This is a genomic window from Companilactobacillus sp. FL22-3, from assembly GCF_054881455.1.
Map to the genome: position 1 here is coordinate 1 of NZ_JBTYYZ010000008.1, position 57,671 is coordinate 57,671.

A 57,671-nucleotide genomic window follows, 5' to 3' on the forward strand; every position below is an offset into this window, starting at 1 on the left:
TATCTAAAAAAACCATCATCAATTAAGATGATGGTTACAATTACGCTCGCCCGTCGCAAATATATTTTATTTTTGATTAATTGACCGACTAAATGACCGACTGACCGACCAATTCCGTGATTTTAATTAAATTTATGAAAAAGAAAAAGCCAGTCATATCAAGGCTTATATGCCTTAATACAACTGGCTGAAATCCGTATTATGGAGGTGAGGGGAATTGAACCCCTGTCCAAGCATAATGCTATGCAAGCATCTACACTCATAGTTGTATCATTTAAAGTTTCGCTACTTCGAACGCCATACAACCAGGCTAACCGAAGTAACTATTCCGGTAATCTCTTTTCAACTATTCAGAATGCACAGTTAAACGTAGCCCAATAATTTTGAGACCCATTTCTAACCCTTGGGCGAAGCTAGAATGGATCACGCTTAGACTGTTTTTAGGCAGCTAATGCGTAAGAATTATTATTTTTTGCAGTTATAATAAACTGTGTGTTTTTAGAGGGACACGAAACCCTAAGTGCAGCTTGCACGCTACTACACATGTCGAATCCAGAACACCCCCAAAGATGTCCAACTACTATAATATCTAAGTTTTAGAAAGATAGCAAATAGTTAGTTTAGCTTTTTATTAAAAAATAATGCTTAAGAAGTGTCTCTTGGTATGAAAATTGCTAAAATACAATATAGACGGAGGTATGAAAACGTGGATGAAAATGATATCAAACCTTTTTATCGGAAAAAATGGTTTTGGATCACGATTGTTTCTATCTTTATCATTGTATCAGCTACAACTTATATTGCTAACTATTCTTTCTATTCAGATCAAGCTGATAAAGCAACGGTTAGCCAAAGTAAAAGTCTAGCAGCTAAGAAAAAAATTGCTAATGATGCTTCCTTTATTTCAAAATATAATTCGATTAAGACTGGTAAAAATGGATTCAGCAAGTCAGAAATTGTTGATCTCTTAGGTGAACCCAATAATACTGAACGGTTAGCTGTTGATAAGTCCATTGTCACTCTCAGTTGGAATGGAACTGATAACAAGCAAAATGTCACAGTTCAAATTACATTGGAAAAAAATAAAGCAACTGCAAAGTCAATTCAAGGATTGGATATTGATAGGAAGAAACTTTTATCTATGGAAGATTTTGATAAGTTAAAAGTCGGTGACAGTTATAATAAAGTAATTAATGTATTAGGCGATCCCGACAATTATTCCGACGTCAATGGAATGAGAACTTTAATTTATCAAACCGATCTAACTGAAGCAGATCCATCAGTAAATTCGTTGATTAAAATTGAACTTTCTAACAATAAGGTAATTAATAAAGAACAACAGAATTTGAAACAATAAAAAAAAGGTGCATATGTCAAAATACTCGAAACTCGATACTTTGATATGTGCGCCTTTTATTGTGCAATTCTTTTTGCATGAAGCAATCCGAATCCTTTGATCGATAAACTGGAAATTCCAACTGACATTACCGCCAATAGGAATGAAATTATATCAGTCAAAGCAATGTTTCCTAAACAAACAATTGCATCAATAATGAATAAACTGATGTATTTATCAATCCCAAAATTCTTATGAATAATCATTGGAGGCACGGTCGTACCACCACTTGACATATTCAGGGTATAGAGAATCGCTAGACCGATTCCGAAAATGATACTTCCTACTATTATAGAGATGACCCGACTATTAGGAATTAAATTATAAACAGGAGTCACATATAACAGTAGGGGTAGTGAAAAACTTCCTAGAGCTAATTTGATCGTGGTTTGACGATCCAAATGTAAGTAAGCCAGTACTAACATCACAATATTTATGAACAGAACCGAGATGAATGTTGGGATTTTCCATCCTGCTTGCAACAAAATAGCAATTCCAGTGGCACCACCGGCTGCTATACTGTGCGGCTCGAAGAACATATTAAGACTAAATGCGATAAGTTCCAAAGCTACCAACATCAGTAGTAGTTTTGCGGACAATCTTTTTTTATTATTCTTCATATTTAATACTATATCATGAATATACATTTATCGCAATTAAAGTTTAAAATACCTAAAACATAATGTTTCAGATAGATTACTTAAGTTACATAAAACTGCGAAAATGTAACCTTGAGGTTGTTGTCATGTAATATTGACCTGTTAATATAGCACCATAGCAATTGAGAGAGCTAAAAATTTTTAAATATAAGGATGTAATTAATTTATGAAAAAAGTTTTATCTATCGCTTTAGTAAGTGCAATGGCTTTAACAGGAGTTTTGGCTTCAACAAATACAGCTCAAGCTGCCATTAATAATGGTAGTACCGTAACTGTTGAAAAGGGTGATACTTATAAGAGTATTGCAGCTGCAAATGGAATTAGTATTTCCGCTCTAGAACAAGCTAACGGACGCGAAGTTGGCGGATTTGACTTGATTTTCCCAGGTGAAACAATAGTTCTACCTGGTACTAATGCAGATACAACCGCAAGTACAACTACAACAGATAACACTAATACACAGGCTACAACAGATACATCTACATCTGCTGATACACAAGCCGCAACTACAGACACAACTAATACTGACACAAGTGCTAATACACAAGCAACAACAGATACATCATCGCAAGCAACAACTCAATCAACAACTACAACTGGTACTTCTCAAGGTACTTTTAAGATTTCATTCTATGATCCAGCCGTTCTAGGTTCAAATATGGGTTATAGTGGTGTTGCTGCTAACCTTTCAGTATTTCCTAAGGGTACACAATTGAAGATTACCTTATCAGATGGAACGGTTCTCTACAGAACTGTTAACGATACAGGAACATTTGCCTACAGCAATCCTAACCAATTAGATGTTGCTATGCCAAGTTCATCAATCCCATCTTATGGTGTTACAACAGCTTCAGTTGAAGTTTTATCATAATTTGAATAGACAATTGCCAGAAGACTTTCTATTAAAGAGAAGGTCTTTTTTTATTAGTAAAAAATTAATTTTAAGAATAATTGATTATTATAAATCTGTATTTTTAAATTTTTTTCATAAATTATTATTTAAATTCAACGTTATAAAACGTGTAACGATAGGCCAGATAAAGCCTTGAAATTATAGGGTTTTCTTTCAGTAAATAATATAAATGCAAGTTGGCATTAAAATGTAAAATTAGAAAATCTCTAAAAAAGTCCGACTTTTTCAATTGACTTTTCAAAATTTAGATTGTATTATCTAACCAACGATTAACAAGAGATATTTATTAAAACAATTTGATCGGGGGAAGTAATTCAATCCCGTTTGTACAGAAAACCTCTATTTGCTGAGATGAGGGCAACGGCTTGAATGAAAATGACCCGTGATTGGTGCGCTGAATCTTCGGATAAAGATGCAATGGTTGGTACCCTTTACAGTACACGCATATAGAATCTTTGTATGTTGTTAAGGGGATAAGTGTAAGTTTATTCCGAATTAGAATGGTACCGCGAGGAGTCGCTTCTAAGTAATGGACAGAAATGTTCAGCTTGGAAGCGGCTTTTTTTGTTTCTATAAATATTTTAAGTTGGTTAAGTATTAGTTAAGGTGGGAGAAAAACATGAGTAAATTTAAGAAATTAAGTAAGGTTATCTTACTAGCTTTTACAGCAATTTTTATCTTTGTACTTGCCGGTTGTGGCAATCAAAGCAAAGAACAAACAGTTAAGGTGGGAATCAATCCATCAGATGCTCCAATTTGGAAAGTCGTTCAAAAGAATGTTAAGAGCGAAGGAATTGATTTAAAGATCGTTCAATTCAACGATTACAATCAACCAAACACAGCCTTGGTTCAAGGTGAAGTTGATATCAACGCTTATCAACATACAGATTTCTTGAATGCATGGAATAAAGCACACAAGACAGACCTAGTTTCAATTGGTAAGACAGTTATCCAACCAATGGCTTTATATTCACACAAGATCACTAAACTTAGTCAATTAAAAGATGGTGCTAAGATTGCTATTCCTAATGATGCTTCTAATGAAGCTAGAGCATTACAATTACTTGAATACAATGGCGTAATCAAGTTGGATCCAAGCAAGACATTACCATCAACAAAGGATATTAAGGAAAATAAATTGAACTTGAAGTTTACAACACTTGATGCTGCTCAAACAGCTCGTTCATTAGATAGTGTTGATGCAGCCATCGTTAACGGTAACGTAGCAAGTGATGCTAAGTTAAATCCTAAGAAGGCAGTTATTACTGAAAAGATCAACAAGAAGTCGATTCCTTGGATCAATTTAATCGTTACACAAAAGAAGAATAAAGATAACAAGACTTATAAGAAGGTTGTTAAGGCTTTCCAAACTGATGATGTAGCCAAAGAAATCAAGAAGGTTTATGGCGGAAATGAAATTCCAGCTTGGAACGCTAAGCTCTAAAGATTTAGCTGATATTTGTAATTGAAAATGAGGAGGTTTTCTAATGTCAAAATTATCAGATCCATTAATTCAGAAATCAGTTGAAGATTTAAAACAATACATAGCACTACCATCTGTTTCAGCAAAAAATCAATCCATTACTGAGACGGCCGATTTCCTCGCAAAATTATTACAAGATTTCGGTGCCGATGTACAAGTTTGGAAGGAATACGAATATCCCGTTGTTTTCGCAGAAATTAAGCCTAACCAGCCCAGTGATACCACGATTCTGATTTACAATAACTACGATGTTCAACCAGCAGAACCACTGGAACTATGGAATTCCGATCCTTTCGAATTGAAAGTTACAGATGATAAATTTATCGGACGCGGTGTTTCAGATTGTAAGGCTGATTTGATTAGCCGCATTACAGCTTTGAAAATTTATCGTCAAGAACATGGAGATCTTCCTTGTAATATTAAATTCTTAATTGAAGGCCAAGAGGAAGTTGCCAGTCGTCACTTAGAAGACTATTTAAAAAAATACCACGACCTTCTAAGTGCTGATCTGATAATTTGGGAATCAGGATATAAGAACGAAGCAGAGCAGTTCAATTTTACCGGCGGTAATAAAGGTGTTTTATGTTTTGAATTAGAGGCAGTTTCCGCCGATATTGATTTACATTCATCTTTCGCAGCGGTTGTTGATTCGGCCACATGGAGATTGACCCAAGCCTTGAATGCGTTGCGTACTCCTGAAGGAGACATTAAAATCCCAGGCTTTTACGATGATGTCGTTCAGCCTACTCAAAAAGAGATTGATTTGGTCAATAAAGCCATTACCCCCGATCTAAAAGAAAAGTGGGATTTGCAAGTGCCACTATTAAAGAATCAATCAGTAAATTACAATTTAACTTTTAATCCCACTATTAATATAGAAGGAATTAGCAGTGGTTGGGAAGGTGATGGTGTAAAAACTGTCACTCCTAAGGCTGCCACAGCTAAACTAGAATTTCGCTTAGTCCCTAATCAAGATCCACACGACTTATTCGATAAGTTAACAAAGTATTTGAATGAGCTAGGTTTTACGGATGTCAAAGTTAAGTATCTATTAGGTGAAAAGGGATATCGTTGGGATCTCGACAGTCCAATTGTCAATAAGTTGATCGATACCGCCAAAGATTATTTTGGTGGTGAAGACAAAATCGAAGCCTTACCATCAAGCCCAGGTACTGGTCCAATGTACTTGTTAAACGAGTACACTAAAGCTTCAATCGTTTCAACTGGTGTGAGCTATTCTAAAGCTGGTAACCATGCACCAAACGAAAATATTAGAATTAAAGATTATTTAGACTTCATCGATTTCTTCGATCAATTCTTAGGTAAATTAAGGGAGTAATTATTAAATGGCAGAACAAACAGGGATAATTCAGCTAAAGAACATTGATGTAACTTTCCAGAATGAAGGCAAGACGATTGAAGCGGTCAAAGATGTTTCAATCGATGTTCAAAAAGGTGATGTTTTTGGAGTTATCGGTTACTCAGGTGCTGGTAAAAGTACTTTAGTCCGAGTGATCAATCTCTTGCAAAAGCCAACTGCCGGTTCAGTGATCGTAAACGGTCAGGATATGTTGCAATTGAGTCAAAAGGATTTACGCACAGCTCGTCGAAATATTGGAATGATTTTTCAACATTTCAACTTGATGAATTCCTTAACGGTATATGGAAATGTTGACTTTCCTTTACGAGATTCTGGTTTAAGTAAAGCTGAACGTAAACAAAAAATCGATCGATTATTGGATATCGTTGGTCTAGCAGATCGAGCTCGTAACTATCCATCACAATTATCTGGTGGGCAAAAACAACGTGTTGCTATTGCTAGAGCTTTAGCTAATGATCCAGAGATCTTGATTTCAGATGAGGCAACTAGTGCCTTGGATCCTAAAACTACCACAGAAATTTTGGATCTATTAGGACGCTTGAACAAGGAATTGGGCATTACGATTGTAATTATTACTCATGAAATGGATGCCATTAAACAAATTTGTAACCGCGTTTCAGTGATGGAAAATGGTCGTTTGATTGAAGAAGGAGATCTGTTGTCAATCTTTGGTAGTCCGAAGAAACAATTGACAAAAGACTTCGTTAACACTTCGACCCACATTGGTTCAGTTCTTGATGAAATTCGTGATAGTGGTATTGTTGACAAACTTTCAGGCCGTTTGATCGAGCTGAATTATATTGGTGATTCTACCAATGAACCAATCGTAGTTGAACTTTACAAACGTTTCCAAGTCGAAGCAAATATCTTGTTCAGTAATATTGAAAGATTACAAAATACCACCGTTGGGATTATGTTATTCGCTTTAACTGGGGATGATGATAAGGTTGAAAGTGCGATTCAATATTTGAATAGTTTAAATGTGAACGTTAAAGAAATCGATTTAAAGGAAGAAGGCAAATAATTTATGACAGACATACTTAATAAATTTTTACCCAATGTTGTTGCTAATTGGGAGGGCGATAATGGTTTCGTCACTGCCATCTGGCAAACGCTTTATATGACCTTTGTCAGTGCCTTCTTCGCCGGAATTATTGGTATTATTTTAGGAATTCTCTTGGTCGTGACTGCCGAAGACGGTATTACACCACATAAGAATTTCTATTACTGGCTTGATAAGTTGGTCAATCTATTTAGATCAATTCCATTTATTATTTTGCTAGCGGTTATTGGACCTTTCACTAAGTTGATTGTCGGACAGACAATTGGACCTACTGGAGCCTTAGTACCATTAGTAATCGGAACCGCACCATTCTTTGCTCGACAAGTTCAATTAGCCTTAGTTGAAGTTGATTCTGGTGTGATCGAAGCTGCCGAAGCGATTGGTTTGTCGCCAATGAAGATTATCTTTAGAGTTTATTTACGTGAAGGCCTACCAGAACTTATCCGTTCGGGAACACTAACGATTATTAGTTTGATTGGTTTAACTGCCATGGCTGGTGCTGTTGGTGGTGGTGGTCTTGGTAATATGGCCATTTCCGTTGGTTATCAAAGATTTGAAAATGACGTGACGATTGTTTCCATGTTATTCATCTTGGTTCTCGTCTTCGTCATTCAAGGTTTAGGTGATTTAGCGGTTCGTAAGTTAGAACATTAATTTAATTACATCTACCACATTAGTAATTAAATTGATTGGTATTTTGAAAAGTAAAGATGGGGAGTTTGCTTTAGAATACCGCTCGATCATGCGCTCTATTTGGCAAACTCTGCCGAGTAGAGCGTTTTTTATTTGAGGAGGAGTAATACAATGAAAAATAAATTTAAGGGAATATTTCTATTAGTCGTCGCCACATTGAGTTTTTTCGTTTTAGCAGGTTGTGGTAATAAAGCTAGTGCTAGTGATAAAACAACAACTGTAAAAATTGGTATCACAGGTTCAGATGATCGAGTTTTGAATTTAGTTGCTAAGAAGGTTAAAAAAGAAGGAATCAATTTAAAGATTGTTGAATTTTCAGACTATAGTCAACCTAATACGGCTTTGGCACAAGGTGAAATTGATTTGAATGCCTTTCAAACGATCACTTTCCAAAACGATTGGAATAAGAAACATCATACTAACATCGTTTCCATCGGTTCAACAGTAATTGCTCCAATGGCTTTGTATTCAAAGAAAATCACCAAAGTAAGTCAGATCAAAGATGGTGATAAGATTGCCATTCCAAATGATACAACCAACGAAGGTCGAGCTTTACAATTGTTGGAAAGCGCTGGTTTGATCAAGCTGGATAACAGTAAGATTCCTGCTCTAAAAGATATTACGGAAAATAAACATAATTTGAAGATTTCACCATTAGATGCTGCTAAAACAGCTAAATCATTAGATGATGTAACAGCTTCAGTCGTTAATAGTGGTGTAGCCAGTGATGCTAAGTTAGATCCTAAAAAGGCTGTCTATCGCGAAAAGATTACTGCAAAATCAAAACCTTATGTAAATATTATTTCAGCTAATGCCAAAGATAAGGATAAAGCTGCATATAAGAAAATAGTTAAAGCATATCAATCAGAAGATGTTGCTAAAGAGATCAAGAAAGAATTCGGCGGATATGAAAGTCCTGCTTGGAATTACAAAGTATTGAATTAATTAGTTCATCAGAAAAGTAAATATTCAGCATTTGCTTTTAGAAAGATATGAAAAGAGTCACTTCTAAAGGCTAATTACAGTCCAATAGAAGTGACTCTTTATTTTTAGGGGGATATCATGTTAACAAAACAGATTAAGGGAATATTTTTAGTATTCGTTACCACACTTAGTTTATTGGTTTTGGTTGGTTGTGGAAATAATCAAGCTGGGAAAACGGTGAAGGTTGGTATTACGGGAGCTAATGATCCGGCCTTAGAAAGAGTTGCCAAAATTGTTAAAAAGGAAGGAATCAATTTAAAAATTGTTGAATTCAGTGACTATAGTCAGCCCAATACTGCTCTAGCACAAGGTGAAATCGATATGAACGACTTCCAAACTTATACCTTCCAAAGCGATTGGAACAAGAAACACAAAACTGATATCGTGTCGATTGGCGAAACTGTAATCGCACCAATGTCGTTGTTTTCGAAAAAAATCACGAGCTTGAGTCAACTCAAAAAAGGTGACAAAGTTGGTATTCCGAATGATGTAACTAACGAAGGTCGGGCATTACAGTTACTGGAGAGTGCTGGTTTAATCAAGTTGGATAACGCCAAGATTCCAAATTTACAAGATATTACTGAAAATAAAGTTGGTATTAAGATTTCCTCACTGGATGCTGGTCAAACCGCTAAATCTTTAGATGATTTAACAGCTGCGTGCGTTAACAGTGGTGTGGCTAGTGATGCCAAATTGAATCCTAAGAATGCTGTCTATCGAGAAAAAATAACCGCTAAGTCTAAGCCTTATGTCAATATTTTGTCGGTTAATGCTAAGGATAAAAATAATCCAACCTATCAAAAAATTGCTAAGGCCTATCATAAAGAAGAAGTGGCTGAAGTTATTAAAAAGTCATTTCATGGATATGAGAATCCGGCTTGGACATATCCAGCTCTAAAAGAAGATTAATTATCTCAGAAGGAAGCTTAGGATTAACAAGTTTCCTTCTTTTTTGTGCATTTTGAAGCGATTTAATCTAAAATTAGGTTAAATAGTTGTTTCAAAGAAGTCAGGGATGTATATGAAAAATTTAGGGACGGTTTTAAAAGAGTTACGAAAAGAAAAAGGTTTGACACAACAAGAGTTAGCCCAGGGAGTCTGCGCTCAATCCATGCTCTCGGCTATCGAAAATGATGTTTATATACCAAATGCCAATTTGTTGATTAATTTGGCTAATAAATTGGATGTTGATTTAGATGAAATTAGTTTGGCAAAAAATTTCTCAATTGGTCACAATCAAGAATTTGACGAAATGGTTGATAAGTTGTGTCGAAGTCATCAATATGAACAACTACGACAATATTTAGAACAAAACAAGGTTGTTGATAACTTAGAAACATCTCACCAATTGCAAGTTTACTATTATTATTTAGGTATCGCCCAATTGCAAACAGGTGCTTTAACTAAAGCAATTGCATCTTTAAAGCGCTCATTAGCAGAAGTCGATCACTTGCATTTGGAGACTATTTCACGACTAGCTTATTTAGGTATTGGCTATATCAGTGCCCTACAAGGTAACAAAACAGCCGCGGTTGATTGTGTGGATCTGGCTTTTCGCAATTGGAGCGAATATGTCTATCAAGAAAATCAAAATATTCTCTATTATTTAGCAGCGTTGATTTATTTTAAACTGAATGATTATCAAAATTCGACAGCGTATTTGGTTGACGGAATAGCTTTTATTGCCAAACACGATTCTCATTATATGTTAGCAAATTGCTATTTCTTGATGGCCCGCTTATCTCAGGAAGCTCATCATGATGACGAGCGTTTAGAATCTAATAAGCGCAGGGACTTATTTACAGAACTGTATGGTGAACAAATTTTTAAAGAGCTTTAGTCATTGTGAAAATGGCGATATAAGTGCAGATGACAAGATTGTAAGGTGTTTGTAAGCAATTTCTATGTACTATTATCGGGAAATCTTTTATGATGTGTTTATAGATGAAAAGGGGGAAGTAAATTATGCATATTCCAATTAAACGTTCAAAGAGTAATTACGTAATTGCAGGTGTCATTGGAGGATTAGCAGAGCATTTTCAATGGAACCCAACAGTTGCAAGAGTTTTATGGCTGATTTTATCTCTAACCCCATTCCCGGGCATCATAGGCTACTTAGTCTTGTGGTTATTGATGGAAAGTCCAGACTATTAATTAATCGAGGTTTTAGTGATGCATATTCCAATTAGAAGATCAAAAGACAATCAAATATTAGGTGGAGTAATTGCTGGATTTTGTGAACAGTATGATTGGAATCCAGCTGTCGGCCGAGTGCTTTACGTAGCGGTTTCATTGACATCGCTTTTTCCAGGAATTATAGCCTATTTGATTTTGTTACTTTTGATGGAAAAACCAAATGAAGCTTAAAATGGGCTACAGTGTAGTCGACTTTAAAGATGCCCTCTGATTCGCATGAGAATCGGAGAGCATCTTTTTTTCTTTTCAAAAAATGCTACAATTAAACTCCGTATGGAATGGTTACTAAAGAAATGGGGCAAGACGTTGGATATTCGAAAGTTTGCGGTCTTTGTGGATTTAGCAAAGACACTCAATTATACAGAAACAGCTGAGAACCTCTACACCACGCAAGGCAATATTTCTAAACAAATCTTGGCTTTGGAAAAGGGGTTAGGGGTTACACTTTTTAAACGGGCTCATCGTACAATTGAATTGACTCCCGCAGGACGATTGATTTTACCTAATGCCAAACAAATTTTAGGTGATTTTGATAAGTTGACGGTCAAACTGAATGACTTTCAGGCCAATCAGAGACAAACATTGAAGATACATACCATTCCCACTATGCCCAGTTATCGAAGCTTTAACTATATTAGTCAATTTCTGAAAGATTATCCTGGGATACAAGTTCAATTACAAGAAGAAGAGAGTTATCATTTGATTCCCTCATTGCGGGCAGGTGAGTGTGAGATCATTTTTGCGCGAACCTTTGAGTTTAACCATTCTGACTTGGAACGTATTGTGATGGAGGATGATTACTTTGTGGCAGTTTTACCGCAAGATTATCCAATTGCTGTAGAAAAGTTAGATTTAGCTGCATTGAAGTCAGAACGTTTTCTAATATTAGGTGAAGCGACTAATTTGTATGAACCTGTTAAACAACTGTGCGAAAAAGCTGGTTTCAACCCACAAATTGTCTATCAAGGTACCAGAGTCGACTTGATCATGCAGATGATTCAAAATAATATGGGTATTTCAGTGATGACAGCTAAAATGGCTCGTCCTTTCGCTGAAAAGGTTAAAATTGTACCTCTGCTGACTAATATTACGAATAAATTAAGCTTTATTCGGCTAAAGGGGCAGCATTCTCAAGCAAGTGAGTTCTTTTGGGATTATATTCAAACTAAGACAAGTAATGAGGAGACAGAATGATTCAAGATTTATCAACCAAGGAAATAATTGATCTGATGGAATCAGGTCTGAAAATGAAGTTCTCCGCAGAACAAATAAAAATTCTTAATAATGACTTTACGAAACCGTTGTTAGTTAATGCCTGTGCTGGATCGGGTAAGACAACGATTTTTATTTTGATGGCACTGATAGCTGTCGCCCAAGGTAATGCTGATCCTGATGAAATTCTTGGTATTACTTTTTCCCACAAGTCACGGGTCGATATGGGTAATCGTTATGATAACTTCGTTAACGACTTAAAAGCTACCACCTTGAATCTACCAGCTGGCCGACCCAATTTTACGACTTTTCACGCCTTGTTCTATCAATTGTTACGGCAAAATCCTGAATATCAACGATCACAAGTATTGACAAGCTATCGAATCTTTATGCGTGATCTGACTGATCAAATAAAACATCCTAGTAACGTTATAACGAAGGCAGAAATGTTGGAAGAAATGTTTGATTTAAATGATTATTTAATCAATCAAGGCTTAACGACAGATGGTATTTTACCAACAGCCACAGAGAATCAACCTTTCAGTGAGGCCGTCAAAGCAATGTCCGAGTTTTCTCGTCAAAATCACGATGAGGGTTTTTATGAAGATTATTTAGCGGTACTTCGTAAGTATCAAGAGTTGAAGCGGCAAAATAGTTATATTGATTTCAATGATATGAAATTATTATTGATTGAAAGTATGCATGATCCTAATTATTTGCAGTACTATCAACGAATCATGTCACGTTATAAGATTGCGGTGATCGATGAGTTTCAGGATATCGATAATTTGCAATGGCAAATAATCTCCAAATTACTTAGCAAAGAAACGATGCAGCATTTGATTGTTATTGGTGACGATGATCAGAGTATTTATTCATTTCGAGGTAGTAATTCGAAATATATTTTGAATTACAAACGTCTTTTATCGAACGCTACCAAATTGAATTTATCAACTAATTATCGGACTGGAGAAAAGATTCTCAAGCGGGTTATTCCCCTAATCAAACAAAACCATGTGCGCCTTGATAAGGAATTGTTATCAGGACGCCCAGATTTAGGGAAGTTTGTTTTATATAGCAGTAAGAAATCGGGCTTTAACGGCGGTTCGAAAATGTTGAAGCGGCTAGTGAAACAAATTAATGATCCTCAAATTAATAACGATGACATAGCGATACTGGTTCGTTACAACTCCTCAAGAATGCTCTTGGCCGATTGGCTAGCTAATCAAGGAATATACGCCAACATTAATAACGCTGGAGCCATCTTACAAAATAATTTGATTTATCGTATTATAACTGAACTGATGAAAGGCTTGTGGCAGGATCAATATCAATACTTTTCTGATCATGCTAATCGAATCGGCTTTCGGGCGTATAAGGACCACACTCGAAAAGTTGAGGCCAGATCAGGTAATGATTTTGAAAAATTAAGTGATTATTTATTGGCCGCTGAAGCATATAATGCTGAAACAAATACCCCCTTTAAACGGACCGATGCAAGGGTTCAAGTCTACTTTAATAGCATTAAACGTTTTAAAACACGTTTAGACGAGACAACAAGTGTGGATAGTAAGCACAAATTATCAGCTAGTTTGATCAAGGATCTATACCAAGCTGCTAATCGTTTAACAGACAGGTATTTTGATTTTATGGTTGAGAAGAATTTTATGTCCAAAGTTGAAGTCAAAGATATCAAGCAATATTTGGAAGAAGAATTGAAACGATATGAGAGTATCGATGACTTTTTCTTTGACGAGGCGCAGAAAAAAGATATTCTTTCTGATCGTCACCAACAAGATAAGCAACATCGTATTCAATTCTTGTCTTTACATCAGGCAAAGGGTTTAGAGTTCAAATATGTTTATTTATACGGATTGACTGATAAGGAAGTTGAAAAAGCAGGCATAGTGTTAAATGATTGGTTCCCGCCTGCCATGGCCTTCGAGCAATTTGTCAAAAAGTGGAAATCAGTTTATAAACAAAACTTTGAATTTCTAGAACATGCTTTGCAAGCGGCCCACATTGACAACTATAAAGATATAACCCACAATAATGCCTTCAATCCTATCAACTTGGATAAAACATTGACGAAGAAAAAAGAATTTGAAATGTTTCATGTTTTTTATAAAGAAGTTGAGAATTATTCGGCTTTCATTGAAGAGGAACGGCGTCTTTTGTACGTTGGAGTGACTCGGGCTCAATTGGAGCTTAGTTTGAGAATTGCACCGGATTCTAATCCATTATTGTTCGAATTACAACTTCCTAAGAAAAAAACTCAGAAATAACTATTAAGCATTCCAGTTTGGAATGCTTTTTACTTTATCTTGAATTGTTTCAGGCATTTGTCAGCCTCTATAATAATCACTGTTAAATAGAAGGAGGCAATAAAATGTCAGAAGAATTGTATGATTTGCGAAAAGTTATAGATGAATTAAAGCAAACTCCAGGTGAGTATCATGAGACTGATGTGGAAGTTGATCCTCATGCAGAATTATCAGGTGTATATCGTTACATTGGTGCCGGAGGAACGATTGAACGACCAACCAAAAGTGGACCTTCAATGATGTTTAATAATATTAAAGGTTTTCCGCAAAGAAGAATCTATATTGGTTCGATGGCTAGTCGGAAAAGAGTCGGTAAGATCTTGCATCATGATTACAAAACTTTAGGACGCTTTTTGAAGGATTCAGTTGAGCATCCCGTGGCACCAGTGGTAGTTGATTCTAAAAATGCCCCCGTTCAACAAGTTGTATATAAAGCAAGCGACAAAGATTTTGACATCAGAAAAATTCTACCTGCAGCAACTAATACTGAATATGATGCGGGACCTTATATCACTGTAGGGGTAGTTTTAGGCTCAAACCCTGAAAAAACTATGTCTGATGTAACGATCCATCGAATGGTTCTTGAAGATAGGGATACTCTGGGGATGTATATTATGCCTGGTGGCCGTCATATTGGCCATTTCCAGAAGGAATTTGAAAAGATAAATCAGCCTATGCCAATAACTATCAATATTGGTTTAGATCCTGCTATCACTATTGGTGCAACATTTGAGCCACCAACTACGCCGTTAGGATATGATGAATTGAATGTTGCAGGGGCGTTGCGCAAACAAGCTGTCCAATTAGTTGATGCAAAGACGGTCAACGAGAAAGCAATCGCTTTGGCAGAATACGTTATCGAAGCTGAAATCATTCCTAATCAAACGATGCAAGAAGATATCAATACAAACACTGGTAAAGCCATGCCTGAATTTCCTGGTTATGATGGTGACGCTAATCCCGCCGTCAATGTGGTTAAAGTCAAAGCTATTACCACTCGCAAGAATCCCATCTTTCAGACAATGATCGGTCCCAGTGAAGAACACGTTTCAATGGCAGGTATTCCAACAGAAGCCTCAATTTTAGAATTAGTTGATAAAGCGATCCCAGGTAAAGTTGTGAATGTATATAATCCTCCAGCCGGTGGAGGAAAACTGATGACAATCATGCAAATTCATAAAGATGATGAAGCAGATGAAGGAATTCAACGCCAGGCGGAAATTTTGGCATTATCAGCTTTTAAAGAGTTAAAAACAGTTATTTTAGTTGATGAAGATGTTGATATTTTTGACATGAACGATGTTATGTGGACTTTGAATACGCGCTTCCAAGGTGATCAAGATATTATGGTTCTTTCCGGAATGAGAAATCATCCCTTAGATCCATCGGAGAGACCCCAGTATGATACTAAATCGATTCGTTTCCGAGGAATGAGTTCAAAAACTATTTTTGACGGAACCGTACCATTTGATATGAAAAATCAATTTCAACGAGCTCAATTCAAGCAAGTTGATGATTGGGAAAAATATTTAGAATAGAAGGAATAGTCCTCGATGAGAAAAGTAGTTATCGGTGTCACTGGCGCCTCAGGGACAATTTACGCAATTGATCTGATAAAAAAACTCCAAGCTATTTCTGAAGTTGAAACTCATGTCGTTTTCAGTGCTTGGGCAAAGAAAAATTTACAGCTTGAGACCGATGTATCATTAAAAGAAATCAAGGATTCAGTTGATTATTTTTATAGTGACAGTGACCTGGGTGCCAAAATTGCCAGTGGCTCTTTTTTAACCGATGGCATGATTATCGTTCCGGCAAGTATGAAAACAATTGCTAGTATTGCGGTGGGGCTTGGTGATAATTTGATTTCAAGAGCAGCTGATGTAACGTTGAAAGAACAACGTAAGCTAGTTATTGTTCCCAGAGAGACGCCCTTAAATACGATCCATTTGGAAAATATGACAAAGTTGTCGCAGATGGGCGTGCAAATGATTCCTCCTATTCCAGCCTTTTACAATCATCCCCCGACAATTCAAGATTTAATCGATCATCAAACCATGAAAGAGCTAGATGCGTTAGGAATTAAAAATGATATTAGTGGCCGTTGGGAGGGAATTTAATGAAATTTTCAGTCACCCGAGAAAATTATATGATAGAAGCTCAAGTAACAATTATCGGTAAAGATTTATTCATCGCTATAACGGGTGGCGACAACCCACACATTGGAACTGTTACCACCTTAACGAAAAACACCGCTATGCAAACGATACGTTATCCCAGTCATGACGGTCGCCTGCATAAAGATGATGTTCTAGCAATTAGAATAGGTAAGATTATTCAAAATGATTTACCAGGTAGTTGTACGATCACGGCAGGTGTACATGTTAACCATATCTCTCAAAAACAGATTATGGTTTCAGCACTGATGGCTCAAAACCTCGGTGAGCAAATAAAAAAATGGCTCAGAGCGAATGATTTGTCAGTGCCTGAACCAATTTATTATCGAAATTTTGAAAAACCAGTGTAAGTCTTATTATTATTAAGTTAAGGATATAGAAGTTGCTATATGATGTTATTTCTTTTCAAAAAATGATGGCGAGTATAATCTCACCATCATTTTTTGAATACAATTCAATATCTATTATTCTTTCAATTATTTGCTAAAGTGTAAACTATTTCCAATAATTGGAAATAGTTTGTGCTTTTTTGCACAAATAGATGCTGATAAAATAATACTCGAAGGAAAGGGAAAGGAGTTTTATGAATGAAAGAGCAAAGCTATTGTTAGAGATGATTCTTTCACACGATAATATAACACAACAGCAAGCAGCAATTTTTTTAGGCGTGTCTGACAGAACTGTGAGAAATACATTAGATGAAATAGATGAATATTTAATTGCTCATAATCTTAATTCGTTAGAAAAAAATACAAAAACTTTTCTCAGTTATAATGGTGATCACAATTCAATTAGGGCATTAGCGATTGAAGAAAACACTAATAACAATAATTTATTGATAAATCCTGATTATAGAATGGAATTTATTTATTATTCTATCTTAACTAACAAGAGTAGGGTGACAATAGACTTTTTAGAAAAGATTTGTCAAGCCAGTCGAAGTACGATTAATAATGATGTGCGAAGATTAAAAACAGTAATTAGCAAAGAAGGAATCCATTTAGAATTTAGTAAAAAGAAAGGCTTTTTTTTGACCGGTGATGAAAGCGCTATCAGAAATAGGTACATCAACACTTCACGATTTATAAGGCAACGTATACCAATAATATCTCCATTTAGTGAGGTAGAAGAAGAGCTAATTAGATTTTGTTTGGATCAAATTGAACAAAGTTTGCATATCAAGTTTACGTATGAGTCTTTCCTTCAAATATCAGATTATCTGTGTATAAGTATTATCAGATTACTAGAAAGCAACACAATAATTAAGGTTGCAAAGATAGACGATATTGAATTTGATGAGGTTAGAAAGACACTTTCTCTTTTGGAATCTTTTTTCAATATCAGATTTTCTACAATAGAAGTATCTGAGTTATTAAATGCTATAAATCGCTCTCATTTGCTAAAAAATGAATTAATAGATAAGAGACTTAATCTTAAGTTGGATATTTTAGCTGGAAAATTTGTAGATAAAATTACGAAAAAGTTAAAGATAAACTTTTTGGAGGACAGTGATTTTATAAATAATCTCACTCTTCATTTTCAAACAGTTATAAATCAGGTTCCACTTCCGAATAACGACACTATATCGGATGAGATGATGATACAAATTAAATCAAAATATAATGAAGTATTTGATGTAATTTCACAAACGGTTGATTCTATACCCCGTATGTGCAAATTAGGTTTTAATACTGAAGAAAATATTTATCTATTAACAATTCATGTAATTTCGGGAATTGAACGTATTAAATCTTTAACTGAAGCCAAATTGAGAGTTTTATTAGTTTGTCATATGGGAGTTGGGACATCACAATTACTTCAAATTAAATTGTCTAAAATATTTAATTTTAAATGTAAAGTAGCTTCCATTGAGGATATATCAGATGTAAAGAAGATTAATGAAAATTATGACTTGGTATTATCTACCGTCAATTTGCATAACTCAAAAATGAATTATGTAAAAGTTTCGCCGTATATAACTGATAATGAGTTAAAACAATTGTCTGAATTTATAGCAAGCAAAACAAGGGATTTAATGAGAGAAGAATTTAATAAGAGTTATAAGGAGTTGAGGATACCAGTGTTAAAAGAGTTATTAACAGAAAATAATATTCGTGTAAATGTACCCGTAGAAAATTGGGAAGATGCAATTAAGAAGTCTGGCAATATTCTTTTGAATAATGGTTCCATTGAAAATGAATACATAGAAGGAATGATAAATGTTGTAAAGGAATTTGGATCTTACATCGTTATATTACCGGGTATAGCCCTAGCTCATGCAAGTACAAATGATGGTGTAAATAGAATTGGGATGAGCCTAATCACGTTAGAAAATGATGTCAAATTTGGTAATAAAAAAAATGATCCAGTTCACACCGTCATATGCTTAGCAACTATTGACCATGATACTCACTTAAAGGCACTTTCTGAGTTAGTTGCTTTACTTAATGATGATGATTTTAAAATGAAACTAAAGAATAATGAAAAAAAGAAAATCATTAATTCAATTCAAAAAGTAAAAATAGAATCTAATGGAGATAAACAACATGAAAAATAATGAATTGTACGAAATTGTTACAAAACAAATGAAACTTCAGAATATTGAAAATAGAGAACCCATAAATCAAGCTGCTAGTTATTGTGCTGATTCTGTACAAAAAGGGAAGGTCATACATGTTTTTGGAACTGGACATTCTCAAATGTTTGCAATGGAGGTTTTCTATCGTGCAGGTGGATTAGTTCCGGTGAATGCAATGTTGTCACCGCATTATGCACTCCAACCTAAAGCAAAATTGAGTACGCTTCAGGAGAGAATTGAAGGGTTTAGCAACAAATACTTTGATCTAGAAAATCCATCGTCAGATGATACCTTGATTATTATTTCTGTTTCTGGGCGAAACGCTGCCTCAATTGATATGGCTCTTGAAGCAAAACGTATGGGATTGAAAGTTATCGCAGTGACATCTAGAGCGTTTACTGAAGGAGTGTACAGCAGACACTCTTCTGGGAAATTGCTGAAGGATGTTGCAGACGTAGTTGTTGATATAGCATGTGATAAAGGAGATGCAGCATTATCCATTGAAGGGGTTAGCGCCAAGTTTTGTGGAACATCGACAATCTTAGGAATGTTGAATATGGAATCTATTGTAGCTAGAACAATAGAATTACTGTCTGAAAGAGGAGTAAATCCGCCGATTTACGTAAGCTCTAACCTGGATGAAGGTGACAAGATCAATGATAAGTACATTAAAAAATACGGCTCGGTTATTACTAATCTTTGAGAATAAATGGAGGTCATTTAATAATGAAAATTATGACAGTTTGTGGAATGGGTGTAGGAACTAGTTTGATGTTGAAGATGACCGTAGAGTCTGCTCTATCGCAATTAGGCATAATTGCAGATGTTCAACATTGGGATTTAGGAACAGTGGCAGGACAAGAGCATGATTTTATAGTCACTTCAGATGAGTTTAAGGATAACTTTAAAGATAACCCTAATGTTATCTACATCACCAATATCATGGATGTAAATGAAGTTAAGGATAAGTTAAACGATTATTTTGAAAAACAGGGGGTATAAAAATGTTAGATTTTATTCTTCAAATTCTCCAAACTCCTGCAATAATTCTTGGATTGATAGCAATGATAGGCTTATTGTTGCAGAAAAAAAATTTTGGGACAGTTTTTTCAGGTACTGTTAAAACGGCCGTGGGTATGTTAATTGTAAGTGCTGGTTCTGGTTTGATTGTTAGTGAAGTAACTCCATTTTCGACTGTTTTTTCTAAAGTATTTCATCTTAATGGATTTGCAACTAGTTCCGAAGCGGTTGTAGGTGCATTGCAAGCTAATGTTACTCAAATTGCTGCTACCTCAGCATTGATAATGGGGATTGGCTTTTTAGTTAATCTATTAATAGCCAAATTTACTCCTTTGAAGTATATTTTCTTAACAGGTCATATGATGTGGATTTTATCTATAGTTATTTCTTGTGGGTTTATTATGAGTGGCTATAGTAATAATTTAACAATTGTTTTTGGATCATTGATGCAAGGAATGATTACTTCTATTTTGCCTTCAATTGCACAACCAACTGTAAAAAGAGTAACAAAGAATAATATGTTTGCTATGGGGCACTTAACAACTTTGGGTACAGTATCTGCTGGTTACATTGGAGGATTATTAGGAAATAAAAATAATGATGCCGAGAATGTTAAATTACCTTCATATTTAAATTTTTTTAAAGACACAGCAATTTCTGTTTCTATCGTTATGGGATTTTTCTATCTTATCTTATTTATTGCCGCGGGTCCAAGTTCTGTCAAGAATTTGACAGATGGTACTAATTATATTGTATTTGCTATATTGAAGGCGCTTGGATTTACAGCTGGAATTTTAGTATTACTTCAAGGGATTAGACTGTTCCTTGGAGAAATTATTCCAGCTTTCAAAGGGATTTCTGATAAAGTTGTTCCAGGCGCCTTACCGGCACTTGATGTCCCTGTTCTCTTTGGATTTGCTCCAAATGCCCTTATGATAGGTTTCCTATCAGGAATAGTAGGAATGCTAATTGGAATGTTGGTCAGTGGTTTGGTATTTGGTGTTGTTCCACTAATTTCGATTATTGGATCATTTTTTACTGGGGGTGTTGCGGGTATTTTTGGAAATGCTCGTGGTGGTATTCGAGGCGCTACAGTAGCTGGTATCTTTTATGGCTTTATGTTGATTTTCTCATCGGCTTTATTTACGACTCTAATAAACTTAACCTCATATGGAGTAAAAGGTGTAGGTTACGATTGCACGGATGCAGTTGTAGTTGGACTTTTGCTCAAAACACCTATGATTGGTTTGTTAGTCACAATAGTTGTTTTCATTCTAATGTGGGTAATAGAATCAAAACGTGCTAAAAAAGATAAAATCAAATCTAACATAAAGAATGAATCTAATATTGAAACTTCAATGAATTAATTATTTTGCTTGTTTAATTAACGTTTTAGATAAAAGTCCCAGAACTTTTCAGCAACGGCTTCCTTTGACATCAAAGGCCAAGTTTGTGGCTCATGATCATGTTGCAACAATGTTATCCGATTGGTATCAACGTTAAAGCCAGCTCCAATTTGTGCAACATTATTTGCCAAAATCACGTCAGCGTGTTTGCTATTCAATTTCTTTTCAGCGTTAGTGAGTAGATTTTGGGTTTCAGCTGCGAAACCAACCACGAATTGATGAGTTTTGGTTGCAGCAACAGTTTTAAGAATATCAGGATTTTTTGTTAACTTGATGGTGAAGATATCTTCATCATCATTTTTTTTGATCTTTTGATCAGCAACATTGATGGGTTTGAAATCAGCCACAGCAGCGGCCATTACTAAGACGTCAGTGTTATTAAAGACTTGTTTTAACTGTTCCATCATTTCTGAAGCAGTTTGGACTTGAATGATTTTCATTCCTGAAAGAGGTGTTTCAACGGTGGTGATCAAGGTGACCTCGGCACCTAAATCACGAGCAACTTTGGCCATAGCAATTCCCATTTTTCCAGACGAACGGTTACCGATAAAACGGACAGGATCAATGGCTTCTTTGGTGCCACCAGCAGTGACGACCACTTTAACACCAGCCAATTTGCTTGCCAAAAAATTATGTTCAATTTCTGTAACGATATCGTCCAATTCTGGTAAGCGACCTTTGCCGGTCATTCCTTCAGCTAAAAAGCCAGTTGCTGGTTCAACGACTTGCACACCGTGCCGTTTTAGAGTCTGCATATTTGCTTGCACGGCCGGATTATTGTACATATCAGTATTCATAGCTGGAAATACTAATTTTGGAGCTTTGGTGGCTAAAAGACTTGTTGAAACAATATCGTCAGCTAAACCGTTAGCCATTTTCCCAATAACATTTGCAGTCGCGGGAACAACGACCGCTAAGTCAGTCCAGAGTGCCAGCTGAATGTGGGGGATAAAATCATCTGGACTCGTTTGTGGTGTAAAATTATCTGTAATAACTGGTCGGTTCGATAATGTCGCAAAGGTTAATGGTCTGACAAATTTTTGTGCTGCTTCAGTCATGATGACTTGAACTTGAGCTTGTTTTTTGACCAAGCTGCGAACGATATTTAGTGATTTGTAGGCGGCAATTCCACCAGTGACATAAAGTGCGATATGTTTATCCTGTAGCATTTCTTCACCTCAATAACTTAATTACTTTAATTATATGATATTATTCAATCAATAGGAGGCTTCTATGAACATTTATACAGCAGATATAATTCTCTACATACTTTTGATTTCAATTTTCAACAATCCGATTTTGAATGTGATGCAAGCATTTGGATGGAATTTTTTATTCAGTGAAGTCATAATTGGTGTAATTCTATTGATCATCACCATTTTGATTCATAAATTTATTTTTCGAAAAATTTGGAAGAAATAAGTGGAAATATAATGAAGAAAACTATTTTATTAGTTGAAGATGAGGAGAGCTTGATCTCATATTTACAACCGGAATTAGAATTTGAAGATTATCAAGTCTTGACGGCGACCGATGGTGAGATGGGATGGAAGACTTTCCAAGAGTATCAATCTGAAATTGATTTAGTGATTTTAGATTGGATGATTGCTAAGTTAGATGGCCTGGAAGTCTTAAGAAGGATTCGCAAACAGTCAGATAAGCCGGTTATCATGTTGACAGCCCGTGATTATGTCGGTGATAAAGTGGCGGGATTAGACAGTGGTGCCGATGATTACATTACGAAGCCGTTTGAAATTGAAGAATTGTTAGCCCGGATTCGTGTTGTCCTTCGTCACGAAAAGAAATCCAGCGAGAAATTGACTGTCTATCAGATCAAGGACTTGGTACTTGATACTAAGTCTCGTCAAGTTAAGCGAAATGGGAAGATCGTCCAGTTGACTCAACGTGAGTACGAGTTGCTCTTGATTCTCTTAAAGAATATCAATGAAACTTTGACGCGAGATGAGTTGTTGAACGACGTTTGGGGTGTTGATTTTGAAGGACAGCCTAATATTGTCGATGTCTATGTTCGCTATTTGCGTCATAAAATTGACATTGACCCAGAAGATTCAATTATCAAAACAGTTCGTGGCGTCGGTTATACTTTGAGAGATGATGACTATGAAAACGTTGAAAAATAATTCCAATACGGCTCAAATTACCCGTACCTATACGTTATTATTGGCTTTTATCACGATTGCGATGGGCTTATCTTTAGCCATTGGTGTGGGTTATTCGTTAGTTGAATCAAAGATTGAAGATGCTCATGGCTTGATGGATAGTCTGCAACGTTCATTTATCGATGATCGTCCTGATTGGGAACAATGGCGTAGAGACAGTAATATCAATACGAAAGACACAAATGTGAAGGTTTCTTTTACTGAAAATGGTAAAAAACAAGTTTATTATTCATCTGGTACTAAGAAGTTTTTAAAACAAAAAGCCTCGCATGTGCCGTTTAGTTCCCATCTCGAAATTAGAGAAACTTGGCGCCCATATTATCATTTGACGAGTGACGTTAAAGGGATTCACTATCAAATTTGGGTGGGATTTCACAGTGTGACTCATGTTTTTCACGTCATTTTTGATATTTTATTAATTGTGATGATTTTAAGCTTTCTCATCGGTATTTGGTTAATTTCACTTTTGGCAAAAAGGTTGAATCAACCGTTAAAAAACTTGACCGAATCGACTCATCAAATCAATCAGGCTCCGGAAGTATCTTATGATACGCAATTGCCACTTCCTGATAAACCTCAAGAAGTTCAGGATTTGACTAAAGAATTCAATCAACTTTTAGCCCAACTCAATCGTCAAGCTATTCGTGACCGGCAGTTTGTCTCCGATGCTTCGCATGAACTACGGACGCCCATTACTGCCATTAGAGGCCATGTGCAATTTATTCAGCGACATGGTCAAGATCACCCTGAAATTATCGAACGCTCAGTTGGCTTTATTGATAGCGAGTCTAAAAGAATGCAGAAGTTAGTCGAAAGTTTGCTGAAGCTGTCGCGCATGGATCATTTGACAGTTGAACGCAAGCAAGTTCAAGTTGCACCAATGGTTCAAGCGATTGTAGAAACGTATCAGCCTACTATCCCGCAAAAGTTAGTCATCAGTGGTGAAAAGCAATTGTTAGCCACAGTCAATCAAGACAATTTGGAACAGATAATTATCGCACTGTTGAACAATGCTAGTAAGTATTCGCCTGCGGATTCGACAATCACGTTTAAGTTGACTAAGGACAGTCTGGCAGTGATTGATCAAGGGATTGGAATCGCAGCTGATGAGAAGTCAGAGATTTTTGAACGCTTTTATCGAGTTGATAAAGCTAGAACACAAGCAATACCCGGAACGGGATTAGGTTTAGCCATTGTTAAGAAACTGGCTGACTTGAATCAAATTAAGATTACCGTGGTTGATAATCAACCTCAGGGAACCCAATTTATTTTAAAATTCTAATATTTTATCTTTGATATGTTTAGCCTCGCTTAATAACTGATTGCACTGGAGATAATTAGTTATTAAGCGAGGCTTTTTATTAATTATTAAGTAGTTGGAAAAAGTTTTTCAAAAAGTAAATCAATTTGTTGGTTTTTTCTAGCCTCATTACTTCGAGTTTGACAGTAAAAGTGTAGAATTAAGGTAATGACATTTCCACCAAAGGAGAGAGATTAGATGGAAAATGAAATTTCACAACGTGAACTGAAAAATCAAACTTTAGCTCAAGCAGTTGCCCAAGAAGCAATCGTTTTGCTACAAAATAAAAATCAGACTTTACCATTAAAAAATAAAAAAGTTGCCTTATATGGTCATGGTGCCTTTGCGACTGTAAAAGGTGGAACTGGCTCTGGCGATGTCAATCAACGCTTTGTAATAAATATTTTACAAGGGATGGAGGATCAAGGTTTTGAAGTAGTTTCGAAAGCTTGGTTGACCAGATTGCAACGTTACTATCAGCAAAAAAAAGCTGACTATCAGGCCAAATTAAAAGATGATCCTATGGCACTTTTAGCTCCGGCATTTAATTTTTCTGACCCCGAGATTGCAGAATTTGAAGATGCTCCAGTAGGTATTTATGTCGTTTCCCGTAGTTCAGGTGAAAATTATGACCGCCATGATCGCCCTGGAGACTTTCAATTGACTGACAATGAACTATCAAACATCAAGCGGATGAGCGAGTTTTATCGTCAAAGTATTGTGTTATTAAATGTTGGTGGTGTGATCGATACAAGTTTCATTGCACAATGTCCAATGCTCGATAGTGTGCTTCTAGTTTCACAACTGGGGATGATGTCAGGCCAGGCAATCGCTGATATTTTGTTGGGCGTTAAGAGTCCTTCTGGTAAATTGACCGATACGTGGGCTAAAAGTTATCATGACTATCCTAGTTCGGAAAACTTTGGCATGGCCAGTCCTGAATATGTCGAGGGTATTTTTGTCGGCTATCGCTATTTTGATAGTTTTGACGTTAAACCACGATTTGAATTCGGCTTTGGTCTTAGTTATGCCAAATTTTTCTTGAGAACTTCCAAAGTCAATGTGAACGAAAAGCGGATTCGATTGCTGGTCAATGTTGACAATACCAGTGAGGACTTTTCTGGCAAAGAAACGGTGCAGGTTTACGTCTCGAAACCACAAACTGATATCCCAGTCGCTTACCAAGATCTAGTTGCTTATGAGAAGACCACAAATTTAAGACCTCAGGCGCAACAAAATATTGAATTTGAGATTCCCATCGAGTCTTTAAAAGTTTTTGATTCCGAGTTGTCAGCGGAAGTTTTAGTTCCGGGTACGTACCTAGTCAGAGTTGGAAATAGTTCGCGAAATACCAAAGTTGTCGCTAGTTTTAAATTGGATGAAAAAGTTATTTTAAGACGTCTCAGCGATGCAATGAAACCAAGAATTGATCCCACTACACTACTTCGGGCTAAGGTGAAAGTTCAACGTGTCAGTGATGTTCCATTTTTTATTCTCAAGTCAGCCAGTTTCCCTGAACCTGATTTTGTTCAATATCAGGAAAAATCAGATGTAACAACCTTTATTGCTAATCGGGAACAATTGCCTGGCAAAGGATTAGACCAAGTCATCGAGGAAGTTCGCAATGCCAGCGGCAAAACGCTTAAAGATGTAGCCAGTGGTGAAGTGGAATTGGCGGAATTTATTGCTAGTTTGACTGATCCTGAATTAGTCGATTTGGTTGAAGGTCAAATGGCCGAAAATAAAGCAGATATCGTCGGGATTGCTTCAGATTTAGTACCTGGTGCGGCTGGACAAACTGGAGAAATTGCTGAAAAAGAAATCCCTTCAGTCGTGATGGCAGATGGTCCAGCTGGAATCAGAGTTGAACCAGTCTTTGAGAGAAATCAACAGACAATTACCCATTATGCGACGGCTTGGCCAATTGGAACAGCTTTAGCACAAACTTGGAATAAAGATTTGGTTGAAAGTGTCGGGTTTGCGGTAGGTATCGAAATGAAGGAATTTGGTGTCAATCTCTGGTTAGCTCCAGGGATGAATATTCATCGTAATCCGCTAGGTGGTCGTAACTTTGAATATTTTGCCGAAGATCCATATTTGTCAGGTACAATGGCTGGCTATGAAACGAAAGGCGTCCAAAGTCATGAACATTTGGGTGTGACTTTGAAGCACTTTCTAGGTAACAATCAAGAAAGTCATCGAAATTTTGGTAATAGTGTCATTGGTGAGCAAGCTCTACGAGAAATTTATCTCCGTAACTTTGAAATTGCGTTAGAAATTGCTCAACCATTGGCGATTATGACAGCTTATAATAGGGTTAATGGTACATATTCTGGAGCAAACTTTGCCTTATTGACGAATGTGTTGCGGGATGAGTGGCATTACCAAGGTACAGTCATGACTGATTGGTTCAGTTCAGCCGATCCCAAAAAGAGTATGCATGCCGGAAATGATTTAATTATGCCTGGTAATTCAAAGAATGAACTCCTAGGTGCTGTCAGTGATTTAGGGCCAAGTATTGATCAAAATGACCGTCTTCAAATCAAACATGACTATGATCTGTTGAAAAAGGAATTTAAGGATACCGAGTTGTGGAATGATTTTGAAATTGATGCAGATGATGAGGTCATTGTTAGATTACGAATCGATCCTGATTCACCTCTAAGAGAACGAGTTAAATCATGGGTTTATGGCGGTTTTGCTCAGATTATTGATGAGAATCATCTCCTGTTGACCGGTAAGTGGAAAGATAACAATGATTTATACTTGGGCGATCTACAGAAGTCAGCCATTAATGTGTTGAAATTAGTTCTGAAATTAAAAATGTAATTTTTTATCATAAATGAAACAAACACCCTCAGGTCAAAATCTGAGGGTGTTTATTTTGGGTGTTAAAAATTATTTTTACAGAAAAATTAGTTGAGTGGAGAAATAGTTGCGGTTGCCGTTGTATTATCAGCAGCGGGTTCGGTTAAGGCAACAATTTTGTCGCCAGCTTTGATATTAGTAGCTTTTAGCCGCTCAACATTTGCATAGTCAGCTGTATTAGTAATAACTAGCATGACAGAAGGATCGTAGCCATTCTTTTTCAATTCTTGAATGTCAAAGGTTCCTAGCAGGTCACCCTTTTTGACGTGGTCGCCTTTTTTCACATTAGTTGTAAAGTACTGACCATTTAAGTTAACCGTATCGATTCCTAAGTGAATTAGAACTTCTGCACCGTCATCAGTTTTTATACCATAAGCGTGTTTACTGTCATAAGTAACAGTAATTTCACCGTCAGCGGGAGCAACTACTTGGTTATCATCTGGAATAAAGGCAGCACCTTTACCCATGATTTCGGCGGAAAAGACTTTATCGTTAACCTCTTTAAGACTTTCACTGACACCACTAACTGGGGCAGCAATTACTTCATCGCTGACTAAAATAGGTTTAGCAGTTTTAATTTCTGGAGCAGGTTCATCGACATTGTTGCCGATAGTTTTTTTGGCGTAGATAAAAGTTGGTACAAAAGCTACAACGAACGAAATCAAGGCACTGAGCATGAAAGCTGGAATTGACTTAGAAGCGATCGAGATAAATCCAATGACTGAAGCAGGTCCCATCGCAACAGATAAGACATGGAATAGTCCTAAGAAAGAACTAGCTATCCCTGAAGCAATAGCCGCAAAAGCGAAAGGATATTTCATTTTTAAGTTGACACCGAAAATGGCAGGTTCAGTAATACCTAGTAGGGCAGAAATACCAGCGGAAGAAGTTAGTGCTTTTTGTTTGGCACTCTTTGTCGCAAAGAAAATAGCTAAGGTAGCAGCACCTTGTCCGATGTTAGCCATTGAAGCGACAGGGAAGATGAATGAACCACCAGTTTTAGCGACGTTTGCTAAAAGTTGGGTTTCGATAGCAGGGAAAGTTTGGTGTAAACCAGTAATAACAATAGCTGAATAAAATAATCCAAAGATTCCCATTCCGATCCAGCCGGTCGTATTGTAAAGACCAACTAGTCCATTTGTCAAAGCATCACTGACAGATCTAAGTACTGGTCCAACGATGGTGAAAGTTAGAAAACCGGTAATGACGATGGCAAACATTGGTGTGAAGGTAAAGTCAAACGCACCTTTGATGTGTTTATGGAAGAATTTCTCTAGGTTAGCTAGGATGAAGGCCACTGCTAGAACAGGGATAACTTGACCTTGATAACCAGCTTGGGCAACTTTGAGGCCAAAGATGTTCCAGTAAGGCATTTTGCCAGCTGCCATTGTCGCAGCAACATCGTAACCATTTACTAATGATGGCAGAACCATGACCATACCCATGGCAGCACCGAGGTATGGATTGCCGCCGAATCGTTTGGTTGCAGAAAATCCTAAGAGAATTGGTAAAAAGGTAAATGGAGCACTGGCCATGGCATTGATCATTTCAGCCACGCCCTTCAAGCCTGGATAAACTTCAACAACTGATTTAGCCATGAAGAGGTGTTCAGCTGTCAAAACATTGTTCAAGGCCATCAAAAGACCACCAGCAACTAGTGCGGGGATAATTGGAATAAAAATATCAGAAAGAACTTTCAAGAAGTCCATTAGAGGATTCTTTCTCTTACCAGCACTGGCTACAGCTTTGATATCGTCAGGAGTAGCTTCTTTAAGGCCAGTTTGAGCAATCAAAGCATCATAAACTTTGTCGACATCACCAGGGCCAATAATAATTTGATATTGACCGTTAGTCTCGAAGGTTCCTTTTACATCGGGATCATTATCAAGTGCAGCTTGATCGATCTTTGATTCATCTTTGATTACTAATCTTAGACGAGTGGCACAATGTGCTGCAGCTTGGATGTTGTTTGACCCGACATCAGCAAGTACACGCTTAGCAACTTCTTTGTGGTTCATAATATCACTCCTCAAAATAATTAATTGAAAACGCTTCCGGCACAATCATAATAACAAGTTTAAAATATTTGTCAAGCGTTCGTCAAAAAATATTTTGAAAGATATGTCAACTAAAACAGAGATTGTAAGCTAGTGGCAAATTGAATTGACATAAAATTAAAATAAATTGTCATACGTTTGACAATTATATGTAAGCGGTTTTATAATATACTTAACAAGTTAAAGAACAAAGAGGATCGAACATGATTTGGACGAGAGAAAAAAGATATGCACCATATGCAAATTGGTCCCAGGAGCAATTACAGGACTTAGAACAACAAGTAAGTACATCTAAGTGGAGGATGAATCATCACATTCACCCTAAGTCAGGATTATTGAACGATCCTAACGGTTTTTCTTACTTTAATGGTCAGTGGCACTTGTTTTATCAAACATATCCGTTTGGAGCGGTTCATGGTTTGAAGTCTTGGGTTCATTTGACTTCAAAGGATTTAGTTCACTGGCAAGATCATGGCCTGGCAATTGAACCTGATTCGAAATTCGACTCTCATGGTGCCTATACTGGTACGGCTTTACCTATTGATCAACGCTTATTCATCATGTACACCGGTAATGTTCGGACAAAAGATTGGCAAAGACAGTCCTATCAGATTGGGGCTTGGATGGATGCCAACAATCAAGTGACTAAGTTAGAGCAACCTTTGTTGACCAACGCCCCTAAAGGTTATACGACTTCGATTCGTGACCCTTATTTGATTAAAAAAGACGATCAATATTTTGCAATTATCGGTGCTCAGACTGATCAAGAAAGAGGAGCAGCCTTAGTTTATCAATCTAATGACCTCAAAACCTGGAACTTTGTTGGTCCATTAAACATTCCCACTAAAAAAACAGGCTATATGGTGGAATGTCCCAATCTGATCTTTGTTTCCAATCGTCCCGTCTTTTTATATTGTCCTCAAGGATTACCGAAATCAGTCTTTGATTACAAGAATATCTATCCAAATTTATATATGATTGGTGATCAAGTCGATTTGAAGACGGCCCAGTGGTCGGGAAGCACAAAATTGTATCAATTAGATGATGGCTTTGACGTCTATGCAACTCAAGCCATCAACGCACCTGATGGAAGAGCCTTGGAAATCAGTTGGATCGGTTTACCAGAAATAGATTATCCTACTGACACCCAAAATTGGGCTCACTGTTTAAGCGTGGTAAAAGAATTAAGTTTAAAAGATGATCATTTGTATCAAAATCCCGTCGCCGAAATGAAATCACTTCGTAAAACTAGTTACTTGATTGATAAGCAAACCGAAGAAATCAATTTATCTAAGACAGGCAGCTTTGAGATTGAATTGACCATTCCTAAGGATAGTCAATTAACACTTTCTATCAGTAATCAGCAACAGCATGGCAGTTTAAAATTTTTCTTGGACGCCGATCAAGGTACAGTTACCGTTGACCGACAAAATACAGGGCGGGCTTTTGGAGAAAAATATGGCCAGCAACGCAAGAGCCAAGTAGCAGCACATCAAACTCTCAAGATCAGACTGATCATAGATGTGTCGGTCTTTGAATGCTATATTAATGATGGATACTCAGTCATTACCGGGAGATTCTTTTTAGATGACCGACCTGATAAGATCAGCTTACAAGGTCAGCCAAAACAAGTCAGTGGTAAAGTCTGGGAATGGTAAAAGTTAATTATTGAGGTAGACCAATGAAACCAAAATTAGAAGATGTGGCTAAGTTAGCCAACGTTTCACCCACAACAGTTTCGCGCGTGATCAACAACCATGAACATTTAAGTCAGAAGACCAAGGATAAAGTATATTCAGCAATGAAAGAGCTAAATTATCAACCAAATAATTTGGCTCGCTCCTTACAAGGTAAAAATACGAAATTGATTGGAGTTATTTTCTCTGATATTAAAAATCCTTTTTTCGGTGAGTTAGTTTCAAGAATTGAAAAGATTTTATCGACTAAAGATTACAAGATGATTTTATGCAATAGTGCTGATGATCCTGAAAAGGAGCGGGCTTATTTGTGGATGTTGATGGCCAATCAAGTTGATGGAATTATCGCTGGTGCCCATAATTTGGGAATTGAAGAGTATCAACAGTCAGGTTTGCCAATTCTTTCCTTCGACCGCTATTTATCTGACAATATTCCCATCGTCAGTTCTGATAATTACCAAGGTGGGACTTTAGCAGCCCAAGCTCTATATCAAGCTGGAGCTCGAAAAATCGCCATCTTTTCTGGGAAAAATCATCAGGATTCTCCAACGAATGGTCGTTTATTAGGTTATCAAGCTTATTTGCAAAAGCAGGGCTTGCCAACGCATATTCACGAATTGCCTTTTGAGTTATCGCCCAATATGAAGAGTATGGAAATCAAAGCCATCTTAAATAAAATTGATTATGATGGTATTTTTTGTACCGACGACTTGACCGCCACGATGACGATCAATTTGGTTCGAAAATTAGGGAAACAAGTCCCTCAAGATTTGAAAGTGGTCGGTTATGATGGTACCGGTTTGATTCAAGATTATTTTCCCGATTTAACTACGATTGGACAGCCGCTTGCTGATATAAGCTCGCTATTGGTCTCGTTATTGTTACAAAGAATTGAAGATCCCGATTGTACATTAGAAAAAGAATATATCTTGCCGGTTAAATTGATTAAAGGAATTACAGCTTAAGGAAAGGGATTTTATCATGGATTCAGCAGCAATCGAGTGGTGGCAAAAAGCGGTAGTATATCAAATATATCCACGTAGTTTTCAAGATACTAATAACGATGGCGTCGGTGATATTAAAGGAATTATTGAACATCTAACTTATTTGAAACAATTGGGAGTCGATGTTTTATGGTTAAACCCAATTTATAAGTCGCCTAATGATGACAATGGTTATGATATTAGTGATTATCAAGCAATTGCCAGTGATTTTGGTACGATGGACGAGTTTGATGAATTACTGAAAAAAGCCCATCAAATTGGTTTGAAGATCATTATGGATCTTGTCGTAAATCATACTTCCGATGAACACCCTTGGTTTAAGGCTAGTAAAGCTAGTTTGGACAACCAATATCGTGATTTCTATTTTTGGAGAAGCGGTAAAGATGGTAACCCACCTAACAATTGGGATTCAGCCTTTGGTGGGACAGCTTGGAAATTTGATCCGACGACGAAACAATATTACTTGCACACCTTTTCCACAAAACAGCCTGACTTGAATTGGGAGAATCCCCAGATGCGGCAAAAAATTTATCAGATGATGAATTGGTGGTTGGATAAAGGAATTGATGGTTTTCGTATGGATGTTATTAATCAAATTTCTAAACGTCCCGGATTACCAGATGGTCCACTGAAGCCACACAGTAAATATGGGGATGCGCGAGTTACTAATGGTCCCAAAGTACATGAATATTTACAAGAGATGAACCGAAAAGTCTTGTCTCGCCCAAATATTATGACTGTAGGTGAGACCCATGGGATTACACCTCAAGACGGTTTGAAATACGCCGGTTTTGACCGCCATGAATTAAATATGGTATTTGAGTTTCAACATTTACGTTTAGATAATAGTCAGCATGGCTTTGGTAAATGGAGTACCCGTCGGGTTCCCTTAGTAGAATTGAAGCAAGTTTTTAATAAGTGGCAAGTTGAATTGCATGGTAAAGCTTGGAATAGTCTTTTTTGGAACAATCATGATACACCACGTGTCGTTTCCAGATTTGGCAATGACAGTCCACAATATCGAGAACTATCTGCTAAAATGTTGGCAACTTGTTTACATTTAATGCAAGGAACTCCCTTTATTTATCAAGGTGAAGAGTTAGGAATGACTAATGCCCATTTTCAGAAACTGAGTGATTATCGGGATATTGAAACCTTAAATGCTTATCAAGACAACGTTGTTCGTGATAATTTATTGGAACAATCCGATATGATGGCACGTATCCAAGCTAACTCGCGTGACAATTCCCGAACGCCAATGCAATGGAATGGAAAGAAAAATGCTGGCTTTTCACAAGTTGATCCGTGGATTGACGTTAATTCCAACTATCAACAGATCAATGTTGAAAAAGCTTTAGCAGATCGAAATTCGGTTTGGTACTATTATCAGAAATTGATTGAATTGAGACATGATTTTCCAATCGTTACACTAGGTGACTTTCATTTGTTACTGGCAGACGATCCTAATCTTTTTGTTTATCAACGAAATTGGCAAGGAAAAACTTGGTTAGTTATTTGTAACTTTACTGAAAAGACGCTGACTACTTCCTTGAAAATTTCTGAACAGTCAAAAACGATCATCAGTAATTATGCTGATGACCGAGGTAATGTGCTTCGTCCTTATGAAGCTAAAGTTTATCAGGTTTAAAAAATCCCAATTTAATCTAAAAAACGCTCGCTGATTCTAAATTCTAAAATCAGCGGGCGTTTTTTTCAGTGCAAATATTTAATTATTAATAACGATTCAACAAGTCAACATAGGCGTCGACAATACTTTGTAAGAAACCAACAGTACCTTCTGCAACATTGCCGTTCTCATCCAAGACATTTGTAACATTACCAATGTATGCTTCTGGTTGTTGTAAGGTAGGCATGTTCAAGAAGACTAATGATTGACGAAGAGCATGGTTAGCACCAAATCCACTGATGGCACCAGGTGAAACGCTGACAATAGCAGCAGGTTTTTTATCCCAAGCACTTTGGCCATAAGGACGTGAACCAACATCGATTGCGTTTTTCAAACCACCAGGGATTGAACGGTTGTATTCAGGTGTTACGAATAAAACTCCGTCAGCTGCTTTGATTTGATTTCTGAATTCAGTATATTCTGCTGGTACACTTTCAGGTGTATCGATATCCTCGCTATAAAGAGGCAAATTACCAATTTCAACGAAATTTACTTCATAATCGCTAGGGAATAACTTCATCATATTCTTAGCAATTTGTCTTGAAAATGATCCTTTTCTAAGACTACCAACTAGTACGGCTACTTTTTTTGACATTTAAAAATTCCTCCAAATCTTTCGATGATTCTAAATTAGCACAAAACATTTTATACACCAAATATTTGTTCTCGCAAACAAATATTTTTCATGAGAGCGAATTCAACAATTTTGTGCAAATCAACATAAAATTTGTGCATTGACGGTTTTGCTCATATTGTGAAAGTATAATTATAGTTAATTGACAAAAGTTACAGAAGTATTACAAATAAAGTCTCTATCCGAATTTTCTTATTGTTCATGTAATCTGTTTGTTATATTCATCTTGTATAGTGTCATCTGGTAAACATACAACCGGGGAGAGATTAGTTGCTAAAGCAAATTAAATTAGATGCATTACTTATCATTGGTTTGATAATTACAGGGGGAATGGGATATACAGTTGCCTATGCTTCAGATTCATCAGCACAACAAGTAAGTAATACAACAGATTTTCAAAAGACATTATCTAACTTAGAATCGAATAATTTAGATAGTGGCGATGCTTATACACTAAACAAAAAAGTATCGTTATCAGACAGTAAGGAATTTATGCCTGGTATCAGTCACAGTGAAAAGGACCCAAATATGGAGGATGTGACTTCAGAAACTCCAGAAGTTGATCACGCTCCAGTCCAAGATTCACAACCTGAACAAATTGAAGCTTCACAGCAAGCTATTACACAAGCTGCTGCCGAACCACCAGTTGAAATGCAATCAACAGGTAAAAATGTTGGGACATTTAAAATCAGTTTTTATGATCCAGCTGTTTTAGGATCAGATATGGGTTATTCAGGAGTTGCCACAAATTTAAGTGTTATTCCACGTGGGTCACGTTTAAAGATCACTACAGCTCAAGGAGATGTCTATTATCGAACAGTTAACGATACAGGGACATTTGCCTATGACAATCCATACCAAATCGACATGGCAATGCCAAATAGTATGATTCCTTCATATGGAATTACTAGCGCCACTGTTGAGATTTTAGGTTAATACATTCGAATAGTTTTCACTGACTTCTATATTGATAGAAGTCTTTTTTTTTAAGTTTGAAATGATTGTTGTAGAATAAAATTAAATTGAAAAAAGAAGGGTATAAAATGAAGGCATTTGGTGTTACGAACAGGCAACTCGACAGTTTTCAACAATTTGACAAAGAAAAAGAACTTCCTACAAAGCGTGATCTGTTAGTTAAAATTGAAGGTATTTCAGTTAATCCGGTTGATGTTGCTACCCGTAAGGGCATTGCAGAGGAATTAAGCAGACCCAAAGTTTTAGGATATGACGGTTACGGAGTGGTCGATGCAGTTGGACCAGAAGTAAAGAACTTTCAAGTTGGTGAAAAAGTTTTCTTTGCTGGAGATTATACTCGAGATGGTTCAAACCAAGAATATGAATTGATCGATGAAAGAATCGTAGCTCATGCTCCAAAGAAAACTTCATTAGAGCAAAGTGTCGCCATGCCATTGGTTACTTTGACGGCTAGTGAATTATTATTTGAAAAATTAGCAATCAATCCGGCCAAAGACAATCGTAATCAGACCATTTTAATTATCAATGGAGCTGGGGGTGTTGGTTCAATCGCAACCCAATTAGCCCATTTGGCGGGTCTGAGAGTAATTGCGACTGCCTCAACTGCTGAAAAAGTGAACTGGGTAAAAGGTTTGGGAGCGGATTATGTCGTCAATCATCACCATGATCTCATTAAACAAGTGCATGATTTAGGAATTAACAATGTGGACTATATTATTGGTCTCAGTGATAATGATCCCCATTGGCCAGAAATTGTCGAATTGATCAAACCGTTTGGAACTTTCGCTACAATTACTAATTTACGTACATCTCAAATCGGTGATTTAAAACAGAAGTCAGTCAATTTTGTTTGGGAATGGATGTTCACCAAAGCTAAATATGGTTTGGACTCAATGGCCGATCAGGGGGCTTACTTAGAGAAGCTAGCTGATGGTTTGGATAGTGGCATGATCAAGTCCACCGTTACTAAGGTCTTTGAAGGCTTTACAATCGCTAATCTTAAGCAGGCAACGGAATTGGTGGAAGCTGGTCATATGATGGGAAAAGTTGTTATTAAAGCTTAATTGAATCGAGGCGTTTGAAATGAAGAATGTTTTAATTACTGCAAAGATTCCCCAGGCGGCAATTCAAATTTTGCAACAAGCAGGGCTCAATGTTGTCAGTTATAGTGGAGAAGATTTGATCACCAAAGCAGAACTATTAAAGTTGATTGTTGATAAGGATTATTTGATTACTCCTTTGTCTACGCAAGTTGATCAAGAGGTAATCGATGCTGATCCTAAATTACAATTTATTGCCAATTTTGGTGCCGGGTTTAATAATATCGACGTGAAGTATGCTCGTCAAAAGGGAATTCCCGTGACTAATACGCCAAAAGTTTCAACAGTTTCCACTGCTGAAGTCACGACTGGTTTGATTATTTCCCTGACTCATCGAATTGTCGAAGGTGATCAATTGATGCGTTCTACAGGCTTTTCAGGCTGGGCACCACTATTCTTCTTAGGTCATGAGTTAGCCCGCAAGACGTTAGGCATTTTGGGAATGGGACAAATTGGTCAAGCGGTAGCTAAGAGAATGGCAGCCTTTGATATGAAAATCATTTATACTCAGCGTCATCAATTAGCCCCAGAAATTGAAAAAGCGTTGAATGCTCGATTTGTTTCGATGACAGATTTGATTTCACAAAGTGATGTCTTAACTTTGCACGCACCATTGACTCCGGAAACTCACCATATTTTAGGAGCTGAACAATTTTCCCAGATGAAAAATTCAGCTTATCTGATCAATGCTTCACGAGGACCTGTGATTGATGAAAAAGCACTCTTGGCGGCCTTACAAAATCATCAGTTAGCTGGAGCAGCATTAGATGTGTATGAGCAGGAACCAGCAGTCGCAACCGGTTTTAAAGAATTAAAGAATGTAATTTTAACACCTCATATCGGTAACGCCACAGTTGAGGCTCGGGATGCGATGGCTAAAATTGTGGCTGACAATACGGTGTTGGTCGCACAAGGCAAAGCTCCGCAATATATTGTGAACTAAGAATTTTGAATATAATAAATACCAAAAAAAAACGTAATTTCTAATCGATAGTGACTAGAAATTACGTTTTTTGAATTAAATCAAATTAAAATGTTTCAAACCGTTAACAATACCACCGTTAACGTTTTCAGTGGTAATATAAGTAGCAGCCTCTTTAACTGAATCTATACCATTGCCCATTGCAACACTGTAATCGGCAAATTTGATCATTGGTAAGTCGTTTGTTCCATCGCCAAAAGCATAGGTTGGTTTATCTTCTAAGCCTAAATCTTTCAAGAGGTGCTTAATGCCACTCATCTTGGAAACGCCTTTTGCTACAGTATCAACCGAATAATAGCCAGTATTGTAAAACTGCAATTCAGGGAATTTAGCTTGATAGTCTGCACCATCGTCAGGAGTCAAGATGACAAACATCGGAATGTCATCTTTCTTATAGAAATCAGGATCTATTTCTGGGACTTCTAATTTGAGAGTGTGAAAAAACTCGTCGATAAAGGGAGTTTCATTACTTAGAAAATTACGTTCCGGTGTATGCATAAACAATGAATCGCCTAAATCATTGGCCATATCACTAACTTTTTTAATCAAATCTGGTTTAAGATTATTTTGATAAATAATTTTATCTTGTGATTGGACAAATGCGCCATTTAAAGTAATATAAGTATCGATACCGGTTGTACTTGTGACAGCGTCAATTTCGATTGGTGCCCGACCAGTACAGATGACAGGTAGATAATTATTAGCTTCAAGTGTTTTAACTGCTGAAGCCACTGAATCATCGACTTGAGATTCCGCATTCAAGAGGGTTCCATCTAGGTCAAAGAAGACAGTGCCACGATAATTTTTTTGCAAAAGATCACCAACTTAACTTTATTTTGTATACTATATGGTAACAATTATTTCGTTAACGAGGTAGTCATAACCACAAATTCTTTATTATAAATTTGGAGTGATATTAATGAAAATCTTAATGATTGAGGACAATAAATCTGTTTCGGAAATGATGGGGATGTTTTTTCAAAAAGAAAAATGGGAAGCAAGTTTTGCTTATGACGGTAATGAAGCGGTAGAAATGTTTAATGAAGATCCCAACAAATGGGATATGATCACTTTGGATCTGAACTTACCCGGCAAAGATGGCATGGAAGTAGCCAAAGAGATCCGTAAAGTTTCAAAAACTGTTCCTATTATAATGTTAACTGCCCGAGATACGGAAAGTGACCAAGTGCTTGGTTTGGAGTTTGGTGCAGACGACTATGTTACAAAGCCTTTCAGTCCTATCACGTTGATTGCTCGAATGAAAGCAATCCACAGACGTGATGAAAATTTAGCCGAAAAATTAGCTGAAAGTACGCCAGTTGTTGCCGAAGTTGAGGAAGCTGACGATGGCTTCGACATCAATACCGGCTTCTTTAAGTTGAACTCAAGCACTCGTGAAGCCTATTTAGATGGTAAGGAAATTCCTGATTTAACACCTAAGGAATTTGACCTCTTAAAGACTTTAGCAAGTAAGCCTAAGCAAGTTTTCTCACGTGAACAATTACTTGAACAAGTTTGGGATTACGACTACTTTGGTGAAGAAAGAACGGTTGATGCACATATCAAAAAACTTCGTCAAAAGATCGAAAAAGTTGGACCACAAGTTATTGAAACTGTTTGGGGCGTCGGTTACAAATTTGATGATTCAGGAGCAAAAGCTAAAGCCTAATGAAATTAATTTATCAAAATATGCTGAGTTTTTTGATCGTTATTCTGACGACACTTGGGATTATTTTGTATTCAGTAACTAGTGCCTCAACTAGTTGGGAATATAATCGTACCTATAAAAGTTTGGAAAGTTATGCTGGGAATCTCGAGAAAATTGCCTTGAAGACCGATCCCAAAACGGGACAGATTCACAATATTACCGGTGATAATATTCGGACTGTGGAGCAAGTTTTATCGGAGCGTAACGTCCAATTTGCGATTTTTGATTACAATAATAATCAAGTTTATCCAACACCACCAACGAATGTTAAGTTGCATTTGAAGCAGTCGTATTGGAATAAATTGAAGCAAGGTAAAACAATCCGTAACGTTCAGAAACCGCAGAATACCTCTGGCAATCCACGGTTGCGAAAAGATGATAATCGCAGTTATGTATATGTGCTAACGCCTTGGTTCCAAAATGGAAAAATGATTGCTGCAGTTTGGGCTGGTTCAGATGTTTCAGAATTGCAATCAAATATCGGTGAGATTAATCGACGCTTATACTTTGCTTTATTGATTTCACTGTTGGCAGCAGTTATTTTGAGTTTCTTACTCTCAAGATACCAAGTCAATCGAATCAATCGTTTACGAGGAGCCACTAAAAGGGTTGCTAATAATGACTTTTCAGTCCATATCGAAAGTAAAGGCCGGGATGAATTGGATGATCTGGCAGATGATTTCAACCAAATGGTTAAATCATTGGAAGCTTCAGATACAGAAATCAAACGTCAAGAACAACGCCGAAAGGAATTTATGGCCGATGCTTCACATGAAATGAGAACACCTTTGACAACCATCAATGGTCTTTTGGAAGGATTAGCCTATGATGCGATTCCTGAGGAGTCCAAAGGTCAAAGTATTCAATTGATGCGCAACGAAACTAAGCGTTTGATTCGATTAGTTAATGAGAATCTTGATTATGAAAAAATCAGAACTAACCAGATTACGATGGCTAAACGAATTTTTGATGCTAATAAGCCTTTGCATGATATCACCTCACAATTAGAGAAGAAAGCTAAGTCGTCAGGTGATGAATTGATTTTGAAACCATATGATGGTGAATTGAAGACTTATGCTGACTACGATCGGTTTGTTCAAGTCATGTTCAATATTATGCAAAATGCTATTCAATTTACTAATGATGGTAAGATTTTTATTAGTGGTATGCGTAATGAAGAACGCCACGCCGCCGTCTTTACAGTTTCAGATACTGGTATTGGAATGTCAGAAAACCAAGTGAAGAATATCTGGGATCGTTATTATAAAGCCGATCCTTCACGAAAGAATCGTAAGTATGGTGAGTCCGGTCTAGGTCTATCAATCGTTCACCAGTTGGTAGAAAATCATGGTGGTGAAATTGAAGTTAAGAGTAAGCTCAACGAAGGAACTACTTTCATCGTGACACTATTCGACGAAGGTTATGAACATAAACCAGAAGAAGAAAAATAACTTGTTTTCTCATTGAGGAGGAAAATTGATGAAGTATGAATGGCGCAAGCAAGACGTTGGTTATGCAACCAAGCAAAAACCAGTCATTTTAACAATCCCTAAACAGAAATATCTTTCTTTGCACGGAGTCGGCAACCCTAATCAGGAGCCATTCCAGCAAAAAGTACAAACGTTATATCCAGCAGCGTATGGTATCAAAGCAGCTTATCGAAAATTCTGTCAAGGTAAGGCAGTGGAGTACGATGATTATGTCGTCTTTCCTTTAGAAGGAGTCTGGTCACTGACTAAAAAAGGTCAACAGTTGGATCATCTCGACAAAGATGAATTCGTTTACGATATTATGATCCGGATTCCAGATTTTGTCCCTGATGAATTGATTCAGCCGACTTTAACAGCGGTCAAAGAAAAGAAGAATATGCCCGAAATCGATCAAATCGAGATCAAGGAATTTCCAGCAATGGAAGTTGGACAAGTTTTACATCATGGTAAATATGATGACGAACCAGCTTCTTTTAAAAAGATCGACCAATTCGTGGCTGAAAATGGGAAGAGCCGAGCTACTAAAATTCATCGAGAAATCTATTTATCTGATGCTCGACGTGTGGCACCAGATAATCTCAAGACAATTTTGAGATACCAAATTAAATAATTATCAACAAAAGAGAGGAGTCAGAGACATAACTCCTATTTTTCAAGTAAAGAAGCAATTGCTAATTCCAAATCATGGAATTAGCAATTGCTTCTTTTTAGTTTCATTGTGATGATCTAATAATTTGGTAATTTTTTTTAATGTTAATGGCAATTAGAACTAATCTAATCAGTTTTAACTGATTGAGAGGATAGACAGATGTTTTTATATTTAAAATGATCTAATAATTTAAGATTTCTTTTGATTATTATCATTAATGATAAAGTTTTTATTATTTTAGATTATATGATCAAGTTGGGGAACGACTTGTTGTTAGAAAAATATTCTGAGGACTTGGTACGGAATTAAGTTGTATTTGACTAAATCTATTTATTTCTACGATAAAAAGGGGGAGCTTTACATTTAAAAGGAATGTTCGCTTTTTTAGAAAGGTGGTTCACTAGCTGCACCGATTTTTATTGTTACATTGAACTTTTTAAGCGCTTTCATCACTGCTTTAATAGAAGCTGAAAGGGAAAGGAGGTATTTGAGTATGGGAGTAGTCAAACAAGAATTAACTTTCTCAAAAGTAGATTGTAATAATTCTAATGAAATTATTCATTATTTAGCTAATAAGCTTTTCCAGGACGGCGATGTAACTGCAGATTTTGAGCAAGCAGTAAAGGATCGAGAAAAAATCTATCCTACGGGATTACCAATTGGAAAAGTATCAGTAGCCATCCCACATACGGATGTGAAATACGTAAAAAATTCGTCAATTGCAATTGCAACTTTGGAAAGGCCAGTTGAATTCAAAAACATGGCTAATAATAAAGAAACCATTGACGTTAGTATCGTGGTAATGTTGGCAATGAAAGAACCACATAGTCAAGTAGATATGCTCCAAAAACTCATGAAGTTATTCCAAAATCAAGAATTATTGGAAAAAATTTATAGTTTAAACGATAGCAGTGAGATTTTTGACATAGTATCTAAACAAATTGATTAGTTATGGGGTGAAAATAAAATGAGTAATATTATTAATTTTATTATGTATATTGTTAGTCTTGGACCAACGGTAATGATTCCCATCGTTATGTTGATTTTTGGACTAGCTGTAAAAGTTCCATTTACTAAGGCCTTACGTGGAGGCCTAATGGTAGGTATTGGATTTATAGGGCTTAATGCAACTGTTTCTATTTTGACAGAGGTTATGAATCCAGCTATTAAAAATATGATTTCTGTTATGCATTTAAATCTGCAAGTTATTGACGTGGGTTGGCCTTCTGCCTCTGCCATTGCGTATGGTACTGCTGTTGGTGTAAGTATGATTCCCTTAGGAATTGCAATTAATGTTATTATGTTATTAACAAAAACAACTTCAACAATTGATGTTGATATCTGGGATTTTTGGCATTTTGCATTTAGTGGTTCATTAGTTTACGCACTTACAAAAGATATTTTTCTAAGTTTATTCTTAGCAAGTGTAAATATGATTGTAATTATGGTTATTGCTGATAGAACTGCTCCACTTTCAGAAAAATATTTAGGACTACCAGGAATTTCTATTCCTCATGGATATGCAGGTTCATTTGTCCCAATTGCATTAGTAATCAATTGGATTATTGATAAGATTCCTGGAATTAATAAGATCCATCTTGAAGCAAAAGATTTTAATAAAAAATTTGGCTCATGGGGTGAACCCACATTATTAGGATTCATTATTGGTGTTATTATCGGTATTCTTGCTTATGGCTTTGTTCCTGGTATGACCGTTGCAACAAAGCTTGGAAAAATTATGCTAATGGGTGTCACACTTTCAGCAGTTATGATTATTACTCCAAAGATGGCTGCCTTATTATTGCAAGGTGTTGTTCCAGTTTCCACTAATATTCAAAAATTTACTCAAAAGAAATTTTCAGGAAGCCGTAAGATTTATATAGGTATGGATACTGCCGTTGGTATTGGGAACCTAGTCGTTCTGGCTTGTGCAACATTGATGATTCCAGTAGCACTATTGTTTGCATTTATTTTACCTGGTAATCAATTCCTTCCAACCATCGGCCTGGTTGGATTTGTGTTTATGTTTCCATTAATAGTTGCTGTAACACATGGTGATTTTTTCCGTTCCTTTATTATCGGGGCTGTTAATGTAATTCTTGGTTTATGGATTGGTACTAATTTGGCACCGCTCATTACGAAGAGTGCTCGTGCAGCCCATTTCACAATTCCAAAGGGTTCATCATTAATTTCAAGTATTGATTATGGTTCAAATCCATTTCCATGGTTATTTGTACAAATTGCTACTCATAAGATAATTGCTTATGCAATTGGTATTGTTCTCATTGTTGGTTTAGCTCTATGGAATCGTAAAAAGATTATCGAAGAAGAAAATGCAACGGTCACAACCAAAGAAACAAAATAAAAAGAGATTAGGAGATATTTATTATGAAGAAAATTTTAGTAGCATGTGGCGCAGGGGTTGTTACAAGTACGGCCGCAATGAATAAATTACAAGAAGAGTTGGATGCACGTGGTATTTCTCAAGACGAATATAAATTGGGACAATCATCAGTTGCTGAAGTGGAAAACTTATCGAGCCAATATGATATGGCTATTACAACAACCCAATATGACAACGATGCAATTAAGATTCCAGTGATTAATGGATTACCACTTTTAACAAATATTGGTGTGGATTCCGTTATTGACGAGGTTATCGCTAAATTAGATTTGAAGTGAAATTATTTTAAATAATCAAATCGAAAGATAGTTCTTCGGAACTATCTTTTTTAAAATTATGGATTTAAGGTGATGAGGATGAGAGGTAGTTTGTCTAAAGGTCCAAACAGACTATTAAACTATTTTTTTAAAATAAACAAATATGTAAGTTTAAAAGAAATTATGGGTTTATTTGATATTTCCAGAAGAACGGCGTTTAATTGGTTGTCAGATATAAATGGATATTTAAATGAAAATGATGTAACTGAAATAGAGAATATTCCAAATCATGGATATAAATTACCTGATTACTCAAAAAGAAAACTAGAACATATCGATAGTATTAAAAAAACAAAGAGTAGTGAATTAGATAAAACAGATAGAGTTGCTGAAATAGTATGGTTATTAGTTAGTAATCAAAGTAATATTTCGATAAATAAGTTATCAGAAGAATTTGATTGCTCTAGAAATACAATTATTAAAGACTTTAAAGAGATTAAGCAACGTTTTGTTGGCATTAGCATTGTTAGTTCGAATCGCGGAAGAAGAATTGCTAATAGTGAACGTTATATTAGATTAATGATTTATGAGTTGATACAAAGAAATAATCAATGTATTAAGAGTCATATTGTAAACCTGGGCTATGATTGGGACTCGTACTATAAAATTGTTATCGATAGCCAGAAGTCCCTAGAGATGAATTTCTCTGAAAATTCGACGATATTATTAACCTATTTGCTTATTTTTTCATCCTGGAGAATCAAAAATAGTAATATCATAACGGACGAAAATGGTTATTATTGGATTGCAGAAAATACGCATGGAATACTAACTACAAGTGAGAGAATAGTTAACGATTTGTTTGATAATGTTTATTATGCAGGAGAGATTATTTTTCTTAGTAAAATTGTACTTTGTTCGCAAGTTATGGATATTAATTGTGTGAACTTGAAGCTTTATAGCGATATGGAAGAAATATCTAAAAAGATAATTTTTAGGTATGAAAAATTAACAAATGAAAATTTAATCAATAACTCCTTTGTAAAAATATTGAGTAATCATTTATATGCTACATTCTTCAGAGTTAAGTTTAATATGCCTTACGTATCAAATGAGGTCGATGAAATTAAAAAGAAATATCCAAAACTAATTCAATTTACATCTATTGCTTGTGAACCCTTAGAAGTATATTTAGACGTACCGATTCCTGAAAACGAAATAGCGTTAATTTGTTTGTATTTTGGTTCTGGAGAAGATAATGAATATTCTAATATTGGTGAGAGTGACAGAATTCAAAAAGCGGCTCAGTCAGAAGTACTTTTGGTTTGCTCAAGTGGTATAGGAACGTCAGAAATGCTGTATTCTGAATTGAGCAAAAAGTATCCGTTGATAAATTTTTCTATGCCACTTGAAATTAAAGACTTAGACATGATTTTTAAAATAAAATATCAATCAAAATTAATCATTAGTACGGCCTCCATTGAAGAAAATAGATATCCCATTCCTACAATAAAAGTAAAAGCAATACTGACCAAACATGATCAAATTGTAATTGAAGATGAGTTTAGAAAGTATTTGCCTTTAAAGATTGAACATAATACTGATGTCATAAGTCATTTGATGAGTATAATTGGCGACTATGCGAATATTACAGATCCAGCACATTTAAGAGAAAGCTTAGATGGATTTTTATATCCAAGCGAAGATATAAAGAAAGCCAATTTAAATAAGCCTTCTCTGAGGGAGTTACTTACCATTCAGAATATTAAAATAATGCATACAACCGATAAGACCGATTGGACCGACGTTTTACACACTGGCTGCTTGATGTTGAATCAACGTAATGTGATTGATTCACACTATGAAAACGAAATTATAAAATTAGTGAAAAAATATGGACCGTATATGCTTATATCTGATGATATTTTTCTGGCTCACGCCTCTCCAAAGGAAGGCAGTAAAAAAGTTGGTATATCAATGGTCTTGTTAGATAATCCTGTCACGGTAAATGCAAAAGGACAGAGGGTTGAAATTAGATGCATGTTTGTTTTAGCACCTGGTCTAAACCATGAACACGACCGTGTTCTTGAAGAACTCATTAGTATCGTTCGTAATACAAAAAAATTCAATCAAGTTTTGAACTCGAAAGATAAAAATAAAATTAGAAGGTTAATGTTTTGAGTGTCGAAGTATCAAATGGGAGGAAATAACAAAATGTTAGATTCATTGAAAGAGTATGTCTACAAACAAAATATGCGTTTACCGAAATTAAATCTTGTTAATTTTACATGGGGAAATGTCTCAGCAGTAGATAGAGAACATAAACTATTTGTAATAAAGCCGTCAGGTGTTGATTACGAAAAAATGGGTCCAAGTGACATGGTTGTGTGTGATTTTGACGGTAATGTTGTTGAGGGTAAATTAAACCCTTCAAGTGATACTCCAACACATGCATATTTGTATAGTCACTTCGATAAAATAGGGGGAATTGTGCATACGCATTCACCATGGGCGGTTTCTTTTGCACAGTCAGGAATGGATATTCCCGCTCTTGGAACGACGCACGCTGATACTTTCTATGGTTCAGTGCCAGTATCTGACGCCTTAACTAAGGAAGAGATAGAATCAGCGTATGAATATAATACCGGTAGGGTCATTACTAGGACATTTAAAGAAAGGAATATCGATTATATGGCTGTTCCGGCAGTTCTTGTTCGTCAACACGGTCCTTTCACATGGGGAGTAACTGCAGAGAAAGCTGTTTATAATGCTAAGGTTTTGGAAATAGTCGCTGAAATGGATTATGCATACCATGCAATTAACTAGAAAAGATTGTAAAGTTCCTCAGTATTTGTTGGATAAACATTATTATCGTAAACATGGAAGCAGTGCATACTATGGACAAAAAAATAATCAATAAATTGAAATAGTAAGAGAGATACACATTTGGAATGCTAAAGTGTCTCTCTTTTTTATTTGGGAAACATAAAATAAGTTTATGAATTTTATATGACTTATACCACTTCTTAAAATACATAAAACTGTCGTAAAAATCATAAAGAAACGGTATATAATCATATAGGCCGATTGAAAGCGGATACACATGATTATATGATTGTCTTGTAAAGAGAAATCATATAGATATTTGGAGGCACAGTTCGATGGCTAAAAAAATTAATGAAGTTACAAAGGAAAGTTGGATTTTAAATACATTTCCAGAATGGGGTACATGGCTAAACGAAGAGATTGCTAATACAAAAGTTAAACCTAATACATTCAAAATGTGGTGGTTAGGGTGTACAGGTATTTGGTTAAAGACTGCTGAAGATACAAATATTCTGGTAGATATGTGGTGTGGAACAGGTAAGAGAACACATGGTAACGGTATGATGCGTAAGGGACATCAAATGCAACGTATGAGTGGTGTTCAAAAAATGCAGCCAAATCTTAGAAATCAACCATTTGTAATTGATCCATTTGAAATTAAGGATGTTGATGCTTTGTTTGTAAGTCATATTCATTCAGATCATTTGGATATCAATACAGCTGCAGCTGTGAATCAAAATTGTCCTAAGGCCAAATTCTATGGTCCCGAACAAGTAGTTAAAATTTGGCAAGGATGGGGTGTTCCAGCAGAAAAGACAGTTGTTGTAAAACCAGGAGACGAAGTTAAAATTGGAGAAACAACAGTTAAGGTTCTAGAAGGTTTTGATAGAACTGCATTGGTAACAGAAGATGATCCCAATGTAAAACTAAAGGGTAAGATGCCTCAAGATATGAATAAAATTGCTGTTAACTATTTATTTGAAACAACTGGTGGAAACCTATATCATGCAGCAGATTCTCATTATTCAAACATGTTTGCTAAACACGGGAATGAAAATCATGTTGATGTTGCTTTAGGTGCATATGGCGAAAATCCAAGAGGTATTACAGACAAATTGACATCTTCGGATATTTTAAGAATGGCCGAATCATTAAAAACCAAAGTTATTATTCCCGTTCATTATGATATTTGGACAAACTTCATGACAGATCCTAAAGAAATTATTGATTTATGGAAGTTCAGAAAAGATCGTTTGCAATATAAATTCAAACCATTCATTTGGCAAGTTGGTGGTCAATTCACATATCCAGATGACAAGGACAGAATGGAATTCAACTATGATCGCGGATTCTCAGATACTTTCTCGATTGACAATGATACACCATTCCCATCATTCCTATAGAAATATAAAGAAATGCGGTGCATAAAATATGATGTTAGAAGAAATGCTAAATAAGGACTTAGTTGAAATCACTGATAAAGAACCAAATGATTGGCAAGATGCATTAAAAATTGCGTCGAAGAAGTTAGTTGAGCATAACTATATTAAAGAAGGCTATATTGACGAAATTATTCAGAATGTTAAAGATAATGGACCGTATATAGTCATTGTTCCAGGAGTTGCAATGCCACATGCCAACGCAAAGAGCGACAATGTATTAGGTACAGCAATTGGATTTACTAAATTTAATAAGTCTGTATATTTTGGACCAGAATCTAATGCAAAGTTATTTTTTACCTTAGCTGCAAAAGACCCAAAGGAACATTTGAATAACATCGGTGAATTATCAGATATGTTAATGACAGATGGTTTAATTGATAAATTAATGGATATTCAAACTGTTGATGATTTAAAGAAAATAATTGGATCAGATTAAAGAAGACGGGTGAATAGGATGGATAATTTCTTAGATATTCTTTTGAAAATATGGGATTACTTCGCAACTAATATCTTAACTCAGCCAGCTTATATGATAGGTTTCATTGTTTTACTTGGTTATATCCTTGAAAAGAAACCCATTTATGAATCCATTGCGGGATTTATGAAGGCTGTTATTGGATATATGATTTTAATGGTTGGTTCTGGTGGTTTGGTTAATAGTTTTAGACCCATTTTAGCAGGATTGAAAACAAGATTTCATTTAACTGCGACAGTTATTGATCCATATTTTGGACAAAATGCTGTTACAGAGGGGGTTGTGAAAACTTTTGGTAGAACCTTCGGAGACGTTATGTTATTACTTCTTTTTGCCTTCGTATTTAATATTTTGTTGGTCAGATTCCAGAAATTTACAAAATTACGTTCTGTTTTTACAACAGGTAATGTGCAGGTTCAACAAGCTGCTACTGCGTTTTGGCTTTTGTTATTCTGTTTCCCACAAATGGGAAGGATTGAAGTTCTTTTAGTAATGGGTGTAATCCTTGGATTGTATTGGGCAGTGGGTTCAAATATGACAATCAGATATACACAAGATTTGACTGACGGTGGAGGATTTGCTGTTGCACATCAACAAATGTTTGGTATTGCTTTAGTATCATGGTTATCAGACAAGATAAAAAAACACGATGAAAAGAATCATAAAGAGCCAAAACGATTGGAGGATATTGAATTACCAGGATTTTTAAAGATTTTTAACGAAAACATGGTTGCAACAGGTATTTTGATGTTATTCTTCTTCGGAATTATTATGTTGGTTCTAGGTCGTCCTTACTTTAATGAAATATATGCATCAACTAAAGGCGCTTCAGGTTTAGCGCCTGATGGGAGTTTCTTCTTCTATATTTTAACAACATCATTAGGATTTGCTGTTAACCTTGCAATTCTACAATTAGGTGTCCGTACCTTCGTTGGAGAATTAACAGAGAGCTTTAGCGGTATTTCTGATAAATTATTACCGGGCTCAGTACCTGGTATTGACGTTGCAGCTACATTTGCTTTTGGTGAACCCAATGCTGTAACAATTGGATTTTTATTCGGTGCTTTAGGCCAATTCCTAATGATTGGTGCCTTAATAGTCTTACATTCTCCAACAATTATTATTGCAGGATTTATTCCATTATTCTTTGATAATGCTGCATTCGGTGTTTATGCTAATAAACGTGCGGGTGCTAAAGCTGCGATGATCTTGCCATTTTTCAGTGGATTAATTCAAGTTGGCGGAGCAGCATTGATAGCAAGCTGGGTTGGATTATCTAAGTTTGGTGGATATTTAGGTATGTTCGATTGGGATACCTTGTGGCCAATCTTCACTGCAATTATGAAATTCTTAGGAATTGCAGGTATTGTTGTAGTGGTTATTATTTTGGTAGTTATTCCACAGTTAGAATACCGTAAAGATCCAAAGAATTATTTTTTGATGGTAACAGATTATGATAAATATAAAGAAAGTGTAAATAAAAAGTAAATTAATTACATTTGGAGGTTTATTATGAAAATTTTAGTATCTTGCGCAAATGGATCGGGTACAAGTTTGATGATGATGAGAAGTGTAAAGAAAGCTTTTGAAAGATTAAATATTCCTATTACAAATATTGAACATACAAGTATCGCGGAAGGAACAAGTACGGCAAAGCAGTATGATGTTGTATTTACACCAATGAATTTTGTAAATATGTTTGATGATGCTAAGTCCAAAGGGGTAGTGGTTGTCGGTGTCAAAAATGTTCTTAGTGATAAAGAAATAGAACAACGTGTTCGTGAAGAAACAGAATTTGTTAAATAGGACGGGTAATATATGATTATGAAACCAAATTTACAAGTAGCATTAGATAATAATACTTTGGAAAGTGCTTTGTCTGACGTTAGAGAAGTAGGTAAAATTGTAGATATTGTTGAAGCCGGAACAATTCTTATTCTCCAGGAAGGAACAAAAGCTGTTAAATCATTGAAAGCCCTGTTTCCAAATAAGATTGTTATTGCTGATACAAAATGTGCTGATGCCGGAGGAACAGTTGCGAAGAATATGTCGGAGGCTGGTGCTAATTGGATGACATGTATCTGTTCAGCAACTATCCCAACAATGGAAGCAGCTAATAAAGAGATTGAAGAAATCCAGGTTGAGCTATATGGTAATTGGACAAAAGAAGATGCTCAAAAATGGTTAGACGCAGGAATTTCGCAAGCAATATATCATCAAAGTAGAGACGCCTTGCTTTCTGGTGAAACTTGGGGCAAAAAGGATCTTGATAAAGTTAAAATGCTTATTGATATGGGATTTAGAGTTTCAGTTACTGGCGGCTTGACAGTGGATACTTTGAAATTATTTAGTGGTGTTGATGTTTACACATTCATCGCAGGACGGGCTATTACAAAAGCAGATGATCCAGCTAAAGCAGCGACTGATCTTCAAAACGAAATTAAGCGTATATGGTGTTAAAAAAGATTAGTTTGAGGATGATTGTATGAAAAATTCATTAATTAATGTGCAGGAAAGAAGAAGTCAGCTCCTTGATATAGTTAATAAATACCAATCAGTAACAGTAGAAAAACTGGCGGAAGAGTTAGCAGTCTCTGAAGTTACTATTCGAAGAGACCTAAAAGTGTTATCGGAAATGGGAGTAGTCGATTGGCGCAGTGGTTTAGCAACTGCCATAAATGGGAAAATGTTACCTTCAGATACAGGCGATGTAAAAATTGGTAGCAGAGTGGACCAAATAAAAATGAAAATAGCTGCAGCAGTTCCCAGTTTTATCACAGAATCTAGTACTATTTTTGTTAATTCCAGTACGCTTTGCTGGATGGCTGTTAATCAACTGGCATCAAAGAGATTAACTATTATTACAAATAATGCACATGCAACTGAATCAGTACATCATCCTGAAACGATAATAATTTTGACTGGTGGAGAGATTCGATATCCAAAAGAATCATTAGTAGGTGGAGTAGCCATCGAATTACTATCGAGCATGCAATCTGATTATACTATTATAGGTATTGACGGGATAAGTGAGAGTGGTGGGTTAACAACACAGAATCTATATGAATCACAAGTAAATGCAACGATGGTTAAACGTACAAAGAAAAAAGTTATTTGTTTAGCTGATTATCGCAAAGTTGGCGTCACAAGTAATTATCACGTTGCTGATATTGATGATATAGATATCTTAATTACTGATAGTTTTGCTAATGAAAAGGTTATTAAATCTCTCCGTAAACGCGGAATTCAAGTTGTTCAAATTCAACTTGGTCAGTAGGAGATGTAGTAATGAATTCTCTAGGTATATATGAAAAAGCATTGCCCAAAGATTTAAGTTGGCATGATCGGTTGGAATTAGTCCATAACTTGGGATTTAATTTCTTAGAGTTATCCATTGATGAAAGTGATGAACGGCTGAAACGATTGGATTGGACTAAACAACAACGTGAAGAAGTGAGAAATGCCATTTGGGATACTGAAACAAGAATACATACAATTATGTTAAGTGGTCACAGAAGATTTCCATTAGGCTCGTACGATTCAGATGTTAGAGAGAAATCATTAGAAATGTTGTATAAAGCTGTAGATTTGGCCGTTGATTTAGGAGTTAGAAATATCCAAATGGCAGGATATGATGTTTATTATGATGAAAAGAGTATCGAATCCCGTGAGTATTATATGGAAAATTTAAAAAAGTGTGTTGAATATGCTTCTGGACATGAAGTTATGCTAGATATTGAAACTATGGACGACCCTTTTTTAAATTCAATATCAAAAGTAACACGGATTAAGAAGGAGATTCATAGTCCATGGCTGCAAGCTTATCCAGACTTGGGTAATATTACCGCTTGGCCACAAAACAATATTGGTGATGACTTGGAAGATAATATAGATTCCATTGCAGCTATTCATTTAAAGGATACATTGCCAGTAACCAGGACATCTAAAGGACAATTTAAAAACGTTCCTTTTGGTGATGGAACAGTTGACTTTAAAGGATGCTTATCAGAGCTAAAGAGGTTAGATTATAATGGTGCTTATACAATTGAGATGTGGAGTGAAAGCTCTGACAATCCTATTGCACAGGTTCAACAGGCTAAGAACTTCTTTGATAGTATCTTTAAAGAAATTGGAATAAATCAGGAGGCTGTCGAATGCTTGAAGAATTAAAGGAAAAGGTTTATAAGGCTAATATGCAGCTACCCAAACTTGGATTAGTGACATTTACATGGGGAAATGTCTCAGGTATTGATCGTGAAAAAGGTCTTTTTGTAATCAAACCATCAGGTGTCGATTATGAAACATTGACTCCTGATGATATGGTGGTCATTAATTTAAAGGGTGAAGTAGTGGAAGGAAAATTGAATCCATCGAGTGATACACCAACACATACAGTTCTTTATAATGAATTTCCCAATATTGGTGGAATTGTTCATACGCATTCACCTTGGGCAGTTTCATTTGCTGAAGCTGGATTAGATTTGCCAGCGTTAGGAACAACGCATGCGGATACCTTTTATGGAGATGTACCAGTTTCAGATGCCTTAACTGAAAAGGAAATTAAACAGGATTATGAGAAAAATACTGGGGATGTAATTGTTAGAACTTTTAAAGAACGTAATATTGATCCCGATGCAGTTCCTGGGGTTCTAGTAAGACAGCATGGACCGTTTACTTGGGGCGCAACACCAAAAAAGGCGGTATACAATGCTAAAGTTATGGAAGTTGTTGCTGAAATGGATTATCACGCTTTACAATTAACGCGGGATGATATCCGAGTTCCACAGTATCTTTTGGATAAGCATTATTATAGGAAACATGGTAAGAATGCTTACTATGGTCAAAAGTAAATAAGGTAATAAAGTATGAGCAGGATATAGTAAAAAAATAGCTCTGATTAAATCAAAATTGGTTTAATCAGAGCTATTTTGCTGTGGGTGCAATGAAGATGAAAAAACAATTGATGAATTCCGTTATTATTTGAAATTCTCAATGTCCTTTTTACTTGGAATTAGGAATGTTCCTTCTACCCCCATTGTTGTGTATATGAAAATAAATTACTTTTTGTTCAAATATGACCAGCTATCGATTGGCGTTCGATCGTCTTGCAATTGAACAGCATCTGTATTGTAGAGGTCAGTTGTTGATTTGTCACCGTTTTTGGAATACAGACTAGTTGACTTGCTACCTAGGGTTTTGCGAAGATTTTCCATTTGTTGAACTTGGTTTTGATATGAATAATTGGCAGGATTGACTGGGGTAAAGCCTGCTGGTGTGTAAAAACGTAATAAATTCTTGTTGTTGATATTATCAGAAGTTTTTAGTTTCAAGTCGACTTCTTGAGACCATTTATCAACTTTGTTCAACAATTCTGGATTGTCACGAAGATCAATTTGTTCACCGGTATCATTGGCGTAGACCTGAGTTTTAGAACCGCCATTGCGATAGACCGTATAGTTTGGAGTAATAAAGTCACGGTTTCTAAAAGTTACGATCTTGCTATGTTGATTTGAAAATAGGTCGGTTCCCAATTGAACATATTGTTTAGTATTTACGCCCGCTAAATGCAAAATAGTTGGCTGAACATCAATTTCTCCACCATAAGTGTGATTAATTCCACCTTTGAGTCCATCCATGTGAATCATGAACGGTACACGTTGCATTTGAGTTTCATTAAATTTAGTCCAAGTTTTTGGTGACTTGCCAATCATGCTGGAAAGGTCTTTATGTTGTTCACTGTTGAGGCCGTAATGATCGCCGTATAGTACGACCATCGTATTCTTATCTAGGCCAGAGGCTTTGAGATAGTTGAAGAATTCCTCGACTGACTTATCTAAATAATGAGCAGTTTTAAAATAGGCGTTGACGCGAGGATTAACGTTATCAGATGTTTGAAAATCTCCATTATCCTCATCGGAGAATTGATATTGAACATGGTTGGTAATTGTTAAGAATTTAGTGTAGAACGGCTGTTGCATTTGCTCAAGATACTTGACTCCTTCAGCAAAAAGCAGTTTATCTTTAACACCGTAGCCATTGAGCGACAAGGTGTCAGGGTTCTTGGTGTCGTAATAGCTTTCATCGAAGAAATAGTTATAACCCATGTTCTTATATGTGATATTTCGACCCCAGAAACTGCCGATATTACCATGGAAGACGGCACTAGTATAACCTTTTTGTTGCTGCAAGATGGCCGGAACTGATTGGAAGGTGTTGTCTCCACCTAATTTTTGGAAAAAGGAACCTTCAGACAGTCCGAAGAGGCCAGATTCCAACATCGTTTCAGCGTCACTAGTTCTTCCACCACCAACTTCATTGAAGAAGTTATCGAAAGAAACTGTATTTTGATCATTGTAGAGACTATTTAGAAATGGAGTAACTTCTTGACCATTGATTTTCATTCCAATCAAAAACTGTTCAAAACTTTCCAAGTGGATCACAATAATATTTTTACCACTGGCCTTGCCAAAGTAGTCCGAATTGGGAGCTGCATAGTGATTGTGTGTGTAATCTAGGACTGAATCGATCTCAGTTTCTGTTGCACTAGAACGAACTTGATTATTTTGAATCGAACGGACAGAATCATAAGCTAGAAAACTGTTGATCCCGATATATTTTACGATGTATGAGTGGTCAAAAGTTTTTCCCAACAACTGGGGACGATTGGATTCTGAACCAGCTAAGTCGGCTGCAAAAAGGGCGATTCCAAGACATGTTGTGGCTAAGGCATTAACTTTTCGAAATGGCCGTTTATCAATCTTGATGAAATGGATGGCAAATAAAATAATAATGACGACCAAATCAATGAAGTAAAATAAATCTCCTAACTGCATAGCACCGGCGGTACTTTTTCCAAGTCCTTTAGCAACTTTCGAGACACCAGTAATGATACTTATCGATAAGAAATCGGCGTTTTCGCGAAAGTACAGTACATTGGAATAGATAAAGAGCGTATCGGCAATATATATAATTCCCATCATAATGTAAGACAGTTTTGGCTTGTTAAAATAAAGTGCTAAGCTCAGGAGCAAAACTGTTGTAGCAAAGGGATTGACGATGACAAAAAAGTATTGCCACAAATTATTCATTGTCAATGTGAAGCCTGTAAAATAGGCTAAAACTGACTTATACCATAAACAAAGCGCCAATAAAGCTAAAAATCCGAGTCTCGTGTTTAGGATGGATTGAATTTTTTTCATTTTTTTCCTCATAAATAAATTAGTTCACCGGTTAATGATACGTTATTTGAACAAATAAAAAAAGACTGGCTACCTTTTCAGGCGCTGATCTGAACCCTTAAGTTTGGACATTTAATTATGTTGCTTTTAGAACGGAAAGTTCTCGGTGATTTACTGGTGACTTTCCGTTTAGTTTTGTCTTGGTACGTCTATATCCATATTTCTTTGTGTATTTTGGATCAGATTGTCTAATCTCATCCATTGCTTGAATGATTTTTATCGTAATCAAATACGCGTCCCTTATGAGTCCGTGCGTAATAATATGTATTTCTAGGTATTGAGATAGCTTTCAAAACAACCTTAATTGGAACTTGAAATAATTGCCTTAAATCAGTGGCTATTTTGGAGATTTCTTTTGTGCTGATTTTTTCTGAGCTAAGGGATCTATTTTTTTAAGAATTCATTTTGAACTTTCAATATAGTATTCTCTTGCTTAAGTCTCTTGATTCCTTCGGTTTATTATTTCAACTTTGAACTGAATAGAATAATTTAAATCCATCTTACGTGATTCAAGTCCTTTAATTCCAGTTAATTCAAAATTATGAACCCAATTAAGGATGGTACTCTCTTGAGTGATTCCATGTTTTTTCGCCAATGTTGTGGTTAAGTATTCAGTTACCATTTTGATTTTAAAATCTAAATTAAATTTGACCATAAGAAAAACCCCTTAGTTTGGTTTGTGTCCAAACTAAGAGGTTCACTTCATGACAGTCTTTGGAGAAAAGATTTTGTTATTTAGTTGTATCGTTTTCACCTTTTAAAATGCTGGACCAACTATCGATTACAGTCCGATCGCCGTTTAATTCCGGTGCATCAGTATTATAAAGGTTGGTTGTCGACTTATTGCCGTTCTTCGAATAGACACTAGTTGATTTTAATCCAAGTGAATTTCGAGTCTGAACCAGTTTTTGAATTTCATTTTGATAACTGTAATCTTTTGAATCGATTGGTGTAAACCCAGTTGGGGTATAGAAACGTAGTAAATTTTTGTTATTGATTGTATCGGACATCTTTAGTTTTTGATTGACCATATCTTGCCACTTAGCCACCTTTTTCTTCAATTGCGGGTCCGAATCTAAGTCAATCAGCTCACCAGTACTATTCTTGTAGACTTCAGGGTTGCCATCGCTATCTTTTAGTACTGTATAGTTTGGTGTGATGAAGTTTTTGTTGCGGAAGGCCACGACTTGGCTGTGCTGCTTGGATAATAGGTCAC

General features: G+C 36.1%; 53 protein-coding genes, 1 other RNA gene and 1 pseudogene (1 of these 55 running past the window's edge). 46 read left to right on the forward strand and 9 right to left on the reverse strand.

The window, feature by feature from the left end; genetic code table 11:
- Positions 1-199 precede the first annotated feature (199 nt).
- Positions 200-565: a transfer-messenger RNA gene (gene ssrA, locus ACYT32_RS08250) on the reverse strand.
- A gap of 141 nt (positions 566-706) precedes the next feature.
- Between ssrA and ACYT32_RS08255 the strand changes: the two genes are divergently transcribed.
- Complete coding sequence (locus ACYT32_RS08255) at positions 707-1,357, forward strand: DUF3862 domain-containing protein (RefSeq protein ID WP_395265756.1); 651 nt, start codon at positions 707-709, stop codon at positions 1,355-1,357.
- Positions 1,358-1,413: 56 nt separating this feature from the next.
- Here the strand turns inward: ACYT32_RS08255 and ACYT32_RS08260 are convergent, their stop codons facing one another.
- Positions 1,414-2,016, reverse strand: coding sequence for a YitT family protein (locus ACYT32_RS08260; RefSeq protein WP_395265755.1), 603 nt, complete (start codon positions 2,014-2,016; stop codon positions 1,414-1,416).
- 205 nt (positions 2,017-2,221) lie between these two features.
- Here ACYT32_RS08260 and ACYT32_RS08265 point away from each other — a divergent pair, with 205 nt between their 5' ends.
- The 19 genes from ACYT32_RS08265 (at position 2,222) to ACYT32_RS08355 (ending at position 21,443) form a co-directional block, all read left to right on the forward strand.
- On the forward strand, positions 2,222-2,926 hold the full coding sequence (locus tag ACYT32_RS08265) for a DPBB and LysM peptidoglycan-binding domain-containing protein (protein ID WP_395265754.1): 705 nt from the start codon (positions 2,222-2,224) through the stop codon (positions 2,924-2,926).
- Positions 2,927-3,587: 661 nt separating this feature from the next.
- Positions 3,588-4,412, forward strand: a complete 825-nt coding sequence (locus ACYT32_RS08270) for a MetQ/NlpA family ABC transporter substrate-binding protein (protein WP_395265753.1) — start codon at positions 3,588-3,590, stop codon at positions 4,410-4,412.
- Positions 4,413-4,455: 43 nt separating this feature from the next.
- A complete protein-coding gene (locus ACYT32_RS08275; protein WP_395265752.1) occupies positions 4,456-5,790 on the forward strand; it encodes a M20/M25/M40 family metallo-hydrolase in 1,335 nt (444 codons plus the stop codon).
- Positions 5,791-5,797: 7 nt separating this feature from the next.
- On the forward strand, positions 5,798-6,856 hold the full coding sequence (locus tag ACYT32_RS08280; protein ID WP_395265751.1) for a methionine ABC transporter ATP-binding protein: 1,059 nt from the start codon (positions 5,798-5,800) through the stop codon (positions 6,854-6,856).
- A gap of 3 nt (positions 6,857-6,859) precedes the next feature.
- Positions 6,860-7,549, forward strand: coding sequence for a methionine ABC transporter permease (locus tag ACYT32_RS08285; protein ID WP_395265750.1), 690 nt, complete (start codon positions 6,860-6,862; stop codon positions 7,547-7,549).
- Between the two features lie 150 nt (positions 7,550-7,699).
- A complete protein-coding gene (locus ACYT32_RS08290) occupies positions 7,700-8,533 on the forward strand; it encodes a MetQ/NlpA family ABC transporter substrate-binding protein (RefSeq protein WP_395265749.1) in 834 nt (277 codons plus the stop codon).
- Between the two features lie 132 nt (positions 8,534-8,665).
- Positions 8,666-9,481 (forward strand): MetQ/NlpA family ABC transporter substrate-binding protein, encoded by an 816-nt coding sequence (locus tag ACYT32_RS08295; RefSeq protein WP_395265767.1) that lies wholly within the window; start codon positions 8,666-8,668, stop codon positions 9,479-9,481.
- 106 nt (positions 9,482-9,587) lie between these two features.
- Positions 9,588-10,412, forward strand: a complete 825-nt coding sequence (locus ACYT32_RS08300) for a helix-turn-helix domain-containing protein (RefSeq protein ID WP_461793394.1) — start codon at positions 9,588-9,590, stop codon at positions 10,410-10,412.
- 125 nt (positions 10,413-10,537) lie between these two features.
- Complete coding sequence (locus ACYT32_RS08305; protein WP_395265747.1) at positions 10,538-10,726, forward strand: PspC domain-containing protein; 189 nt, start codon at positions 10,538-10,540, stop codon at positions 10,724-10,726.
- Between the two features lie 18 nt (positions 10,727-10,744).
- A complete protein-coding gene (locus ACYT32_RS08310; protein ID WP_395265746.1) occupies positions 10,745-10,939 on the forward strand; it encodes a PspC domain-containing protein in 195 nt (64 codons plus the stop codon).
- Positions 10,940-11,074: 135 nt separating this feature from the next.
- The gene (locus ACYT32_RS08315) at positions 11,075-11,962 is read left to right on the forward strand and encodes a LysR family transcriptional regulator (RefSeq protein ID WP_461793395.1); all 888 of its coding nucleotides are present in this window, start codon (positions 11,075-11,077) and stop codon (positions 11,960-11,962) included.
- The gene (locus ACYT32_RS08320) at positions 11,959-14,265 is read left to right on the forward strand and encodes a UvrD-helicase domain-containing protein (RefSeq protein ID WP_395265744.1); all 2,307 of its coding nucleotides are present in this window, start codon (positions 11,959-11,961) and stop codon (positions 14,263-14,265) included. The genes ACYT32_RS08315 and ACYT32_RS08320 overlap by 4 nt, the downstream gene beginning before the upstream one ends.
- Positions 14,266-14,369: 104 nt before the next feature.
- Positions 14,370-15,842: a UbiD family decarboxylase gene (locus ACYT32_RS08325; protein WP_395265743.1), complete on the forward strand. Its 1,473-nt coding sequence runs from the start codon at positions 14,370-14,372 to the stop codon at positions 15,840-15,842.
- A 15-nt stretch (positions 15,843-15,857) separates the two neighbouring features.
- Positions 15,858-16,421 carry a UbiX family flavin prenyltransferase gene (locus tag ACYT32_RS08330; RefSeq protein WP_395265742.1) on the forward strand — a complete coding sequence of 188 codons (564 nt, stop codon included), beginning with the start codon at positions 15,858-15,860 and terminating at the stop codon, positions 16,419-16,421.
- Positions 16,421-16,828 (forward strand): prenylated flavin chaperone LpdD, encoded by a 408-nt coding sequence (gene lpdD, locus ACYT32_RS08335; RefSeq protein ID WP_395265741.1) that lies wholly within the window; start codon positions 16,421-16,423, stop codon positions 16,826-16,828. The genes ACYT32_RS08330 and lpdD overlap by 1 nt, the downstream gene beginning before the upstream one ends.
- A gap of 233 nt (positions 16,829-17,061) precedes the next feature.
- The gene (locus tag ACYT32_RS08340) at positions 17,062-19,035 is read left to right on the forward strand and encodes a BglG family transcription antiterminator (RefSeq protein ID WP_395265740.1); all 1,974 of its coding nucleotides are present in this window, start codon (positions 17,062-17,064) and stop codon (positions 19,033-19,035) included.
- Positions 19,025-19,759, forward strand: coding sequence for a sugar isomerase domain-containing protein (locus ACYT32_RS08345; RefSeq protein WP_395265739.1), 735 nt, complete (start codon positions 19,025-19,027; stop codon positions 19,757-19,759). Before ACYT32_RS08340 ends, ACYT32_RS08345 begins: the two co-directional genes overlap by 11 nt.
- A 23-nt stretch (positions 19,760-19,782) precedes the next feature.
- A complete protein-coding gene (locus ACYT32_RS08350) occupies positions 19,783-20,058 on the forward strand; it encodes a PTS sugar transporter subunit IIB (protein ID WP_395265738.1) in 276 nt (91 codons plus the stop codon).
- 2 nt (positions 20,059-20,060) lie between these two features.
- Positions 20,061-21,443: a PTS ascorbate transporter subunit IIC gene (locus tag ACYT32_RS08355; protein WP_395265736.1), complete on the forward strand. Its 1,383-nt coding sequence runs from the start codon at positions 20,061-20,063 to the stop codon at positions 21,441-21,443.
- A gap of 17 nt (positions 21,444-21,460) precedes the next feature.
- Here ACYT32_RS08355 and coaBC read toward each other — a convergent pair whose 3' ends face one another.
- Entirely contained in the window at positions 21,461-22,651 is a 1,191-nt protein-coding gene (gene coaBC / locus ACYT32_RS08360; protein ID WP_395265735.1) for a bifunctional phosphopantothenoylcysteine decarboxylase/phosphopantothenate--cysteine ligase CoaBC, read from the reverse strand.
- 64 nt (positions 22,652-22,715) lie between these two features.
- Between coaBC and ACYT32_RS08365 the strand changes: the two genes are divergently transcribed.
- The 4 genes from ACYT32_RS08365 to ACYT32_RS08380 all read left to right on the forward strand — a co-directional run bounded on the left by ACYT32_RS08365 (position 22,716) and on the right by ACYT32_RS08380 (position 27,791).
- Positions 22,716-22,904 (forward strand): hypothetical protein, encoded by a 189-nt coding sequence (locus tag ACYT32_RS08365; protein ID WP_395265734.1) that lies wholly within the window; start codon positions 22,716-22,718, stop codon positions 22,902-22,904.
- A gap of 11 nt (positions 22,905-22,915) precedes the next feature.
- Positions 22,916-23,623 (forward strand): response regulator transcription factor, encoded by a 708-nt coding sequence (locus tag ACYT32_RS08370; RefSeq protein WP_395265733.1) that lies wholly within the window; start codon positions 22,916-22,918, stop codon positions 23,621-23,623.
- Positions 23,604-24,944: a sensor histidine kinase gene (locus ACYT32_RS08375; RefSeq protein ID WP_395265732.1), complete on the forward strand. Its 1,341-nt coding sequence runs from the start codon at positions 23,604-23,606 to the stop codon at positions 24,942-24,944. Before ACYT32_RS08370 ends, ACYT32_RS08375 begins: the two co-directional genes overlap by 20 nt.
- Before the next feature lie 216 nt (positions 24,945-25,160).
- Positions 25,161-27,791, forward strand: coding sequence for a glycoside hydrolase family 3 protein (locus ACYT32_RS08380; protein WP_395265731.1), 2,631 nt, complete (start codon positions 25,161-25,163; stop codon positions 27,789-27,791).
- Positions 27,792-27,877: 86 nt separating this feature from the next.
- Here ACYT32_RS08380 and ACYT32_RS08385 read toward each other — a convergent pair whose 3' ends face one another.
- Positions 27,878-29,848: a sucrose-specific PTS transporter subunit IIBC gene (locus ACYT32_RS08385; RefSeq protein ID WP_395265730.1), complete on the reverse strand. Its 1,971-nt coding sequence runs from the start codon at positions 29,846-29,848 to the stop codon at positions 27,878-27,880.
- 242 nt (positions 29,849-30,090) lie between these two features.
- On the opposite strand from ACYT32_RS08385, the gene ACYT32_RS08390 reads away from it, so the two are divergent.
- Genes ACYT32_RS08390 through ACYT32_RS08400 form a run of 3 tightly spaced genes read left to right on the forward strand, consistent with a single transcriptional unit; the run spans position 30,091 to position 34,236 of the window.
- On the forward strand, positions 30,091-31,545 hold the full coding sequence (locus tag ACYT32_RS08390; protein WP_395265729.1) for a sucrose-6-phosphate hydrolase: 1,455 nt from the start codon (positions 30,091-30,093) through the stop codon (positions 31,543-31,545).
- 23 nt (positions 31,546-31,568) lie between these two features.
- On the forward strand, positions 31,569-32,549 hold the full coding sequence (locus ACYT32_RS08395) for a LacI family DNA-binding transcriptional regulator (protein ID WP_395265728.1): 981 nt from the start codon (positions 31,569-31,571) through the stop codon (positions 32,547-32,549).
- 16 nt (positions 32,550-32,565) lie between these two features.
- Positions 32,566-34,236: a glycoside hydrolase family 13 protein gene (locus ACYT32_RS08400; protein WP_395265727.1), complete on the forward strand. Its 1,671-nt coding sequence runs from the start codon at positions 32,566-32,568 to the stop codon at positions 34,234-34,236.
- A gap of 85 nt (positions 34,237-34,321) precedes the next feature.
- Here ACYT32_RS08400 and ACYT32_RS08405 read toward each other — a convergent pair whose 3' ends face one another.
- A complete protein-coding gene (locus ACYT32_RS08405; protein ID WP_395265726.1) occupies positions 34,322-34,870 on the reverse strand; it encodes an NADPH-dependent FMN reductase in 549 nt (182 codons plus the stop codon).
- 309 nt (positions 34,871-35,179) lie between these two features.
- Between ACYT32_RS08405 and ACYT32_RS08410 the strand changes: the two genes are divergently transcribed.
- The 3 genes from ACYT32_RS08410 (at position 35,180) to ACYT32_RS08420 (ending at position 37,927) form a co-directional block, all read left to right on the forward strand.
- Positions 35,180-35,845 (forward strand): hypothetical protein, encoded by a 666-nt coding sequence (locus ACYT32_RS08410; protein WP_395265725.1) that lies wholly within the window; start codon positions 35,180-35,182, stop codon positions 35,843-35,845.
- A 107-nt stretch (positions 35,846-35,952) separates the two neighbouring features.
- Positions 35,953-36,948, forward strand: coding sequence for a zinc-binding alcohol dehydrogenase family protein (locus tag ACYT32_RS08415; RefSeq protein WP_395265724.1), 996 nt, complete (start codon positions 35,953-35,955; stop codon positions 36,946-36,948).
- 19 nt (positions 36,949-36,967) lie between these two features.
- A complete protein-coding gene (locus tag ACYT32_RS08420) occupies positions 36,968-37,927 on the forward strand; it encodes a 2-hydroxyacid dehydrogenase family protein (protein ID WP_395265723.1) in 960 nt (319 codons plus the stop codon).
- Positions 37,928-38,002: 75 nt separating this feature from the next.
- Here ACYT32_RS08420 and ACYT32_RS08425 read toward each other — a convergent pair whose 3' ends face one another.
- Positions 38,003-38,779 (reverse strand): Cof-type HAD-IIB family hydrolase, encoded by a 777-nt coding sequence (locus tag ACYT32_RS08425; RefSeq protein WP_395265722.1) that lies wholly within the window; start codon positions 38,777-38,779, stop codon positions 38,003-38,005.
- Positions 38,780-38,885: 106 nt separating this feature from the next.
- Between ACYT32_RS08425 and ACYT32_RS08430 the strand changes: the two genes are divergently transcribed.
- The 16 genes and pseudogenes from ACYT32_RS08430 to ACYT32_RS08505 all read left to right on the forward strand — a co-directional run bounded on the left by ACYT32_RS08430 (position 38,886) and on the right by ACYT32_RS08505 (position 54,067).
- Positions 38,886-39,635 carry a winged helix-turn-helix domain-containing protein gene (locus ACYT32_RS08430; protein WP_395265721.1) on the forward strand — a complete coding sequence of 250 codons (750 nt, stop codon included), beginning with the start codon at positions 38,886-38,888 and terminating at the stop codon, positions 39,633-39,635.
- Positions 39,635-41,125 carry an ATP-binding protein gene (locus ACYT32_RS08435; protein WP_395265720.1) on the forward strand — a complete coding sequence of 497 codons (1,491 nt, stop codon included), beginning with the start codon at positions 39,635-39,637 and terminating at the stop codon, positions 41,123-41,125. Before ACYT32_RS08430 ends, ACYT32_RS08435 begins: the two co-directional genes overlap by 1 nt.
- Before the next feature lie 28 nt (positions 41,126-41,153).
- A complete protein-coding gene (locus ACYT32_RS08440; protein ID WP_395265719.1) occupies positions 41,154-41,774 on the forward strand; it encodes a GyrI-like domain-containing protein in 621 nt (206 codons plus the stop codon).
- A 532-nt stretch (positions 41,775-42,306) separates the two neighbouring features.
- A complete protein-coding gene (locus tag ACYT32_RS08445) occupies positions 42,307-42,762 on the forward strand; it encodes a PTS sugar transporter subunit IIA (protein WP_395265717.1) in 456 nt (151 codons plus the stop codon).
- Between the two features lie 18 nt (positions 42,763-42,780).
- Positions 42,781-44,178, forward strand: a complete 1,398-nt coding sequence (locus ACYT32_RS08450) for a PTS galactitol transporter subunit IIC (RefSeq protein ID WP_395265715.1) — start codon at positions 42,781-42,783, stop codon at positions 44,176-44,178.
- Between the two features lie 23 nt (positions 44,179-44,201).
- A complete protein-coding gene (locus ACYT32_RS08455) occupies positions 44,202-44,495 on the forward strand; it encodes a PTS sugar transporter subunit IIB (protein ID WP_395265713.1) in 294 nt (97 codons plus the stop codon).
- Between the two features lie 90 nt (positions 44,496-44,585).
- The gene (locus ACYT32_RS08460; RefSeq protein ID WP_395265712.1) at positions 44,586-46,655 is read left to right on the forward strand and encodes a PTS sugar transporter subunit IIA; all 2,070 of its coding nucleotides are present in this window, start codon (positions 44,586-44,588) and stop codon (positions 46,653-46,655) included.
- A 33-nt stretch (positions 46,656-46,688) separates the two neighbouring features.
- Positions 46,689-47,394: pseudogene (locus ACYT32_RS08465) on the forward strand (L-ribulose-5-phosphate 4-epimerase).
- Positions 47,395-47,635: 241 nt separating this feature from the next.
- Positions 47,636-48,703: an L-ascorbate 6-phosphate lactonase gene (gene ulaG / locus ACYT32_RS08470; RefSeq protein ID WP_395265711.1), complete on the forward strand. Its 1,068-nt coding sequence runs from the start codon at positions 47,636-47,638 to the stop codon at positions 48,701-48,703.
- Between the two features lie 28 nt (positions 48,704-48,731).
- Positions 48,732-49,178 (forward strand): PTS sugar transporter subunit IIA, encoded by a 447-nt coding sequence (locus ACYT32_RS08475; protein ID WP_395265710.1) that lies wholly within the window; start codon positions 48,732-48,734, stop codon positions 49,176-49,178.
- Between the two features lie 18 nt (positions 49,179-49,196).
- Positions 49,197-50,705 carry a PTS ascorbate transporter subunit IIC gene (locus tag ACYT32_RS08480; protein WP_395265709.1) on the forward strand — a complete coding sequence of 503 codons (1,509 nt, stop codon included), beginning with the start codon at positions 49,197-49,199 and terminating at the stop codon, positions 50,703-50,705.
- Positions 50,706-50,729: 24 nt separating this feature from the next.
- A complete protein-coding gene (locus ACYT32_RS08485) occupies positions 50,730-51,023 on the forward strand; it encodes a PTS sugar transporter subunit IIB (protein WP_395265707.1) in 294 nt (97 codons plus the stop codon).
- Positions 51,024-51,038: 15 nt separating this feature from the next.
- Positions 51,039-51,677 carry a 3-keto-L-gulonate-6-phosphate decarboxylase UlaD gene (locus ACYT32_RS08490; protein ID WP_395265766.1) on the forward strand — a complete coding sequence of 213 codons (639 nt, stop codon included), beginning with the start codon at positions 51,039-51,041 and terminating at the stop codon, positions 51,675-51,677.
- A gap of 25 nt (positions 51,678-51,702) precedes the next feature.
- Positions 51,703-52,494, forward strand: a complete 792-nt coding sequence (locus ACYT32_RS08495) for a DeoR/GlpR family DNA-binding transcription regulator (RefSeq protein WP_395265705.1) — start codon at positions 51,703-51,705, stop codon at positions 52,492-52,494.
- A gap of 11 nt (positions 52,495-52,505) precedes the next feature.
- Positions 52,506-53,387: an L-ribulose-5-phosphate 3-epimerase gene (locus ACYT32_RS08500; RefSeq protein ID WP_395265703.1), complete on the forward strand. Its 882-nt coding sequence runs from the start codon at positions 52,506-52,508 to the stop codon at positions 53,385-53,387.
- Positions 53,372-54,067 (forward strand): L-ribulose-5-phosphate 4-epimerase, encoded by a 696-nt coding sequence (locus ACYT32_RS08505; protein WP_395265701.1) that lies wholly within the window; start codon positions 53,372-53,374, stop codon positions 54,065-54,067. Before ACYT32_RS08500 ends, ACYT32_RS08505 begins: the two co-directional genes overlap by 16 nt.
- 207 nt (positions 54,068-54,274) lie before the next feature.
- On the opposite strand, the gene ACYT32_RS08510 is transcribed toward ACYT32_RS08505, so the two are convergent.
- From ACYT32_RS08510 to ACYT32_RS08520, 3 genes are all read right to left on the reverse strand, one after another.
- Entirely contained in the window at positions 54,275-56,416 is a 2,142-nt protein-coding gene (locus ACYT32_RS08510) for an LTA synthase family protein (RefSeq protein ID WP_395265700.1), read from the reverse strand.
- Positions 56,417-56,888: 472 nt separating this feature from the next.
- Entirely contained in the window at positions 56,889-57,110 is a 222-nt protein-coding gene (locus tag ACYT32_RS08515) for a helix-turn-helix domain-containing protein (protein WP_395265699.1), read from the reverse strand.
- 76 nt (positions 57,111-57,186) lie between these two features.
- A protein-coding gene (locus ACYT32_RS08520; protein ID WP_395265698.1) for an LTA synthase family protein crosses the window boundary here: on the reverse strand, positions 57,187-57,671 show its 3' portion. It continues 1,666 nt past the right edge of the window; the window shows 485 of its 2,151 coding nt (coding positions 1,667-2,151); its start codon lies beyond the right edge, outside the window — the gene reads right to left on this strand; its stop codon occupies positions 57,187-57,189.

Excerpts from the sequence above, each read along its gene's own strand:
- ACYT32_RS08260 (WP_395265755.1), bottom strand. The coding sequence starts at position 2,016 with ATGAAGAATAATAAAAAAAGATTGTCCGCAAAACTACTACTGATGTTG.
- ACYT32_RS08265 (WP_395265754.1), top strand. The coding sequence starts at position 2,222 with ATGAAAAAAGTTTTATCTATCGCTTTAGTAAGTGCAATGGCTTTAACA.
- ACYT32_RS08270 (WP_395265753.1), top strand. The coding sequence starts at position 3,588 with ATGAGTAAATTTAAGAAATTAAGTAAGGTTATCTTACTAGCTTTTACA.
- ACYT32_RS08275 (WP_395265752.1), top strand. The coding sequence starts at position 4,456 with ATGTCAAAATTATCAGATCCATTAATTCAGAAATCAGTTGAAGATTTA.
- ACYT32_RS08280 (WP_395265751.1), top strand. The coding sequence starts at position 5,798 with ATGGCAGAACAAACAGGGATAATTCAGCTAAAGAACATTGATGTAACT.
- ACYT32_RS08285 (WP_395265750.1), top strand. The coding sequence starts at position 6,860 with ATGACAGACATACTTAATAAATTTTTACCCAATGTTGTTGCTAATTGG.
- ACYT32_RS08290 (WP_395265749.1), top strand. The coding sequence starts at position 7,700 with ATGAAAAATAAATTTAAGGGAATATTTCTATTAGTCGTCGCCACATTG.
- ACYT32_RS08300 (WP_461793394.1), top strand. The coding sequence starts at position 9,588 with ATGTATATGAAAAATTTAGGGACGGTTTTAAAAGAGTTACGAAAAGAA.
- ACYT32_RS08305 (WP_395265747.1), top strand. The coding sequence starts at position 10,538 with ATGCATATTCCAATTAAACGTTCAAAGAGTAATTACGTAATTGCAGGT.
- ACYT32_RS08310 (WP_395265746.1), top strand. The coding sequence starts at position 10,745 with ATGCATATTCCAATTAGAAGATCAAAAGACAATCAAATATTAGGTGGA.
- ACYT32_RS08320 (WP_395265744.1), top strand. The coding sequence starts at position 11,959 with ATGATTCAAGATTTATCAACCAAGGAAATAATTGATCTGATGGAATCA.
- ACYT32_RS08325 (WP_395265743.1), top strand. The coding sequence starts at position 14,370 with ATGTCAGAAGAATTGTATGATTTGCGAAAAGTTATAGATGAATTAAAG.
- ACYT32_RS08330 (WP_395265742.1), top strand. The coding sequence starts at position 15,858 with ATGAGAAAAGTAGTTATCGGTGTCACTGGCGCCTCAGGGACAATTTAC.
- lpdD (WP_395265741.1), top strand. The coding sequence starts at position 16,421 with ATGAAATTTTCAGTCACCCGAGAAAATTATATGATAGAAGCTCAAGTA.
- ACYT32_RS08340 (WP_395265740.1), top strand. The coding sequence starts at position 17,062 with ATGAATGAAAGAGCAAAGCTATTGTTAGAGATGATTCTTTCACACGAT.
- ACYT32_RS08345 (WP_395265739.1), top strand. The coding sequence starts at position 19,025 with ATGAAAAATAATGAATTGTACGAAATTGTTACAAAACAAATGAAACTT.
- ACYT32_RS08350 (WP_395265738.1), top strand. The coding sequence starts at position 19,783 with ATGAAAATTATGACAGTTTGTGGAATGGGTGTAGGAACTAGTTTGATG.
- ACYT32_RS08355 (WP_395265736.1), top strand. The coding sequence starts at position 20,061 with ATGTTAGATTTTATTCTTCAAATTCTCCAAACTCCTGCAATAATTCTT.
- coaBC (WP_395265735.1), bottom strand. The coding sequence starts at position 22,651 with ATGCTACAGGATAAACATATCGCACTTTATGTCACTGGTGGAATTGCC.
- ACYT32_RS08365 (WP_395265734.1), top strand. The coding sequence starts at position 22,716 with ATGAACATTTATACAGCAGATATAATTCTCTACATACTTTTGATTTCA.
- ACYT32_RS08370 (WP_395265733.1), top strand. The coding sequence starts at position 22,916 with ATGAAGAAAACTATTTTATTAGTTGAAGATGAGGAGAGCTTGATCTCA.
- ACYT32_RS08375 (WP_395265732.1), top strand. The coding sequence starts at position 23,604 with ATGAAAACGTTGAAAAATAATTCCAATACGGCTCAAATTACCCGTACC.
- ACYT32_RS08380 (WP_395265731.1), top strand. The coding sequence starts at position 25,161 with ATGGAAAATGAAATTTCACAACGTGAACTGAAAAATCAAACTTTAGCT.
- ACYT32_RS08385 (WP_395265730.1), bottom strand. The coding sequence starts at position 29,848 with ATGAACCACAAAGAAGTTGCTAAGCGTGTACTTGCTGATGTCGGGTCA.
- ACYT32_RS08390 (WP_395265729.1), top strand. The coding sequence starts at position 30,091 with ATGATTTGGACGAGAGAAAAAAGATATGCACCATATGCAAATTGGTCC.
- ACYT32_RS08395 (WP_395265728.1), top strand. The coding sequence starts at position 31,569 with ATGAAACCAAAATTAGAAGATGTGGCTAAGTTAGCCAACGTTTCACCC.
- ACYT32_RS08400 (WP_395265727.1), top strand. The coding sequence starts at position 32,566 with ATGGATTCAGCAGCAATCGAGTGGTGGCAAAAAGCGGTAGTATATCAA.
- ACYT32_RS08405 (WP_395265726.1), bottom strand. The coding sequence starts at position 34,870 with ATGTCAAAAAAAGTAGCCGTACTAGTTGGTAGTCTTAGAAAAGGATCA.
- ACYT32_RS08415 (WP_395265724.1), top strand. The coding sequence starts at position 35,953 with ATGAAGGCATTTGGTGTTACGAACAGGCAACTCGACAGTTTTCAACAA.
- ACYT32_RS08420 (WP_395265723.1), top strand. The coding sequence starts at position 36,968 with ATGAAGAATGTTTTAATTACTGCAAAGATTCCCCAGGCGGCAATTCAA.
- ACYT32_RS08430 (WP_395265721.1), top strand. The coding sequence starts at position 38,886 with ATGAAAATCTTAATGATTGAGGACAATAAATCTGTTTCGGAAATGATG.
- ACYT32_RS08435 (WP_395265720.1), top strand. The coding sequence starts at position 39,635 with ATGAAATTAATTTATCAAAATATGCTGAGTTTTTTGATCGTTATTCTG.
- ACYT32_RS08440 (WP_395265719.1), top strand. The coding sequence starts at position 41,154 with ATGAAGTATGAATGGCGCAAGCAAGACGTTGGTTATGCAACCAAGCAA.
- ACYT32_RS08445 (WP_395265717.1), top strand. The coding sequence starts at position 42,307 with ATGGGAGTAGTCAAACAAGAATTAACTTTCTCAAAAGTAGATTGTAAT.
- ACYT32_RS08450 (WP_395265715.1), top strand. The coding sequence starts at position 42,781 with ATGAGTAATATTATTAATTTTATTATGTATATTGTTAGTCTTGGACCA.
- ACYT32_RS08455 (WP_395265713.1), top strand. The coding sequence starts at position 44,202 with ATGAAGAAAATTTTAGTAGCATGTGGCGCAGGGGTTGTTACAAGTACG.
- ulaG (WP_395265711.1), top strand. The coding sequence starts at position 47,636 with ATGGCTAAAAAAATTAATGAAGTTACAAAGGAAAGTTGGATTTTAAAT.
- ACYT32_RS08475 (WP_395265710.1), top strand. The coding sequence starts at position 48,732 with ATGATGTTAGAAGAAATGCTAAATAAGGACTTAGTTGAAATCACTGAT.
- ACYT32_RS08480 (WP_395265709.1), top strand. The coding sequence starts at position 49,197 with ATGGATAATTTCTTAGATATTCTTTTGAAAATATGGGATTACTTCGCA.
- ACYT32_RS08485 (WP_395265707.1), top strand. The coding sequence starts at position 50,730 with ATGAAAATTTTAGTATCTTGCGCAAATGGATCGGGTACAAGTTTGATG.
- ACYT32_RS08495 (WP_395265705.1), top strand. The coding sequence starts at position 51,703 with ATGAAAAATTCATTAATTAATGTGCAGGAAAGAAGAAGTCAGCTCCTT.
- ACYT32_RS08500 (WP_395265703.1), top strand. The coding sequence starts at position 52,506 with ATGAATTCTCTAGGTATATATGAAAAAGCATTGCCCAAAGATTTAAGT.
- ACYT32_RS08505 (WP_395265701.1), top strand. The coding sequence starts at position 53,372 with ATGCTTGAAGAATTAAAGGAAAAGGTTTATAAGGCTAATATGCAGCTA.
- ACYT32_RS08510 (WP_395265700.1), bottom strand. The coding sequence starts at position 56,416 with ATGAAAAAAATTCAATCCATCCTAAACACGAGACTCGGATTTTTAGCT.
- ACYT32_RS08515 (WP_395265699.1), bottom strand. The coding sequence starts at position 57,110 with ATGGTCAAATTTAATTTAGATTTTAAAATCAAAATGGTAACTGAATAC.